Source organism: Ohtaekwangia kribbensis (assembly GCF_042676245.1).
Lineage (GTDB): Bacteria > Bacteroidota > Bacteroidia > Cytophagales > Cyclobacteriaceae > Ohtaekwangia > Ohtaekwangia kribbensis.
Genome location: NZ_JBHTKA010000015.1, coordinates 115,344 through 173,014 on the forward strand (window position 1 = coordinate 115,344; position 57,671 = coordinate 173,014).

General features: G+C 44.4%; 45 protein-coding genes and 1 riboswitch (2 of these 46 cut by a window edge). Of the genes, 28 read left to right on the forward strand and 17 right to left on the reverse strand.

Going from position 1 to position 57,671, the window contains the following annotated elements:
• On the forward strand, positions 1-215 hold the 3' end of the coding sequence (locus ACFQ21_RS27350; protein ID WP_377585199.1) for an OPT family oligopeptide transporter. Its footprint begins 1,828 nt before the window's first position; only the last 215 of its 2,043 coding nucleotides appear in the window; its start codon lies beyond the left edge, outside the window; the stop codon is at positions 213-215.
• Positions 216-308: 93 nt separating this feature from the next.
• On the opposite strand, the gene ACFQ21_RS27355 is transcribed toward ACFQ21_RS27350, so the two are convergent.
• The 3 genes from ACFQ21_RS27355 to ACFQ21_RS27365 all read right to left on the reverse strand — a co-directional run bounded on the left by ACFQ21_RS27355 (position 309) and on the right by ACFQ21_RS27365 (position 2,653).
• On the reverse strand, positions 309-824 hold the full coding sequence (locus ACFQ21_RS27355) for a hypothetical protein (RefSeq protein WP_377585202.1): 516 nt from the start codon (positions 822-824) through the stop codon (positions 309-311).
• Positions 825-831: 7 nt separating this feature from the next.
• Positions 832-1,197, reverse strand: coding sequence for a tellurite resistance TerB family protein (locus tag ACFQ21_RS27360; protein WP_377585204.1), 366 nt, complete (start codon positions 1,195-1,197; stop codon positions 832-834).
• 127 nt (positions 1,198-1,324) lie between these two features.
• Positions 1,325-2,653, reverse strand: a complete 1,329-nt coding sequence (locus ACFQ21_RS27365) for an ammonium transporter (RefSeq protein ID WP_377585207.1) — start codon at positions 2,651-2,653, stop codon at positions 1,325-1,327.
• A 219-nt stretch (positions 2,654-2,872) separates the two neighbouring features.
• On the opposite strand from ACFQ21_RS27365, the gene ACFQ21_RS27370 reads away from it, so the two are divergent.
• The 3 genes from ACFQ21_RS27370 to ACFQ21_RS27380 are packed head-to-tail and all read left to right on the forward strand — an operon-like array spanning position 2,873 to position 5,423.
• The gene (locus ACFQ21_RS27370; protein ID WP_377585209.1) at positions 2,873-4,204 is read left to right on the forward strand and encodes a bifunctional folylpolyglutamate synthase/dihydrofolate synthase; all 1,332 of its coding nucleotides are present in this window, start codon (positions 2,873-2,875) and stop codon (positions 4,202-4,204) included.
• Positions 4,205-4,249: 45 nt separating this feature from the next.
• Positions 4,250-4,903, forward strand: coding sequence for a tRNA (guanosine(46)-N7)-methyltransferase TrmB (gene trmB, locus ACFQ21_RS27375; protein ID WP_377585212.1), 654 nt, complete (start codon positions 4,250-4,252; stop codon positions 4,901-4,903).
• A gap of 16 nt (positions 4,904-4,919) precedes the next feature.
• Positions 4,920-5,423, forward strand: coding sequence for a tetratricopeptide repeat protein (locus ACFQ21_RS27380; RefSeq protein WP_377585215.1), 504 nt, complete (start codon positions 4,920-4,922; stop codon positions 5,421-5,423).
• A gap of 27 nt (positions 5,424-5,450) precedes the next feature.
• Here ACFQ21_RS27380 and ACFQ21_RS27385 read toward each other — a convergent pair whose 3' ends face one another.
• On the reverse strand, positions 5,451-7,733 hold the full coding sequence (locus tag ACFQ21_RS27385; RefSeq protein ID WP_377585218.1) for a TonB-dependent receptor: 2,283 nt from the start codon (positions 7,731-7,733) through the stop codon (positions 5,451-5,453).
• 155 nt (positions 7,734-7,888) lie between these two features.
• Here ACFQ21_RS27385 and ACFQ21_RS27390 point away from each other — a divergent pair, with 155 nt between their 5' ends.
• Complete coding sequence (locus tag ACFQ21_RS27390; RefSeq protein ID WP_377585221.1) at positions 7,889-8,551, forward strand: metal-dependent transcriptional regulator; 663 nt, start codon at positions 7,889-7,891, stop codon at positions 8,549-8,551.
• 26 nt (positions 8,552-8,577) lie between these two features.
• Here ACFQ21_RS27390 and ACFQ21_RS27395 read toward each other — a convergent pair whose 3' ends face one another.
• Positions 8,578-11,850, reverse strand: coding sequence for a two-component regulator propeller domain-containing protein (locus ACFQ21_RS27395; protein WP_377585224.1), 3,273 nt, complete (start codon positions 11,848-11,850; stop codon positions 8,578-8,580).
• 520 nt (positions 11,851-12,370) lie between these two features.
• On the opposite strand from ACFQ21_RS27395, the gene ACFQ21_RS27400 reads away from it, so the two are divergent.
• The 3 genes from ACFQ21_RS27400 to ACFQ21_RS27410 all read left to right on the forward strand — a co-directional run bounded on the left by ACFQ21_RS27400 (position 12,371) and on the right by ACFQ21_RS27410 (position 15,122).
• Positions 12,371-13,228 carry a UDP-2,3-diacylglucosamine diphosphatase gene (locus ACFQ21_RS27400; protein WP_377585226.1) on the forward strand — a complete coding sequence of 286 codons (858 nt, stop codon included), beginning with the start codon at positions 12,371-12,373 and terminating at the stop codon, positions 13,226-13,228.
• On the forward strand, positions 13,225-14,214 hold the full coding sequence (locus ACFQ21_RS27405) for a glycosyltransferase family protein (RefSeq protein WP_377585229.1): 990 nt from the start codon (positions 13,225-13,227) through the stop codon (positions 14,212-14,214). The genes ACFQ21_RS27400 and ACFQ21_RS27405 overlap by 4 nt, the downstream gene beginning before the upstream one ends.
• A gap of 218 nt (positions 14,215-14,432) precedes the next feature.
• Positions 14,433-15,122 (forward strand): response regulator transcription factor, encoded by a 690-nt coding sequence (locus ACFQ21_RS27410; protein ID WP_377585232.1) that lies wholly within the window; start codon positions 14,433-14,435, stop codon positions 15,120-15,122.
• Between the two features lie 8 nt (positions 15,123-15,130).
• Here the strand turns inward: ACFQ21_RS27410 and ACFQ21_RS27415 are convergent, their stop codons facing one another.
• From ACFQ21_RS27415 to ACFQ21_RS27430, 4 genes are all read right to left on the reverse strand, one after another.
• Positions 15,131-15,670, reverse strand: coding sequence for an OmpH family outer membrane protein (locus tag ACFQ21_RS27415; RefSeq protein ID WP_377585235.1), 540 nt, complete (start codon positions 15,668-15,670; stop codon positions 15,131-15,133).
• Positions 15,671-15,770: 100 nt separating this feature from the next.
• Positions 15,771-16,544 (reverse strand): helix-turn-helix domain-containing protein, encoded by a 774-nt coding sequence (locus ACFQ21_RS27420; RefSeq protein WP_377585238.1) that lies wholly within the window; start codon positions 16,542-16,544, stop codon positions 15,771-15,773.
• 25 nt (positions 16,545-16,569) lie between these two features.
• A complete protein-coding gene (locus tag ACFQ21_RS27425) occupies positions 16,570-17,274 on the reverse strand; it encodes a hypothetical protein (protein WP_377585241.1) in 705 nt (234 codons plus the stop codon).
• 72 nt (positions 17,275-17,346) lie between these two features.
• On the reverse strand, positions 17,347-17,931 hold the full coding sequence (locus ACFQ21_RS27430) for a Crp/Fnr family transcriptional regulator (protein WP_377585244.1): 585 nt from the start codon (positions 17,929-17,931) through the stop codon (positions 17,347-17,349).
• Between the two features lie 170 nt (positions 17,932-18,101).
• Here ACFQ21_RS27430 and ACFQ21_RS27435 point away from each other — a divergent pair, with 170 nt between their 5' ends.
• Positions 18,102-20,033, forward strand: coding sequence for a tetratricopeptide repeat-containing sensor histidine kinase (locus ACFQ21_RS27435; protein WP_377585247.1), 1,932 nt, complete (start codon positions 18,102-18,104; stop codon positions 20,031-20,033).
• 159 nt (positions 20,034-20,192) lie between these two features.
• On the opposite strand, the gene ACFQ21_RS27440 is transcribed toward ACFQ21_RS27435, so the two are convergent.
• Entirely contained in the window at positions 20,193-20,759 is a 567-nt protein-coding gene (locus ACFQ21_RS27440; RefSeq protein ID WP_377585250.1) for an N-(5'-phosphoribosyl)anthranilate isomerase, read from the reverse strand.
• Between the two features lie 81 nt (positions 20,760-20,840).
• Here ACFQ21_RS27440 and ACFQ21_RS27445 point away from each other — a divergent pair, with 81 nt between their 5' ends.
• From ACFQ21_RS27445 to ACFQ21_RS27455, 3 genes are read left to right on the forward strand one after another with little or no spacing between them, the layout of a single operon-like run.
• Positions 20,841-21,539 carry a hypothetical protein gene (locus tag ACFQ21_RS27445; RefSeq protein ID WP_377585252.1) on the forward strand — a complete coding sequence of 233 codons (699 nt, stop codon included), beginning with the start codon at positions 20,841-20,843 and terminating at the stop codon, positions 21,537-21,539.
• A complete protein-coding gene (locus ACFQ21_RS27450) occupies positions 21,505-23,151 on the forward strand; it encodes a S8 family peptidase (protein ID WP_377585255.1) in 1,647 nt (548 codons plus the stop codon). Before ACFQ21_RS27445 ends, ACFQ21_RS27450 begins: the two co-directional genes overlap by 35 nt.
• A gap of 35 nt (positions 23,152-23,186) precedes the next feature.
• Positions 23,187-23,798 carry a hypothetical protein gene (locus tag ACFQ21_RS27455; RefSeq protein WP_377585258.1) on the forward strand — a complete coding sequence of 204 codons (612 nt, stop codon included), beginning with the start codon at positions 23,187-23,189 and terminating at the stop codon, positions 23,796-23,798.
• A 152-nt stretch (positions 23,799-23,950) separates the two neighbouring features.
• Here the strand turns inward: ACFQ21_RS27455 and moeB are convergent, their stop codons facing one another.
• The gene (gene moeB / locus ACFQ21_RS27460) at positions 23,951-25,108 is read right to left on the reverse strand and encodes a molybdopterin-synthase adenylyltransferase MoeB (protein ID WP_377585261.1); all 1,158 of its coding nucleotides are present in this window, start codon (positions 25,106-25,108) and stop codon (positions 23,951-23,953) included.
• A gap of 26 nt (positions 25,109-25,134) precedes the next feature.
• Here moeB and ACFQ21_RS27465 point away from each other — a divergent pair, with 26 nt between their 5' ends.
• The 8 genes from ACFQ21_RS27465 (at position 25,135) to ACFQ21_RS27500 (ending at position 32,485) form a co-directional block, all read left to right on the forward strand.
• Entirely contained in the window at positions 25,135-25,518 is a 384-nt protein-coding gene (locus ACFQ21_RS27465) for a RidA family protein (protein ID WP_377585264.1), read from the forward strand.
• A 30-nt stretch (positions 25,519-25,548) separates the two neighbouring features.
• Positions 25,549-26,001 (forward strand): 3-oxoacyl-ACP synthase, encoded by a 453-nt coding sequence (locus ACFQ21_RS27470; RefSeq protein ID WP_377585267.1) that lies wholly within the window; start codon positions 25,549-25,551, stop codon positions 25,999-26,001.
• A 65-nt stretch (positions 26,002-26,066) separates the two neighbouring features.
• The gene (locus ACFQ21_RS27475) at positions 26,067-26,633 is read left to right on the forward strand and encodes an NADPH-dependent FMN reductase (RefSeq protein ID WP_377585270.1); all 567 of its coding nucleotides are present in this window, start codon (positions 26,067-26,069) and stop codon (positions 26,631-26,633) included.
• A 94-nt stretch (positions 26,634-26,727) separates the two neighbouring features.
• Positions 26,728-27,564 (forward strand): serine O-acetyltransferase, encoded by an 837-nt coding sequence (locus ACFQ21_RS27480; protein WP_377585273.1) that lies wholly within the window; start codon positions 26,728-26,730, stop codon positions 27,562-27,564.
• 105 nt (positions 27,565-27,669) lie between these two features.
• Positions 27,670-29,460 (forward strand): toxin-antitoxin system YwqK family antitoxin, encoded by a 1,791-nt coding sequence (locus ACFQ21_RS27485; RefSeq protein ID WP_377585276.1) that lies wholly within the window; start codon positions 27,670-27,672, stop codon positions 29,458-29,460.
• A gap of 63 nt (positions 29,461-29,523) precedes the next feature.
• Entirely contained in the window at positions 29,524-31,098 is a 1,575-nt protein-coding gene (locus ACFQ21_RS27490; protein ID WP_377585280.1) for an NAD(P)/FAD-dependent oxidoreductase, read from the forward strand.
• A 17-nt stretch (positions 31,099-31,115) separates the two neighbouring features.
• The gene (locus ACFQ21_RS27495; protein WP_377585283.1) at positions 31,116-31,484 is read left to right on the forward strand and encodes a CoA-binding protein; all 369 of its coding nucleotides are present in this window, start codon (positions 31,116-31,118) and stop codon (positions 31,482-31,484) included.
• Positions 31,485-31,549: 65 nt separating this feature from the next.
• Positions 31,550-32,485 carry a polyphosphate kinase 2 family protein gene (locus ACFQ21_RS27500; RefSeq protein WP_377585286.1) on the forward strand — a complete coding sequence of 312 codons (936 nt, stop codon included), beginning with the start codon at positions 31,550-31,552 and terminating at the stop codon, positions 32,483-32,485.
• Here ACFQ21_RS27500 and ACFQ21_RS27505 read toward each other — a convergent pair.
• On the reverse strand, positions 32,479-33,906 hold the full coding sequence (locus tag ACFQ21_RS27505) for a leucine-rich repeat domain-containing protein (protein ID WP_377585289.1): 1,428 nt from the start codon (positions 33,904-33,906) through the stop codon (positions 32,479-32,481). The genes ACFQ21_RS27500 and ACFQ21_RS27505 overlap by 7 nt on opposite strands.
• 142 nt (positions 33,907-34,048) lie before the next feature.
• Here ACFQ21_RS27505 and gyrB point away from each other — a divergent pair, with 142 nt between their 5' ends.
• A complete protein-coding gene (gyrB, locus tag ACFQ21_RS27510; protein ID WP_377585292.1) occupies positions 34,049-36,004 on the forward strand; it encodes a DNA topoisomerase (ATP-hydrolyzing) subunit B in 1,956 nt (651 codons plus the stop codon).
• Between the two features lie 98 nt (positions 36,005-36,102).
• The gene (ppk1, locus tag ACFQ21_RS27515) at positions 36,103-38,229 is read left to right on the forward strand and encodes a polyphosphate kinase 1 (RefSeq protein ID WP_377585295.1); all 2,127 of its coding nucleotides are present in this window, start codon (positions 36,103-36,105) and stop codon (positions 38,227-38,229) included.
• 197 nt (positions 38,230-38,426) lie between these two features.
• Here the strand turns inward: ppk1 and ACFQ21_RS27520 are convergent, their stop codons facing one another.
• The 4 genes from ACFQ21_RS27520 to ACFQ21_RS27535 all read right to left on the reverse strand — a co-directional run bounded on the left by ACFQ21_RS27520 (position 38,427) and on the right by ACFQ21_RS27535 (position 50,795).
• The gene (locus tag ACFQ21_RS27520) at positions 38,427-39,377 is read right to left on the reverse strand and encodes a PorP/SprF family type IX secretion system membrane protein (protein WP_377585298.1); all 951 of its coding nucleotides are present in this window, start codon (positions 39,375-39,377) and stop codon (positions 38,427-38,429) included.
• A gap of 9 nt (positions 39,378-39,386) precedes the next feature.
• Complete coding sequence (locus ACFQ21_RS27525) at positions 39,387-45,908, reverse strand: T9SS type B sorting domain-containing protein (protein WP_377585301.1); 6,522 nt, start codon at positions 45,906-45,908, stop codon at positions 39,387-39,389.
• Positions 45,909-46,178: 270 nt separating this feature from the next.
• The gene (locus tag ACFQ21_RS27530) at positions 46,179-49,433 is read right to left on the reverse strand and encodes an FG-GAP-like repeat-containing protein (RefSeq protein ID WP_377585304.1); all 3,255 of its coding nucleotides are present in this window, start codon (positions 49,431-49,433) and stop codon (positions 46,179-46,181) included.
• Positions 49,434-49,481: 48 nt separating this feature from the next.
• Positions 49,482-50,795, reverse strand: coding sequence for a PorP/SprF family type IX secretion system membrane protein (locus tag ACFQ21_RS27535; protein ID WP_377585307.1), 1,314 nt, complete (start codon positions 50,793-50,795; stop codon positions 49,482-49,484).
• Positions 50,796-51,040: 245 nt separating this feature from the next.
• Between ACFQ21_RS27535 and ACFQ21_RS27540 the strand changes: the two genes are divergently transcribed.
• Positions 51,041-51,847 (forward strand): outer membrane beta-barrel protein, encoded by an 807-nt coding sequence (locus ACFQ21_RS27540; protein ID WP_377585309.1) that lies wholly within the window; start codon positions 51,041-51,043, stop codon positions 51,845-51,847.
• A gap of 35 nt (positions 51,848-51,882) precedes the next feature.
• Here the strand turns inward: ACFQ21_RS27540 and ACFQ21_RS27545 are convergent, their stop codons facing one another.
• Positions 51,883-52,779 carry a Ppx/GppA phosphatase family protein gene (locus tag ACFQ21_RS27545; RefSeq protein WP_377585312.1) on the reverse strand — a complete coding sequence of 299 codons (897 nt, stop codon included), beginning with the start codon at positions 52,777-52,779 and terminating at the stop codon, positions 51,883-51,885.
• 193 nt (positions 52,780-52,972) lie between these two features.
• On the opposite strand from ACFQ21_RS27545, the gene ACFQ21_RS27550 reads away from it, so the two are divergent.
• The 5 genes from ACFQ21_RS27550 to metH form a co-directional block, all read left to right on the forward strand.
• The gene (locus tag ACFQ21_RS27550) at positions 52,973-53,515 is read left to right on the forward strand and encodes a hypothetical protein (RefSeq protein WP_377585315.1); all 543 of its coding nucleotides are present in this window, start codon (positions 52,973-52,975) and stop codon (positions 53,513-53,515) included.
• Complete coding sequence (locus tag ACFQ21_RS27555) at positions 53,502-54,254, forward strand: LVIVD repeat-containing protein (RefSeq protein ID WP_377585317.1); 753 nt, start codon at positions 53,502-53,504, stop codon at positions 54,252-54,254. The genes ACFQ21_RS27550 and ACFQ21_RS27555 overlap by 14 nt, the downstream gene beginning before the upstream one ends.
• A gap of 54 nt (positions 54,255-54,308) precedes the next feature.
• A complete protein-coding gene (locus tag ACFQ21_RS27560; protein ID WP_377585319.1) occupies positions 54,309-54,986 on the forward strand; it encodes a hypothetical protein in 678 nt (225 codons plus the stop codon).
• A gap of 40 nt (positions 54,987-55,026) precedes the next feature.
• Positions 55,027-55,153: riboswitch (SAM riboswitch) on the forward strand.
• Positions 55,154-55,206: 53 nt separating this feature from the next.
• Positions 55,207-56,208: a homocysteine S-methyltransferase family protein gene (locus tag ACFQ21_RS27565; protein ID WP_377585321.1), complete on the forward strand. Its 1,002-nt coding sequence runs from the start codon at positions 55,207-55,209 to the stop codon at positions 56,206-56,208.
• Positions 56,201-57,671: the 5' portion of a methionine synthase gene (gene metH / locus ACFQ21_RS27570; RefSeq protein ID WP_377585323.1), read on the forward strand. It continues 1,205 nt past the right edge of the window; the window shows 1,471 of its 2,676 coding nt (coding positions 1-1,471); it begins with the start codon at positions 56,201-56,203; its stop codon lies beyond the right edge, outside the window. Before ACFQ21_RS27565 ends, metH begins: the two co-directional genes overlap by 8 nt.

A 57,671-nucleotide genomic window follows, 5' to 3' on the forward strand; every position in this document is an offset into this window, starting at 1 on the left:
GCGGAAGTCTGTTTGCAACGGGTCTCATTGCAGGTGGTGCGTTAACCGGTGTGATTGTAGCAGTACTGGCTGTAGTGTGGCCGAACATTATGGATGCTATGAATGTAGAGCATACTTTAACAGACCGTTTCGGAATTGGTGGTTACTATGCGATTGGTACAGGCTTCTTCATCGCGATGATGGTTATGCTGTATCGCCTTGCTATACGGAAATAACATATAGAAATACGCAGGCGAAGTCTGATATAGTATAAGCAAAAAGAGGATGTCTGTTCAAGGCATCCTCTTTTGTTTATGTTCTTTACTGTTTTATAGTTGTGCTATATATTCAGCACGGTGTAATACCTGTTTCGAGCTCTTGCTTACGAGCAGCGTGTGTCGCATCGGTGGCTTCAGACATTCGTATACATCATATTTCGTTTCATCGACATCCCAGAAAAAAGAAGAGGCTTCGTATTCTGCTCCGGTAACTTTCTGTTTCAACAATGCTATATCACGAAAAGAGATCGGGTAACATACGGTGTCTGCTTTTATAGCATAGCGGGGAAATGGTAACGAACCGATAGCCTGTAGCAACGCATCGTGATCGGCTTCATAAGCGAAATAACTGGCGTAGTTGCCGTTCTGATACTTGATCTTTACACCTTCAGCATCGTTCAGTTGAAGCGTGGTCAATACATTCCTGGTGAGCGTATCTTTTAACGAAGTACGAAGAATGAGCGGAGGTATATCTGCGAAAGCATCATCATGAATAGATGCTGTCGGCTTTTTGCAGGCAAATGTAAAAAGCAGTAACAGCGGAATAACGATGACGAAACCTTTCATAAGCTCATTACACGGTTATATCCATAAGTTGTTTCAATGTTTCCAATGCTTTGGTTTCCGATTGGTCTACTTTTCCATCGGCACGTACAATGTCCTGCATCGCTTCGAGTACATTGCCTTTTGGCAGATCAGACTTTTGTCCGAAGTGCTTCGCGGTTTGCAGGAACAGGTCGTTCAGTTTTGATTTATCAAATGAATTATACTCCCGTATAGCTGTATATAGTTTCTTCTCAATGTCTGTGTCAGCAGGGTATAGCGCTTTCATTTTACTTTTGATAGCAGCGAGCTCAGACGGATCGTAACTGCTGTCGGCCTGCGACAAATGCACATATAGGAACACAACAAAGTCAGGGTAGGAATTGTGAATGATCATGGTATGGAAAGGTCTTGGTATAAGCGAATGTAAACCTTATCAGGCATCCGCGCAAAGGGTTTAAAGTCGATAGCAATAAAAAAGCCCCGCTGTTCACGGGGCTTGATTTTTATAGAAATCAAATTTGTTATTTGGCAGAACTTAAATCACCTACCAGGTTTTCTTCATAAGCAGGTTCAACGGTTCTTTGTGACTGGGCTATGGTTAATGGCGCAATCAGGTCGGTAACTTTCAACAGTATACCGGTACCAACAAATGTATAGGCCACTACAATCACCAAAGCTTTCATGTGTACAATGAACAATGCTGTCTCACCGAAGAAGAGACCGTTACCCGTAGTGTTTGCTCCGTTCACGGCTGTGTTCGCCAGCAAAGCAGTCATGATCATACCAACCGCTCCACCTACACCGTGGCAAGGGAATACATCAAGTGTATCTTCCAGCGAAGTTTTGGTAGTTTTCCAATGAACCATCACGTTACTGATCAAGCTGGCAAATGTACCGATGAACAAGCTCGAAGGTATAGTCACGAAACCGGCAGCAGGTGTAATTGCTACAAGTCCTACAACGGCACCGATACAGAACCCAAGAGCTGAAGGTTTTTTACCACGCACAGAATCAAAGAGGATCCACGCAAGACCAGCCGCAGCAGAAGCAGTGTTGGTAGTTGCAAACGCAGAAGCAGCCAACGTACCAGCGCTCAACGCACTTCCGGCATTAAAGCCGAACCATCCGAACCACAGTAAACCTGTGCCCAGCAATACGTATGGAATGTTAGCAGGAGCAATGTGTTTCTTCTCTTCGTTGCTTCTCAAAAAGATAGAAGCTACCAATGCTGCTATACCAGCAGACATGTGTACAACAGTACCACCGGCAAAGTCAAGTACACCCATCTTGAAGAGGAATCCTTCCGGATGCCATGTCCAGTGTGCAAGCGGTGAGTATATAAACAGCGAGAACAATACAAGGAATATAATGTACGACTTGAAGCGCACGCGTTCAGCAAATGTACCCGTGATCAGGGCAGGCGTGATGATGGCGAATTTCAACTGGAAGAAAGCAAACAACACCAACGGTATGGTTGGAGCAAGTGACCATGGTTTGCCGTCCAGTACATTATGGAACATAAAGAAAGATCTTGGATCACCGATGAGTCCACCGATAGAATCTCCGAACGCAAGGCTGAATCCCACCACGATCCACAATACACCAACAACACCCATCGCGATAAAGCTCTGGAACATCGTATAGATTATGTTCTTCATGTCGATCATACCTCCGTAAAAGAAGGCGAGACCGGGTGTCATCAATAGTACAAGGGCAGATGCTGTGAGCATCCAGGCGATATCACCTCCGTTCATCCCCTCCGTCACAATTTGCTTCGGGGTTGCCGGCATGAAGACTGCCAGCACGCTGAAGCCGATGAGCAACAGCAAAAAGATTAATGATTTCTTCATAGGCGTTTAAAAGTTCTGGTTGTACTTCAAAAATCGCCATTTTTTTTAAGATATGGTTAAATTCTGACTTTCGTTTGCATAAAAAATGACCGAAAACGTTTTAGAAGGTTTGCGTTTTACCCTGCTTGATTAAAATTGGAGTAGTTTTTTGAAAATCTTTTAAAAATCCGCTGCCCGTTTTCTCCGCAGACAGTTGTCGGAAAGTTATCCGCACGAATCATGGACAATGCGTGTGAAGGAATTATTTTCGCGCCCATGTTCACGCAATACGAAGATGTTCTCCAGTATCTGTACGCGAATCTTCCCATGTTTCAGCGGGTCGGGTCGGTTGCATTCAAGAGTGATCTGTCCAATACCATAGCACTGTGTGAAGCACTTGATAATCCGCAGCGAAAGTTCAAGTCCATTCACATTGCAGGCACTAACGGTAAGGGAAGTACCTCGCACATGCTGGCGTCTGTGTTGCAATCAGCCGGGTACAAAACCGGGTTATATACTTCACCTCATCTCAAGTCATTTACGGAACGGATTCGCGTGAATGGTAAAGAAGTATCGGAGCAATTCGTGGTGGATTTTGTGAATCGTATTCAACCGGTGATCGAACGTGTGAAACCTTCGTTTTTTGAGATTACGGTAGCGATGGCATTTGATTATTTTGTGCATGAGCAGGTTGATGTGGCCGTGATTGAAGTAGGACTGGGCGGAAGACTTGATTCCACGAATGTGATTACACCTGAGCTTTCGCTGATCACAAATATAGGATGGGATCATACCGATCTTTTAGGTGATACACTCGAAAAGATCGCTGCTGAAAAAGCAGGAATCATTAAAAAGAATGTACCCGTAGTGGTGAGTGAACAACAGCCGGGCATTGCCGATGTATTCAGGAGCAAGGCGGCAGCCGAGACAGCACCGTTACGCTTTGCATCCGATGTATATACCGTTCAGTTTCGCGAAGAGAAGGGCACTATACTTTTTGATGCATTGAAAAACGGAAAACCAGCTCATACAGGCATAGCCCTACCGTTGCAAGGTATCTATCAACAGAAAAACCTGGCGGGTGTTCTTTGCGCCATTGATGTTTTGAGACAGCAAGGCTGGAAAATCACCGATGAGCAACTGGTGGATGGCCTCATGAAAGTAATGTCTCAAACCGGTTTGAAAGGTCGCTGGCAAAAGTTGGGAACAAACCCGTTGATCGTGTGTGATACCGGTCATAACCTCGATGGTGTTACGCAGGTGGTGAAACAGCTTCAACAGCTTTCATACAAGAGACTGTTCATGGTCATTGGTATGGTAAAGGATAAAGATATATCCGGTGTACTGGAGCTTTTGCCGAAGGAAGCGAACTACTACTTTTGCCAGGCTTCTATACCGCGCGCACTGGAGGCAGGTATATTGGCTGAAAAAGCACGCAGTACAGGATTGAAAGGCGAGGTAATTGCCAATGTAAATGAAGCCATTCAACGGGCGCGCGCGAAAGCTTCTGCCGAAGATGTGATCTTCATTGGTGGAAGTACATTTGTAGTGGCCGAGATCGATGGACTATAGTTACAAGTAGTATTTAAATTAGTAAAACTCAGAATATAAATTTTTGTGAAGCGTAAACTCGAACGTTTTAAGATCATCGAAGAAAGAACTAACGTGATCGAACCTACCAAACCGATCTATAAAACAATTAAAGGAAAGTGGCGGGAAGAACATTTTAAAAATGATAAACCGATAACCGTAGAATTGGCGTGTGGTCGTGGAGAATATTCCGTAGGACTCGGCCGACTTTTCCCGGAACGCAATTTTATAGGTGTAGATGTAAAGGGTGAACGAATATGGAAGGGGAGCACCGTGGCAGTAGAAGAGAACCTGACCAACGTGGCTTTTCTGCGTACGCATATACTGTTGATTGAGAATTTCTTTGAACCCGGTGAGATTGATGAAGTGTGGCTTACCTTTCCCGATCCGCGTCCGACCAAGCGTGACATAAAAAGACGCTTGACAAGTCCGCGTTTCATGGAGATGTATAAACGCTTGTTGAAACCCGGAGGCTATGTGCGCTTGAAAACAGACAACACGATTCTGTATGAGTATACATTAGAAGAAGCGCAGAACCGGACTGACATCGGCGATCTGAAATTTACAAACGATGTATATGCTTCCGAACTTCGTCCGGAATGTTTTGATATAAAGACACGTTACGAAGAAGCGTTTGCCGCCAAAGGAGAGACTATAAAGTATCTTCGTTTTCACTTTTAATATTTAACTTTCGGTTATGAGCGACACGACTAATTTTTACCTCGAAGAAAAATTCCTGAGTGCTGACCGCATGATCAGTGAAGGACGATTAAGTGAAGCAGCACACCTGTTGGAAGAGATACTGGCGGAAGCACCTGATTTCGGAAAAGCACATAATCACCTGGGTTGGCTCTACGAAACTAAATTTAAAAACTATGCGCAGGCCGAAGAACATTACCGGCTCGCCATAAAATTCTCGCCCGAATACCCGGCAGCATACTACAACTATTGCTATTGTCTTTCTACACTTCGCAAGTATGACGACCTCGAGCGTGTACTCGAACTCGCCATCAAAGTATCCGGCATCAGCTATGCAACTATCTACAATGAATATGGATTGCTCCGCGAAGCACAGGGTAAACTTGACGATGCCATTCACTACTTCCGCCTGCATATACAAAACTCGTTCGATGCCAAGAGCATCGAAACTGCTGCAGACTCCATCAAGCGTTGTGAACGAAAGAAGCAACTGATTGGCTAGACGCCAGATACAAAGACTGCAGGCTGGTCACGGCTGATTTAAGGTGTAGCGTGCCCCGATAAATCCGCGTATACCCTGGTTGGGTGCAAATACATAGGAGGGATCGAACGTAAGCGCATGCGGATTGTCGGCCGTTGCTACCACCTGTCCATTGCCATCGAACTGTACATAGCGATCAAACGGATCAAACGGACGTGCTATACTATTGACCGGTGGCGTATAGTTTAACAGGTTTTTAATACCTCCATATACTTCCCAGCCTTTTTGAAATTTCCGTGTGACCTGAATGTTCTGTATACTCCACCATGGAGAATACTCCGCGCGGTTGTCGAGTTCTCCCAGTAAAGGAAGTCGCATCGGGCCATATACATTGCCGGTATAGTCAATCGAAAAACCAGAATTCCCGAAAGTATATCCTGCATTCCACACACCCGAGAACCGTTCAGTTAGCAGCTGCTGATAGGTTTCACCGTTTTCAGTTACCACTACGTCCTGCGCTGTAAACCCGGCCAGTATTTTTAAGCCGTTCGCCCAGGATACATCAACGTTCATTGACACACCTTTGGATACAGCCGAGCCATCCAGGTTGCTATAGATGATTTTGTTGGGATCTGTTTCATAGTCCGGAATAATGCGGTTGGTAAAGTATGTATAGAACGCGCTTGCATCGATACCTATAAAAGTGCCGGTTGCAGTATATATCTTTTTCACAACGTTCAGGTTAGTGTTCCACGATGTTTCCGGCTTTAGCGATTCGGTAAATATTACTTGCCGGGCGCCTGTCAGTGCAGCATGGTCTTCGGTAAAGACATTCGCTACACGGTAACCATTTCCTGCGCTAAGTCTCACAACAGTTTGTTTGTTGCGCGTTGTCCATTTATAGTTTAGCCGAGGTGAAAAGATAGCGCCATGAACACTGTTGTGATCGTAGCGAACACCCAGCAAAAGGTCGTTGAATTCGCTCAGCTTGATTTGATCCTGCGCGAAAACACCCGGCAGAGATGTAACAGAAGGGTTATTACCGTCTGTCCCCACCGTGGCAGGCGTGTTGTCGTCATAGAAGGTATACCGGTAGGCTGTACCCAGTAATACAGCATGGCGCTGTCCAAGTTGCTTGTTCCAGGTTAGTTGTCCAAATGCTATATATTGATCGGCATCGTAAGACGTTGTTCCATAGAATGAATTCTGGTTGTGTCCGTTGGCACTGAATTGAAAATTTATATTCTCTTCTACTGGCAGTTGGTAAATGCCAAACGTTTCCCAGCGACTTGTATATATACTTTCACCATAAATTTCATCACTTCCCCGGTATTCAGGTGTCCATCGCATATCGCCTCCCCAGCGGTCTTCATAATTATACCGCGCGGCTATTGACAATGTTTTGTTATCCTTGCGTTGTATTTTCCACTTGTTGAAAACGGAAATTCTGTTTTGCAGCGTAACATCTGTAAAGTTATCGTGATTGTTATCGATGCGGTTTTGATAGTTGAAGTAATTTACGCCCAATAAACTCTGCGCTTTTTCACCGTGGTTAAATTTAATGCCGAGGTCGGTATTTACTTCCGCCCACGATGATCCCATTACGTCAACGGATAGTATAGGAGCGCGCGCGGGGTTCTTTGTAATAACGTTGATCAGTCCACCGACAGCTTCCGAGCCATAGAGTGTAGAGGCAGGACCTTTCACAATTTCCATACGCTCAATCAATGCCTGCGGTATACCGGTGAGACCATACACCGTGGACAGTCCGCTCACGATAGGCATACCGTCAATAAGGATCATGGTATAAGGACCTTCCAGGCCATTGATATGAATATCGCCCGTATTGCAGACGTTACAGTTAAGCTGCGGCCTGACGCCATTTATATTTTGCAAAGATTCGAACAGGGAAGGAGTGGGGTTAGCTCTGAAAAAAGAGGAAGTATATACTTCCACCGGCACCGGGCTGTCCATACGACTTACTTCTTTCATGGTGCCGGATATCACTACTTCCTGCAATTCAGATACCGATTCCTTCAATATAAAATCGAGTGTAATGGTCTCATTCTTTTCAGACAGAGACACCTCACGGCTCTGCGGTTCATATCCTACAGCAGAAGTTGTCACAGTATAATGTCCAAACGGAATGTTGCGAATGGTAAATATGCCGGATTCATCTGTAACGTCTGCGAGTGAAGAGCCCTTCACCATAATACTGACAAAAGGTAGGGGCTGCCCATGTTCGGTAACTTTTCCGGAAATAGTCCCGGCCTGTCCAAAGGCCTGAATGTGGTATATAATAATAAGAGTTGTAAAAATATTTATTTTCATTATTGTTAAATTAAAATTTATATTAATAAAATTATAAAGTTAGATTTATCTAACAAATTATTCCGCTGAGAAATATTTATATCTTTGACAATTACAGCTGAAAAACGGATAACAATTAGCGGTATAACCGATAACTATAATTACGGAAAGAGTTGATGGCTTCGCAAACAGAGGAGAATTACCTGAAAGCTTTATTTAACCTGGCCAATGAGCAGGGGGAGATCAGTGCAACCGACTTAAGCAATGTACTTGAGGTAAGTACACCTACGGTAAACAGCATGGTTCGGAACCTTTGCAAGCAAGGGCTTGTAAACTATGAAAAGTATAAACCCATTTCGCTTACAGCTAAAGGTAAGCGTGAGGCTGCACTGGTAATACGAAAGCACAGACTTACCGAAATGTTCCTGGTTGAGAAAATGGGATTTGGCTGGGAGGTAGTGCATGAAATAGCTGAGCAGATTGAGCACATTCAGTCACCAGCATTCTTTGATCGAATGGATGAACTGTTGGGTAATCCTACGATTGATCCGCACGGATCTCCCATCCCCGATAAGAATGGAAAGATCGTTTGGAAATCGTATCAAAAACTTTCAGACTGCAAGCCTGGCGATACAGTAAGCCTATCGGCACTAACACATTCATCCGAAGACTTCCTGATATTCTTAAACGGCAAGAAACTACATCTCGGTGTAGTCATCAAAATCGAATCTATCGAAAAGTATGATGGAAGCATGACCATTACATACCTGAAAAAATGCCGCGAAGTTTTGAGTAACGTAGTATGCGAGAAATTACTCGTGGAGAAAGCGGGGAAGTGATCATTGTTAATAAACACCCATGCGCATTACCCACCCGCTCCGGGAGTATGTTTAAAAAAGAGATGAAAGGTTGAGCCTTCATCAGGTTTACTTTCCACATCAACTTTGCCACCCATCGCGGTCATCTGCGTTTTAACCAAATATAGGCCCATGCCTTTTCCTTCAATATGTAAATGAAAACGGCGATATAGTGTAAAGATCTTGTCCTTATATAAGGCCGTGTCCATACCGAGTCCATTGTCTTGTATCGTTACGTGAAAGTAATTATCCTTTACTTCCGAGCGAATGCTCACGACCGGCTTTCTTTCCGGGTGCCTATATTTAATGGCATTGCCGATCAGGTTCAGTAATATACTATCGAGGTAAGCCTTCACAGTCCAGACCGTAGCACCGTTCGAGAAATCTTCGACAAATATAGTTTGTGTGTCCTGTATCTCTTTCTCCATGTTTATCTTGATGAGGCGCAACTCTTCTTCCAGGTTCACAGGTGCAATTACCGATGCCGAGTTTCTCCGCGCTTCGAGCACGGTGTTGAGATCTTTTACAACACGATCGAGCTCTTCTGTGGTAAATACAATCTTATCCACAATCATCATGGCCTCTTTCAAATCGTTGTGACAGATGTTCAATATATGACCGAGGCCCAGTATCCTCGCTACAGGTGCGCGCAAGTTATGAGCCGAGATGAAAGCGAACTGTTCCAGTTGCTGATTATATTCAACCAAATCACGTGTTCGTTCTTCAACCTGTGCCTCGAGTGTTTCGTTTCGTAATGTTATTTCTTCGTTCTGTTTCTCGATTGTCTCACGGGCTTTTTGCAGCTCCACATTTTGTGCTGATACGATATCGCGTTGTGCCGATATTTCTTCCTGGCTCTGAATCAGTTCTTCATTCTGTTGTTCCAGTTCTTCGGTTCGCTTCTGTACCTGTAGCTCCAACATCCTGTTATGCCGTTTGATGTTACGAACGCGCAATTTATAGATAGCGACAGCAACTGCTGTGAGCACAAATATACCGGTCAGTTTTGCCCACCATGTGCCCCACCACGGTGGCAGTATACGGATTACCAGGGTAGCACCTTGTTCATTCCAGACGCCATCGTTGTTACTGGCTTTTACCCTGAAAGTATATATATTCGGATCAAGGTTGGTAAACATAACCGATCGCTGGTCGCCTACATAATTCCAATCGGAATGAAAACCCTCGAGTTTATAGGCATACTGATTTTTATCGGGAGCGGTAAAATTGAGCGCTACATATTTTAACGAAAAGAAGTTATACTCGGGAGGAAGTGTCAGTATTTTCGTTTCGCTGATCTGCCGTTGCAATATACCTCCGAGATCACCCGGTCTGACAGGTTCATTGAGAATGCCGAGTTCAGTTATGAAAACTCCCGGTGCAAAGAGATTGTCGCGCACGCTGTCGGGATTGAAAACAGTAATGCCTTTACCGCCAAAGAGGAATTGATTGTTCCTATACCGAAGGCTTGCGTTGGCTTTATAGTCGTTGCTGGGTAAACCATCGGCGACATCGTAATTTCGAAATATACCCGTGTCGGGATTGAACCGCGATATGCCGGCCGAGGTGCTCAGCCACAAGTTACCATGATCATCTTCGAGCATAGCCTGTATCATATTGTTACGTAATCCATCGCGCGTAGTATATCTCTTTTTGAACGTGCCATTGATGAGAAGATGCAGACCTTTACGGGTACCAACCCACAGCCGCCCCTGGCTGTCTTCAAATATACTGGTACACAGACCACTTACCTGTACCGAGTCCGGGTGTGTTGCTGTCTCAAACCGCGTCAGACTTTTTTTTGCAGGATCGTATTGTAATAGCTCTTCGATGGTGCCTATCCAGATATTTCCTTTTTTGTCTTCGTATATAGTATGTATATAGTTGTTGAATTCAAATTGCCTTTCTCGGATATATTCGAAAGTACCTGCACGTTCATCGGATAGTACATTCAGACCATCATACGTGCCAACCAGTATCTCATGCGTTTTACTGGATTGTGATATGGCAAATACATTGGGATTGGAAAGAGAACCTCTGCGTTTTTCATCCGGCATATAGTGCACGAAGTTGTCGTGTACCTCATCATAGCGATTGAGGCCGCCTCCCCAGGTACCTATCCAGATACGTTGTTGTGTATCCTCGTATATAGCAAGTACAGGATTAGCCTGCAGACTTTCTTTGGCAGTTGTATGTTTATAGTATTTTATACCGCTCGCCGATTTCATGATTAATCCGCCTTCTGTGCCAACCCATAAGCGGTTCTTCGAGTCAAGTATGATCGCTTTTACGTTGTTGTTTTCCATGGGTATATCAACCTCCATGAATTTTTCATGCATCCTGTCTATAACTGCTACACCATTGGAAAAGGTGCCTACCCATACGCGTCCCTCGCGGTCTTTATAGAGTGCGTGAATGGAATTATCCGGCAGCGATTCCGGATCATTTTTGCTGGCTTGAAATGTTAGTAATTCATTGGTAATGGTATTCAGCCTGCAGAGGCCGCCATTTTCTGTGCCGATCCAAAGGTAATTTCTGTCCATGCAAACATTCAATACATCGTCTATCGGCAGGGCAGGAGTGGTGCCTGAATTATAGAGTATATATTTATTCCTCGCTATATCATATTTTTGTACTCCTCCGCGTGCGGCAACCCATAAATTGTTATTGCCATCTTTTACAGCCCGCTGAAGCCTTATCGGAGGGCCTTGCTGACGTATATATTTCTCTTTCAAATTCCAGCGAAAGAGTCCGACTCCACGAACTCCCACCCAGAACTCATGATCAGATGCCGGGATGAGGGCGTGTACCGGGTTGCGTGAATTGAGAAGTTCGTAGTATTGATTACGACCGTTTCGCTTACTTATTTGTTCAGCAAAAGCTTTGTCATGACGTAAACCTGCAATCCATACACTGGTATCGTCTTCGTGGAATTCAGCTACCTCGCAGTCAAACGAGTATTGCGGCAGTCGTTTGAAATTATCCTGCTCACGATTATAGATGTGAAGACCACCACTGCTTGTGCTCACCCACAGTACACCACGTTTGTCTTCAAACAATTTAAGAATAACATTTTTCGACAGACTCGTTGTATCATTCGGAATATTTCGATACACCGTTATCTCATAACCATCGAACCGGTTGAGTCCGTCTTCTGTACCGATCCACAAAAAACCACGTGAATCTTGCAGGATGCTTGACACATGCGGGTTTGATAACGCAGCCGCTATCCTCGAGAATTTAACTTTTTCCAACGGAGATTGGGAGAAAGCTTCGTTCATCAAAAAAGAGCAAAGCAATAGCGTACGTAGGAAGTGGTTCCTGAGCATATTGGTGCGTGCAAACACAGCAGATGAATATACAAATTTTCGAGCGAAGAAATCCTATAATTTTATTCCAGGCTCCAGGTCTGCCAACACGGATCTGATGTTGATGATTATCGAATACAGGTTTTACGGATATTTTTATATAACAGTGATCGCAAAATTATAGTATATATATAGTGTAAAACCAGGAAGCGTAATGTAAAGAAGATAGCGTTTGATGTTTAGATTTTTTTCAGGCCGAAATTGGATTATGTTTGCTTACATTTTGTTAGTTCTTAACAGGAGATTACGTGACTGACAAGTAATAAAATTAACCGTGGATATAATCAATAACGAATATCCGTTAACAATTTCATAACAACCAAGATCATCTCAATTCACAATGGCACTTTACCTTTGCAGCAAAGAACTTCTTCATAGGTTTGGGGATTCCCCGAGAGACATTCGTGTCTTGGGGAATCATTATTTATAACCAATGGGCAAGAAAAAGAAACGAGAGCTGGAACTCGTCATTTTATCAGATATACACCTTGGCACCTACGGCTGTCATGCGGAGGAGTTGTTGCGTTATCTCAAAACCATCAAGCCGAAGAAAGTTATACTCAATGGCGACATCATCGACATGTGGCAGTTCAGTAAACGCTACTGGCCCAAGTCGCACATGCAGGTGATCAAGCACATTATGGGCCTGCTCTCCAAAAATACCAAAGTAATATATCTTACCGGTAACCACGATGAAATGCTGCGCAAGTTTGCCGGCCTGCGTCTAGGCTCATTTGTTATCGACAATAAAATTGTACTAAAACTAAACGGCAAACGTGCCTGGGTTTTTCATGGTGATGTATTTGATGTTACCATGCAATACTCCAAGTGGCTTGCCAAGTTGGGAGCCATTGGTTATGATACGCTCATCCTGATCAACACCATGGTCAACTGGTTTTTGCTGAAATTAGGGAGGGAAAAGATATCGCTTTCCAAGCGCGTGAAAGATAGTGTGAAGTCTGCTGTAAAGTTTATCAACGACTTTGAGAAAACTGCCGGAGATATAGCCATTGAAAATGGTTATGACTATGTTGTGTGCGGCCATATCCATCACCCTGAAATGAAAAGAATCGCCACCGATAAAGGTGAAGTGATGTACCTGAACTCAGGCGACTGGATTGAGAACCTTTCGTGCCTGGAATATGATGGTACGAACTGGAGCATTTATAGGTATGCCGAAGATAAAGTTGCCCAGGCCATAAAATTACCGAAACGATTTCGAGGTGACAGGCTCGATAACGATGAAATTTTTCGCGACCTTGTCAACGAATTTTTAACGGTTAAAAAGTGAAAATCCTATTTGCTATTCAAGGTACAGGTAACGGTCACCTGGCCCGCGCGGAAGATGTCATCCCGGTGCTGCAACAGTATGGCGACCTCGATCTGTTCATCAGTGGTGCCCAGGCCGATATAAAATTACCCTATCCGGTAAAGTATAAATCCAAAGGTCTCAGTTTCTTTTTCGGAAAGAGCGGGGGTATAGATTTCCTGCGAACCTTCAAGCAAAACAGCTCCAAAGAGGTATATAAAGAGATCAAGAAATTCCCGGTGGAGAAATACGACCTGGTCATAAACGACTTTGAACCAATCAGTGCGTGGGCTTGTCGCAAGCGCGATATACCCTGCGTGGGACTCAGCCATCAGTCGGCATTGCTTTCATCGAAAGTGCCAACACCGAAGAAGATAGATCCCGTAGGAGAATGGGTGTTGCATAACTACGCGCCCGTTGAAAAGTATGTATCGTTCCACTTTGAGCGCTACGACAAGAATATATATACACCGGTTATCCGCTCTGCTGTGCGGGAGAGTAACAATGTAGAAAAGGAACATTATACCGTATATCTCCCTTCGTACGATGATAAGAAGCTGGTGCCGTTACTGGCGAAGATCCCGAAGATAAAGTGGCACATTTTCTCAAAGCACGCAAAAAAGCCGTATCACATCGGTAAACTTTCTGTATACCCGGTTAATAAAGATGAATTTGCCGAGAGCATGACATCTGCAAAAGGCGTACTGTGCGGTGCGGGTTTTGAAACACCGGCCGAAGCTTTATACCTGGGCAAGAAGTTAATGGTGGTGCCTATGAAATCGCAGTTGGAACAGCATTACAATGCCGCATCCCTGAAACAACTCGGTGTACCCGTACTGAAAAAAATGCGCAAGCGAAACATAGAGAAGATCGTAGAGTGGATTGAAACCGACAAGCGCGTCACGGTACAATATGATAACGTTACTGCCGAAGCCGTAGAACGGGCCGTGAAGCTGGGTAGAAGCTGATATACTATATATCGTTGTCCGGTATTCGTTACAGGTTATCCGTTAAATTACTTTTCTATAGATACACTGCGCAGAGACATTAGTATCTGCGCAGTGATTTTACTTGTAGCATGCAGCTCACAACTCAAAGCTATTTTCAGCTATATTTCAACATTTCGTAATCCCCATATAAACATCCGGTAACGTTTGTCTTGTATTTTGCCTGGAGAAGAAAAGTTATGAGAGAGAAAAAACATTTCCGGGTACTGGTGGTTGATGATGATAAGGATATTCTTGAGTTACTGGAGTATAACCTGGAGAAAGAAGGGTTTACGGTAAAGACCATTGATGAAAGCCAGGATGCAGTAGCCGTGGCAAAAGATTTTTCCCCCGATCTAATTATCCTGGACATAATGATGCCGCACCCGAATGGCATCGAAATATGCCGCGAGCTGCGAAGCATGAAACGCTTTGCCGATACCTATATATTCTTTCTCACGGCCAAGTCAGAAAATTATTACCACGAAGCGGCACTCGATACGGGCGGTGATGACTATATCGAGAAAGTTATCGGCCTGCGTGCGCTTACCTATAAAGTTGCCACGGTACTGAAGCGTAAGTTTGTGATCCGTAAAAGTATAGCAGAACTGAAGATCGGCAACCTGCGCATTCATCGCAAGTCCAATTCGGTGCAGATCGGGGATGACGAAATTACCCTGAGCAAACCTGAGTTCGAGTTGCTGTTCTTCTTCGCGCAGAATCCCAGCAAAGTAATTTCACACGAAAACCTGCTTCAGAATATATGGGGTTCGGAGATATACCTGTTCGATACCTCCATCGATGTATATATCCAGAACCTCCGGAAGAAGTTAGGCATAAATCTCATTCATCGCACCAGCGATAATCGTTACCGGCTGGATCACCGGTAAGTATATAATTAATTCCGTTTTTCAGAGGCAGGTGGTACTACGCCCAGTTTTTGCAATACGAGATTCGAGATGTTATACTTCTGATCGCTGAACAACAACACATCACCACCACCAAGCATTTGCGGGTTGATGATATAGGAATAACCGTGTTCAGTGGCTACCGCTTCTATAGCTTGTCCTACTTTCGTGAACACCGGTGTAATGAGTTCATGCTGTTTCTTCTCGATGGATGCCTGGGCATTACGTCTGAAATTCTCAAGGTTCTCCTGCAGGTATGCCAGTTCCGATTCCTTATCCTTGCGTATAGCTTCGGGTGTATCAGCCGGTAAAGACTGATACGATTTATACTTTGCTTCGAACTCCTGGGTTTTTAGTTTTAACTGGTTTTGTAATTGAGCCTCGTACGTTTTTAAGTCAACTTCAATTTGTTTGTATTCCGGCAAGTGACTGAAGATATACTCCCAGTCAGCGTGACCAATTTTCTGATTGTTCTGCGCCTGTAGGGAAACAGGTATCAACATCAAAACGCAAAAGATCTGATTCATCATAGACAGTAAAATAGTTAATGTACACCGCAGGCGTCTTTGCTATGATGATTGCTATTCCGAAAAAGTTTATCGGTATAGTAAATATTTTTACAGGGGGAAGCTACCAGAACTTGGAAGACTTGAAGAAAGCGTTGGGTGTTTCACCTGTAAATGACTTGAAGTCTTTTATAAAATGTGCCTGATCAAAATAACCGGCAGCATGCGCGGTATCGGTCAGACTTTGCTGAGCGGCATGCGAATCGATAACATGGCGCATGCGCAGTAACGCTGCAAATTGTTTAGGAGATGTGCCTACTATGCGTCTGAACTTTTTCTCAAACGGATCGCGACTGATGGGTAAATCTGAGAGTAGCTCCTGTATACGAATGATCCCGTTGGCTGACCTGATCGTTTGAATGGCATGGTTGATCAGGCTGTCCGGTAAAGCAGGTCTTAACTTCGAAAGCAGGAAGCGTTCCATCGTTGAGATGCGTGCAGCATGGCTTCGTGCTTCAGCAAGTTGCTCTTCAATATATATAAGTTCAGTACGCGGTAACAGATCATCCAGCGATATACTGGTCTCAAACAATTCATGCAGGGGCTCGCGAAAGAAAGCCGTTGCGCCTCCCGCATGAAACTTCACCAGCAGAATGGAAGTCTTCTTTGCATAGTCCATGATGCGTGGCGACTTGCGAACACCCGAAATTACCGAGAGCGGCAGAATACCCGTTTCATCCTGCTGCGTATACCGTATACTGCCGTTGAAACGGAACGCCATGATCAGTGATGCTTCCGGTAAAATTTTATTCACCATGCCCGATTCACTTTCAATGATCGTGAATGTTTTGATGAACGGCCTGAGTTCATCACGCGGTGAATAATTTTCTATACGCATGCTTACCAAATGTAATGAATTTCCATTACACCGAAACAACGCGACTCGCACGCGTAGTTCCATCGAGTAGTAATTTTCGGATGGTAACAAGGTGTGCGAATAACACGAGCGGAACCACACAGCAAGGCAACCAGGTAAACGGAAAGTATAGCACGGCTATATTGGGCTGATCGAACGCAAGTTGTTGAAACGGCATCGGGGCGGATAGGATAGCCGTTGTAACGATGTTAGCCAGCAGGCCCAGGCAGATAAAATTCCAGAGAAGGATTATATGCTTGTTGATGCGCTTCGTTACAAAGCCAAAGTAATGGATGACAGGAGCTGTAAGACCAGAAAGTATGTCGAGGTTTCTCCCTTCAAAGGTCATGATCTCGGGTATAGTTTTGTGCAGACAGAGTAAATATAGCACGATCTCGACCGGCACACGTATCGCATGCAGCAACGTTAGTGCTTTCGGATCGAGGCTGTCGATATAGCGTTTCCCGATAGTGGTAACAAACAGTAATATAATAAGCAGCAACGGTGGTAATATCAGCAATGGAAAGCGGGGAGGGAAGGCATCGGTATGGGTATAAAATCCCGTGAGCGATACGATGGATTGAAAGATCAGCCAAAGTGCAACAAGCACTATAGAAACCTTCGAGTTTCGGCTGGCTTTATAAAACAGATATATAGTCAGCAGCGTGGTAACTCCGAAGAGTATACTTATATAAAGAGGTAGTGTTTCCATGGGTAGTGTATTTTGATACAAAGGAAACACGCGCCCGGGACTTTAATCTTGCCAAATGACAAGAAATCACGATCATTGTTTTTTGGTAAGTTCTTTTCGAATGCGACTTAAGGAAGAATCGGTTATACCCAGGTACGATGCAATATATTTCAGCGGTACATGCTCAAACAATTTCGGGTTGGTCTGCAGCAAGTGTGCGTAACGTTCTTCAGCCGTTTCGGTGATCATGGAAAGCATGCGTACTTTCAGTGAAGCAAATCCTTTAACCAACACCGAGCGTCCGAACTCGCGGAACTCCTGCAGTGAATGGAATAGCATATTGAGTTGCGCGTACGTAATATACCAGCCCTCGCAATCCGTAAGCGCCTGTATATTTTCTTTAGATATAGTCCGGTTAAAAAAAGACGACACTTCAAACACCACCTGGTTGCCGGCATAGAAGTTCGTGGTAACATCGTTGCCATCTGTATCATATGCAAAGGCGCGAAGGAAACCGCTTCGCATAAAAAAGTATTCATCGCTGAGCTGACCTTCCGTAAGCAGGAATTGATTCCGGGCAATGCTCTTCGGTTTGAAATGATCCGCTATAATTTCAGCCTTTTCACGCGAGATGTGATTGGTAGCGGTAAGAAACAGAATCAGTTCTGTTTTGTCCATCTTTTTGTCATGAATATAAACATTCATCAACAGATCGTCACGCTTTTTTCGAGCGCTGTTCGCTTATCATGTAGGTATAACTGACAGATGCGCAACGCATGCTTATTATATCATTTAATATACTATCTTGTATGTTAATATCCCGCAGTATATTAACTTAGGAATAAGTTATGCGATACTTTACCGCACCTGAATTGAAGCAATGGATGGTTGCCAGTGTGATCATTGTGAACCTGATTTCAGGCAGGGCCATTGGACAATCGATTCCACAGTATATAACAAAACTCGAAAACGCTTCTACCGCGCAGGAATTTGAAAAAATTTTCGGGGAGATGATGACGTTGTTTCATGCTGGTAAAATGCCTTTTAAAGATGATGACGTTACGGTCATCGTAAACATTGCCCGGAGCAAATCATTTTCTGAAAGTATATTACCCAGTGTATACGGCTGGGCCGGTACCATGTTTGGCAATGGACGGATGAATGACGCTATTGTTTATTTCATGGAGAGCGCCATGCTGTTTAGAAAACAGCACAAACCGGTTGGCGAATCACTCAGCTATTTTGAGATTGCATTGATACAACATAAAGCTGAAAACTATGAAGAGGCAAAAGAATATTATAGCAAAACGCTGGCGGTAGGTAAAGATTCCTTGTATCACCGAACGCTTATCAATTGCTATAACGGCCTCGCGTTGATCCTTCGCGAACAAGGTATGTATGACCAGGCGCTGCCGGATTTCAGAAAGGCCTACAACATTGCTATCAACAAAAAAGATACCGCCTGGATTGCGATACTGGCCGGCAACATCGGAAGTATACATTTGCGTGAACAGCATTACGACAGCAGTCTGCATTATTATTACCGTAACCTGGCACTGATCAGGAATACAACGGAAACAGAAAATATAATCGAAACGTATGCCCACCTCGGCAGACTTTACCTGTTAATGAAAAATTACCGCATGTCCTTTCGTTATCTGGACAGCGCGCAGTTTGTCATTGAAGGACGTAAGATCAAGTTCAATGACTTTTTTAACCCGATGGACTATATCCACGAATCGTACGCCAATTTATATAGTGATATCGGTGACTATAAAAAAGCATTTGAGCATCAGAGCAAATCGCACCAGATCGGTAAAGAAAAGCAACGGCTTATCAACAGTCGCAATCTCAAACAACTGCAGGCTTCGCAGGCATTCCGGCAAAAACAGAGCGAACTGGAACTACTGCAGCAGATCAACGAAGCCAATATTGCCACCATCAGTCAGCACCGGTATGTGCAGATAGCTTTTTGCATCATTATTATACTGATGAGTATACTGGCCTATATAGCGTTTAATACCAGCAAAGTTCGTAAGAAACTGAATATAGAGTTGTCTCATTCCAACGAAGAGCTCGGCAGACTGAATCGTATCAAAGACCAGTTGTTCTCGGTGATCAGTCACGATCTGCGCGGTCCTATCGCAAACCTGCAAGCCGTAGTTGATCTCTATCGAATGGGAGGTGTTACTGCGGAGCAATTCGGAAAGTTACTGGATGATCTGAACGATCAGATCAAAGCATCTGGCAATGCGTTGGAGAATTTGTTGCAGTGGGCCCGAACGCAGCTCGGTGACATTAAGATTACTCCCGGCAAAATTGTTTTGAAAGATATAGCCGATCGCGTAGTAACTCAGTTGAAGCGAAACCTCGAGATAAAAAAGATAGCATATGAAAATCAATTGACAGCTGACGTTATAGCCTGGGCTGATAAAAACCAGGTTGAGATTGTTATCCGGAATCTGATCGGTAACGCGATCAAGTTTACGCAGGAGGGAGGTATGATCAGAATTTCGGGAACGGTCCACAGCGATGGCGTAAAGCTGATGATTGAAGACAATGGCATCGGCATGACCGAAGAAGAAACAGGAAAGCTATTTCACCGCGATGAATACTTCACCCGACCAGGTACACGCCAGGAAAAAGGCACCGGCATCGGATTGCTGATCTGCAAGGAAATGGTAGTTAACAACGGAGGCTCCATTGACGTAACCAGCAGCAAAGGCCGGGGAACTATATTTACGGTAACACTCCCCCGCGAACCGAAGAACCGCTGCTGATAGTATATATAGCTTCGAGCTGTCAGCTTGTGAGCCTCGAGTTAAAATGCAAGTAAAATTATGGGAGAGATTTTCTTGCAGCCAGAAGTTTTTTTCCAGCAGCTTGCAGCCAGTAGCCTTTTATTCTCGCAGCTCGCAACTCAAAGCTTACAAGCTATTTCAATTGTCCTCTTCCAGCAACTCCAGTATCTCCGACAGTTCGTTGTACTGCTTCAGGCCGGGTTTGATTTCGTTGCTGCCGCTGAGCGCGATGCCATGGATATATTGCTGGTCGATGCGCTGGATGTTTTCCGTTGATTCTACGGTGAGCAATATTTCATGGTCGTTGGCAAGTTGCGCAAGGTCGCTGCGCTCATGCACGAGTATAAAATTAGGTTCCGTTTCAATCGAAGCGAGTGTTTCGCCTGTGTCGATGGAAAGTATAAAAGGAAGACTGATGTGATCTTTTAATACCCGCCACTCTTTTTTACCGAACTCAAGGTAATCCGGGCGGTAATTCTCAAGAATGGCGACAAGCTGGTCAGCGTGCGTTATACCATATACCTCGGCCACGATCTGCGGCCCGGTAACCCAGCCTCGTATTTCCTGAAATGATTTTGGACTAATGTAGTTCTCTTGTCCTTCTATTACACGAAAGCCCAGCAAATCAACGCCCATGCCTGCGCAATACCGCGCATCGCTCAGGTTGGTTATGCTGCCTACTTTTACGAATGTTTTTAATGCCATAGTTAAAATGCTCTGGAAAAAATAACTTTGAACTGTTTACGTTCAAATTCGAGCGCGGATTTAAAGAAAAATGGTTAATCAGTGAAGCATTTTCTCAGATTTTTAATTTTACCCCTCCTCACGGGCGTTCTGGTGGTCGCCTGCGATTCGTCAGATAATGACACATCACCGGGCACGGGTACCGAGTATTTCCCTCTTAAAACTGGTTCTTACCTCGTTTATGATGTGAGCGAGATCATATATACCCTCAGTGTACCCGAAACTTTACAGTACCAGCTCAAGGTTGCCATGGTCGACAAATTTCTAAACAGCGAGGGAGACAGCACGTTCGTGATCCACCGCAGCAGGCGTAACATCGCAGCAGATAACTGGACGTACCAGGACACTTGGTCGGTGCGGAAGAACGAGCGAGAAGTTGTTATGAGTGAAGGCAACGTGAGTTATGTAAAACTGAAATTACCGGTGCGCCAGAATATGGAGTGGGACGGTAATGCCTATAACACGTTGGGTGAAGATGAATATACGCTGGAAGAATTGAAAGTATCCAAGACCTATAACAACCAGACGTTTGAAGATTGCATCACGGTAAATCAAAATGATAATGACGACTTTATCGTTTTTCTCGATCAGCGCAAAGAGGTATATGCAAAAGATATAGGCCTCGTTTATAAAGAAACAACCCAGCTGCATTATTGTACACAGGATGATTGTCTGGGCCAGCAGAAAGTAGAGAGCGGTACCATCTATGAGCAGACTATTACAACGTATGGCGTGGAGTAGAGCAGTATATATAGTGGGCCTGGTGCTTGTGAGTGTTACTGCGTGGGGGCAGACGAACCGGTATGTGGTAATTTTTAAAGATAAAGCGGCATCGCCCTATAGCATTTCCAATCCTTCTGAATTTCTGTCGCAACGGGCTATCAACCGCAGAGAACAACAGGGTATATCGGTTACCGAGCAGGATCTGCCGGTAAATATAGCCTATATACAGGCCTTGAAAGATGCCGGAGCGGATGTCTTTTATAAAACACGGTGGCTCAATGGTGTTTTGGTTCAATGCGATGCATCCCTTATAGCAACGCTAACAGGTTTGTCATTTGTAGAGCGTGTGGAATATGTGGCACCCAACGCCAAGCTTATGACGAATGGTCGAAAGAAATCCAACCCCCGCGCGCGCACCTCGAAAGTAGCAGACATTACCCAAACACAACTCGGCATGGTAGGCATTGATGATATGCATGCAGACGGCAACCGCGGTGAAGGAATGATCGTAGGTATATTTGACAGTGGTTTTCAAGGGGTGAATGTAAATGAGCCCTTTCAGCCACTCTTCGCTGAGAACCGCATTGACCTGACCGTATCACACGATCTTGTATACAATACGAAAGATATATTTCAGTACGATGAACATGGTGCTGAAGTGTTCTCGGTAATTGCAGCCTACCAGGAGGGAACCTATACCGGTGGCGCCTATAAAGCAAGCTACCAGCTTTTTGTTACTGAAGATGTAAACACCGAATATAGAATAGAAGAGTATAACTGGCTGTTCGCTGCCGAGATGGCTGACAGTGCAGGGGTTGATGTGATCAATTCATCACTAGGGTATAATACGTTTGATGACGCATCGATGGACTATACCAAAGCTGCCATGAACGGAAAGACTGCCGTGATAACGCGTGCCGCACAATGGGCAGCCGACCGCGGTATAGTAGTAGTATGCAGTGCCGGTAATGAAGGAGCAGGCTCGTGGCAAATTATTACAGCACCGGCCGATGCAGAAGATGTACTGGCCGTAGCATCTGTAACGAGCACAGGCGTTCGGGTAGCATCCAGCTCCAAAGGACCGAGTCCTGCGATTGATGGTGTTATTAAGCCAGATGTAGCAGCCATGGGCTCCAACACAAGTGTTATACTTCCGAGTGGCGCGGTTGGTTCAGCTTCCGGCACATCGCTGGCAGCACCAATCATCACAAGTCTCGTAACAGGTATATGGCAACAGTACCCATCACTTACCAATAAAGAATTACTGGATATAGTCCGGCAATCCGGTTCGCAGGCCAGCACGCCTGATAATTTACTGGGCTACGGTATACCGAATTACCTCACCGTAGAAACACTGCTGCAATCCATGCGCGAAAATCCGTTCAGAGTATATCCCAATCCGGTGGTCGATGATACTTTGTCCATTAAACCCTATAGCACTTCCGAAGTATCAACATGCCAGATTGAATTTATATCCCCGAAAGGACAATTGCTATTTACAGGTGACTTGAGTTTCTCAAAAGAGAATCCCGCATATACCTTGAGTGTAGAATCACTCGCTTCGGGACTGTATATATTGCGTATCAAGTGGGGGGATGATGTGGCTACGCATCGGATCGTTATCCGTTAATCGTTGTGTCGGGTAAAGAATGAATTAGTATTGATATGATTATTTTCGGAACGAAGTCCACTCATTTAACAACGCAGAATATTTCAGGACAATGTAAGAACTGTGGTACGAGTAACAGCCTTCAATTAAGTGCTTTTCAGAAATATGTTCATGTATTCTGGATACCTACTTTTCCTGCAGGCAGGGAATATGTGACTCAATGCAGTCATTGCAGGAACGAATTAGTGAATGGTGGTGAAATTCGATTTGCCTCTAAAACAGCTTATGACGAGATCAAGTATCACCTAAAAACTCCCCTTTGGATATATACGGGCGTGGCTTTGATTGCTGTTTTAGTTATGTATTCAATAATAGAAGAATACAAAAAGGATGAGAACAACAAGGTATTCATCCAATCGCCAACGAAAGGTGATGTTTACAAAGTTAAAACCGAAGAAGGACAATATAGTTTATTGAAGGTGTCGCGAGTTAACGGTGATACAATTATCGTTTTTCAAAATAATTATGTAGCAACACAAGCCCGTAGTTTAACGGAACTAATAGCTCAGGGCGACTCAACCTATAGCACTGAATCATACCCGATCTTGAAAGACGATATTGTTAAAATGTTCGAGAAGAAGGATATAATTGATGTCGTCAGAGAGTAATACTATACGGTGACATTCTCCTTTATTGAACGGGTATAAATCCAAACCGCTAAGAAGGTACAGAAGTCACGGAGAGATTTTTTCTTCGTGACTTCTGTGCCTTCTTCGTGTTCTCAGTGGTTTGGATTTTATATTTCACGAACGGCTAAAACCTAGTACGTAGGCATATCCGGATCAATCTCCTTCGCCCAGGCGAGAATGCCGCCTTTCAAATTATAGAGATTAGTAAAGCCGTGATTTTTTTCAAGCCACTGCACCATGTTGCCACTGCGTGCACCGCTGCGACAATGAACAATTACCTGTTTATCTTTTTCAATTCTGTCAATGCTGTGCGGCACTTCTGCCTGAGGAATCAGTTCGCCTCCCAGATTGCAGATGTCGAATTCATGTGGTTCACGTACATCGATCAATTGAAAATCTGCTTTGGAGTCCATGAGCTCTTTTAACTCCTGTACGGTTACTTCTTTCATTGTATTCTCGTGATTAAGGTTCAAAGATTTATTTTTCCCGTCATTAATGCCACAAAATTCATCATAATCCACTAAATGTTTTATGCTATGGCGGGCTTGCCGGTCGGCAATCGTGATAATATTCTGTTCCAGGGTAGCACTGTCGAGCAGTAACAGTTTGTTGGCAAGCGGTTCGCCTATGCCGGCAACAATCTTGATGACTTCATTGGCCTGCATACAGCCGATCATACCTGGCAACACACCAAGCACACCGGCCTGTTCACAATTCGGAGTGCTGGCAGGATCAGGCGGCTGCGGAAAGAGATCACGGTAATTGGCACTGAAGTTACCGGCAGCATCCCTATAATTGAATACTGCCACTTGTCCTTCAAACCGAAGTATAGATCCGTATACAAAAGGTTTACCGAGCAGCACACATGCATCATTGATCAGGTAACGTGTCGGGAAGTTGTCGGTGCCATCCAGCACCACATCATAGTTCCGGATAACATCGAGCGCGTTCTCGGCACGCAGCGCGAAGGTGTAGCCCAGGAGTTGTATTGCGCTGTTAAGCGCCTTTAACCGATCGATGGCAGCGAGGGCTTTTGATCGCCCTATATCGGCCTCGGTATAAAGCACTTGTCGCTGCAGGTTAGAAATATCCAACGTGTCACCATCAACAATACCAATCGTACCAATGCCGGCAGCAGCGAGGTAGAGCAGGGCAGGCGAGCCCAGTCCCCCGGCACCGACAACGAGTACTTTTGCATCTTTTAGTTTTTGTTGGCCTTTCGTACCAAAATCCTGCAACACAAGGTGCCGGCTATACCGTTTATGATCTTCGTTGGTTAACTTGCTCATTCATTTCAAAAATACGATTCACATACATGCAACGAAAAAATTTCTCTTCTGGTGCCAAGTGGGAAGACATAGTAGGTTACTCACGTGCCGTATTGATTGGTAATCATCTTGAAGTATCCGGAACGGTTGCGGCCGATGAACAAGGTGTAGTAGGTCAGGGAGATTTTTACAAGCAGACCAGGTTTATCCTGGAGAAGATCGATAAAGTTTTGCAACAGGCGGGGTTCACGATGCGCGATGTTGTGCGCACCCGTATGTTTGTTACCGATATATCACAATGGGAGGCAGTAGGAAAAGCACACGGTGAATTCTTCAAAGACATAAAGCCGGCTACGTCCATGATCGAGATCAGTGCACTGATCGATCCGGAATATCTTGTTGAGATTGAAGTAACTGCGATCAAGAGTTAAATTTTTTACAACTACATTTTTATTTTTTACATGAGCGAACTTAAATCAAAGTTGCATACGCTATGCCATGACTATGCCGATCAACGTATTGAAGCTGCACGTAATGCCATTGCAGCATTACAGATCTCTGCCGATGAAGAAACGAAAAGCAGTGTTGGCGATAAGTATGAAACCGGCCGTTCTATGATGCAACTGGAAATGGAAAAATATAGTATACAATTAACCGAGGCTATTAAACTGAAAGAGACCATCGGACAGATTGATACTGTGGTGCAGACGGACGTGGTGCGCCCCGGATGTTTGGTACGAACCAACCAGGGTAATTTTTATATCTCCATCAGCGCAGGTTTGCTGAAGGTAAATAACGAATCGTTTTTTGCTGTCTCAACGGCATCGCCTATTGGTGTAAAGTTAATGGGACTTGCCGTGAAGGCTTCGTTTACATTCAACAACAAACCGTACGAGATTCAGCGTATTGAATAAAAGTCGAAGTGCCTTGAAAGGCACTTCTTTTCATATATATTGATGCCTCGAAGTAAATTTAGTATATGCCACACATTTCCATTATCTCCGCGAGTGTTCGTACCGGTCGGTTAAGTCACCGGGTTGCGCTATATTTTAAAAAGTATATCACGGAGAACAACCTCGGTACGGTTGAGATTCTCGACTTGAATGAATACCAGTTTCCATTGTTCAATGAACGACTGGACCATCAGCAAAATCCGCTGCCACAGGTATTGGACTTTGCTGATAAGATCAAAAAGTCTGACGGTATCATTATCGTTACGCCCGAGTATAACGGAGGCTATCCGGCCAGTATAAAAAATGCAGTGGACTTGTTGTATAAAGAATGGCATCGTAAGCCGATCGCTATATCTACCGTATCGGATGGTTCGTTTGGTGGCACGCAAGTGATCACATCCTTACAGTTCTCACTCTGGAAAATTCGTGCGTGGACGGTGCCAGCCATGTTCCCGATGCCCAAAGTAAAAGAATTGCTCGATGACGATGGAAACCCTGCCGACAAAGCTGCACTCGATAAACGCGCGAAAGTCTTTACCGGTGAGCTGCTGTGGTGCATAGAAGCGAAAAGACGAATGGAAGCTCAGGTATAACTATTTTGAGCTCCGGCCAATCAAAAAATCTGTAAAACACGTTATAGCAACATTGTGTGTTTATACGAAGAAAATCACCACCAGATTTTTATACATGGATAAGTCGTTTCTAAAAAAACTGTATCAGTCTCATCAGGCATGTCCTACGTGCCCGGCACCGGCAGAGGTGTCGCAGTTCTTTGTTGAATTACTGAGCGCGTTGTTTGCTGACTTCTCTCAATTGGCGCATTTGTCAGAAGATGACTTCATGCGGTTGATGGAGAAACTTCGATCCGATCTTGAAAAGTTACTTCGAAACAATCCGGCTTCCGGTACCCACAATGCCGCGGCCCTGGCTGAGAAATTCTTCGATGCCTTGCCGGAGATACACAGCATGATCGAAGAAGATGTTACCGCGATGTTTGAAGGCGACCCTGCTGCCAAAAGCAAGAGCGAGGTGGTGCGTACCTATCCCGGCTTCTACGCCATTGCCGCCTATCGTATAGCCCACCAGTTGTTAAAGCAGGGTATAAAGGAAATACCGCGCATCATCACCGAACATGCGCACAGTAAAACCGGAGTTGACATTCACCCCGGTGCTTCTATCGGCAGACATTTTTGTATTGACCACGGTACCGGTGTAGTAATTGGGGAGACTACCGTGATTGGTAACTTTGTAAAGATATACCAGGGCGTTACACTAGGGGCGTTGAGCGTAAACAAAGAAGATGCGTCACGAAAGCGACATCCCACGCTGGAAGACCATGTGGTGGTATATGCCGGTGCTACTATATTGGGAGGTGAAACGGTAATCGGTCACCACAGCGTGATTGGAGGAAACGTATGGCTTACACGCAGTGTACCGCCTCATTCCAAACTCTACTACCAGGCTAAAATGTTTAATGGCGATACCAACGAAACCGACCTGGTAGTCTTTCGTTCGCACGAGTAATTAATAAGTAAATTATTAGCAATGAAGTGGTTAGGGGGCGATTGAGCACCCTGTCCGGTGTGTTGCTTTATTTGTATCTTTGAGGCGCAGTTTGAACGCCTGCTTGTGAAAAGACTCCTTCTAATTCTACTATTCCTTTCGGCAGGTAAAACGCTTGTTATAGGTCAGGGCTTCACGCGCAAAACGTATCACGATCCTGAGCGTAAGCACATCAAGGAAATATACCAGGTAAAAGATACCGTGCGTAACATCGCGCATGGCAAGTATCAGTCGTACTACCTCAACGGCACAACAGAATCCAAAGGACAATTCGAAAACAACGAGACCGCTGGCGTGTGGGAGTTTTACTACGAAACGGGTAAACTCAAAATGCGCGGCATTCTTTTTAAAAGCTCCAACTATGGTTTGTGGGAGTACTTCTATGAAAGCGGCCAGAAAAGTATGGAGGGCATTGTGAATGGCAAAGACCGCCAGGGCGAATGGAAATCATACTATGAGAACGGACAGGTAAAAGAAATAGGATCTTATAAAGACAGCAAGCGCATCGGCATCTGGAAAAATTACTTTGAAGATGGAACGCTGAAAGGAGAGATAGACTATACGGATGACTTTGGAAGGTATACCGAGTATTATCACTCCGGCAAAGTATTGGGCGAAGGTCCGAAGACAGGCTCAAAGAATACCGGTCATTGGAAATACTTTACCGAAGATGGTGCCCTGGAAAGCGAAGGCGACTACGACAACGGAAAGAAACATGGTGAGTGGATAACGTATTTTCCTTCAGGTAAAATTTCGTCTAAAGGTAAGTATATACAGGATCAACCTGCCGGTCCGTGGGAGTATTATTTTGAGAATGGAACCGTGCGATCATCCGGAGAATATACCGGGGGAAAAAAGAACGGCTATTGGAAAACACTTAACACCGATGGTACTATAAAAAGCGAAGCTACATTCGACAAAGGAACAGGTGAGTATCGCGAGTACTATACCAGTGGTAAACTGAAAGTAAAAGGACAGATACAGGATGGAAAGCGCCAGGGTAAATGGATGTTTTACTATGAAGATGGAAAGCGCGAAGGCGAGAGCGACTATGCAAATGATAAAGGTATATATCGCGGCTACTTTCCCAACGGAAGCCTGCAAACCAAAGGCGCTTATGATGGTGAACTGAAGACGGGAACGTGGGAGATATATGAGACAGACGGAAGACTCTCAGGGTACTATCGTCCGTATTACGAAGATCAGAAGTTAGGGAAGGAGATCGTGCAGCTTGCTACCAAGAGTACACATCGCTCAAAAGCCAAGGCACGTGGCTTCAATTACTTTCGTGAAAAAGGAAATGAGTTTCATGGTGTGATCATGAGCTCCAACCCGATATGGCTTGCTGTTGGGCGACTTCCGTTCGGAGTGGAGTTCTATCAACAGGAGCGTTTAGGACATGAGTTTGAATTTGTCGGTATACGCGATCCATTCTTCACAGCCGATCTTAATATTACACCCAACAAACAATTTGAGCGTGGGTATAGCATCAGCATCAAGCAGAAATTTTATAATGCCATGAAAGTGGGCATGTGGTACTTTGGTCACGAGATACGTTTTACCAACCTCGGGCATTTTGTTAATCAGCCGATCAACAATAATCCGGATAATTTATTTACGTTCAATTCGGTGGAACAGCGCATTGAGTGGGGGCCACTGCTCGGCTATCGCATTATGCGCAGGAACAACCGGAGCGGGTTTACGATTGATACTTTTGCTTCGTGTGGTATAGGCTACCGCAGCTTTGATGTCGATCCGGCATTTGCCAGTTACTTCGAAGATCTTAATCAATCCAAGCTGTCTACAGCATTTCACTTCGGACTCAATTTTGGCAATGTCTTCTCGTTCGTGAAGTAAAGTTTAGCTGAAGCATTATATCTTTGCATAACAATCATTGAAGGATAAAAACCTTCCGTATATATGAAGACAGTAGAATTAGTGCTTTCGCCTGCAGAGGCGTTTAACGAAGAACAATTTGAGACCTTGCTCTACAAAAAGCTTGGTTTGAAAAAAGATGGCGATGTATATGTGCAGCCGGTAAAACGTTCCATCGATGCACGCTCGCGCAACGTTGTGGTTAGAGTGCAATGTGAATTGCTTTCTCCTTCCGAAAAAAAATCACCGACAGCTACTACAACCTACCAGCAGGTTGGCAACAAGCAACAGATAATTATAGTGGGCAGCGGACCAGCAGGATTATTCGCAGCACTGCGATTGATCGAGCTCGGTGTAAAACCAATTGTACTCGAGCGTGGTGCTGATGTACAGGCCAGACGCAGAGATCTTGCTGCGATAAACAAAGATCATTTCGTAAATCCGGAGTCAAATTACTGTTTTGGTGAAGGCGGTGCCGGTACCTATTCTGATGGTAAACTATATACCCGCTCGAAGAAGCGCGGAGATATACGCAGGATACTGGAGATTATGGTAGCACATGGTGCAAAAGAAGAAATTCTGTTCGATGCGCATCCGCATATAGGTACGAATAAATTACCAAAGCTGGTGGCAGAACTTCGTCAAAGTATACAGGATGCAGGAGGCGAGGTATATTTTAATACAAAAGTTGTTGATCTTATTCTGAAAGATGAAACAATAAAAGGCGTTGTTCTTCAGAATGGTGATCGGGTAGAGGGTGAAGCGGTAATTCTCGCTACCGGACATTCGGCCAGAGATATATTTCATCTCCTTCATCAGCATAATATACTTATTGAAGCGAAGCCTTTTGCGTTAGGCGTTCGCGTTGAACATCCGCAGATACTGATCGACCAGATACAATATCATTGCACAGGCGATCGCGGTCCATATTTACCGGCATCATCATACGCATTGGTACATCAGGCAAACATTGAAGGACAAGATCGCGGTGTATTTTCATTCTGCATGTGCCCCGGTGGATTTATAGTACCAGCAGCAACAGCACCGGGCGAAATTGTTGTAAACGGCATGAGTCCTTCGCGCAGAGATTCGAAGTTTGCAAACTCCGGTATTGTTGTAGCCGTTGATGAAAATGATTTCAAAGAGTATGCAAAGCACGGAGCGCTGGCAGGCATGATTTTTCAATCGGCTATCGAGCAAAAAGCTTGTGTGATAGCAGGAGGTACACAACTGGCTCCGGCACAACGGCTTGTGGATTTTGTTGATAAGCGAGTTTCGTCATCATTGCCGGAAACATCGTACCAACCGGGACTTGCTTCTGTAGAGATGCGCGAAGTGCTTCCCAAAAGGATAGCCCAGGCGTTGCAGCAGGGCTTCCGTAACTTTGGCACCCGTATGAAGGGTTATCTTACCAACGATGCACAAATTGTAGGTGTCGAGAGCCGTACATCATCACCGGTAAAGATTCCGCGCGATAAAGACACACTGGAACATCCGCAGATCAAAAATCTGTTTCCATGTGGCGAAGGCGCAGGCTATGCGGGCGGAATTGTATCAGCAGCGATGGATGGCGAGCGATGTGCCGAAGCAGCATTCGCCAGAATAACGAACAAGTCATGAATTGAATTTGAAAAACGATGAGTAAGAAGACCGTAATTATAGGGGCAACTGATAATCCGTCACGGTATGCGTACCTGGCGGCGTCCATGCTTACCGAGTATAAAAACGAAATCGTTCCGCTCGGTATAAAAACAGGTGAGGTGTTCGGAAGCAAGATCCTCAATATAAAAGATAAACCGAAGATTGATAACGTTGATACCGTAACGCTATATATAGGCCCGCAACGCCAGCCGGAATGGTATGACTATATATTGGGGCTCAACCCCAAGCGCATCATTTTCAATCCCGGTACCGAGAACGATGAGTTCGAGAAAATGGCCGAGGATAAAGGAATCGAAGCGCTGGAAGCCTGCACGCTGGTAATGTTGCGTTCACGACAATTCTAACCGATACAGGACAAGTATAGTTATACTAATAATAGCTAACTTCCTGTTATTAACCTGCTCACACTATGGTATCCGAAGAAGTCGCTGTCCAATTCAAAAAACTGCTCGTAAAGCCGGGTAAGAAATTCAAGCTGTCGGATTGTGATACGGCTTACAACGGAGAGGCTATCACCAAAGACGAAGCCCAGCAATTGCTGGCGCAGGGATTGGAACACCTGGCCGAGATACAGGACAAACTCTATGCGCACAACCGCTTTAGCGTGCTGATCATCCTGCAGGCGATGGATGCTGCCGGTAAAGACAGTGCCATCAAACACATGCTGTCGGGATTGAATCCCACCGGGGTGCGGGTATATAGTTTCAAAACTCCATCGTCAACGGAACTCGATCACTATTACTTATGGCGACACAATCTGGCGTTGCCCGCACGGGGCGAGATTGCCATTCATAATCGTTCGCATTACGAAAATGTACTCATCACCAAAGTACACCCGGAATATATACTCAACGAAAATCTTCCGGGCATTCAATCCGTTGAGGATATCGATAAGCACTTCTGGAAGCAGCGGTATAAACAGATCAGACGATTTGAGAAGAACCTGCATGAGAACGGAACCATCATTCTCAAATTCTTTTTACACGTGTCCAAAAAAGAACAGAAGAAACGATTTCTCGAACGCATCGATAATCCCACCAAAAACTGGAAGTTCTCCCTGGGCGATCTGAAAGAACGCGCGTATTGGAATGATTACCAAAAAGCATACGAAGATGCACTGCGGGCCACATCAACTGAACATGCACCCTGGTTTGTAATACCTGCCGATGATAAATGGTATGCACGGCTCGCCATGGTATCTATACTCTACAAACAATTTCAGGCACTCAGCATTGAATATCCATCCGTTACCGAAGCGCAGAAAGCAGAACTTGAAAAAGCAAAAGTGCAATTGCTGGCCGAGAAAGAATCCACACCCCGATCACCTAAAAAGAAAGATCAGTGAAAGCTGTTGCGCGGTCCTGATACACGAACGGTGATATCATACATGGCGAGTTCTTTTGATTTTCGGTCGATGAAGAGCCGTACATTTTCACGCCAGGGATTATTCATCAGCGAGATGAATCGCAGTTTGGGATAGTTAAATATAGTCTCCGGCAAATCGGTCATATAATTTTCAGAGAAATCCATTTCCTCCAGCGAATCCAGTTGCAGCAACGTATTGGGTATCTGTCGCAGGCAGTTATTCTGAACGTATATAATGCGAAGTTTAGACAACTGGTTTATGTCATCCGATATACTCGTCAGCCGATTGTCGTAAGCATACAGCTCTTCCAGCAGCCGTAGCGTTGTAAGCTTCTCCGGCAATTTCAAGAGTTTGTTGTGCGATATGAAAAGTATCTGCAGCGAATCCCAGTTGCTGATGCGATCATCAATCGCTTCGATCTGGTTAAAGTAAAGATCAATTACATTCAGCGAGCGCAATTCATATACGCCTGTCGGCACAGACGTTAGCCGGTTGTTGTAGAAGGAAAGGTGTTTTAACTTTTTGAGACTTCCTATGGCCGGTGTAACATTGGTGATTCGATTGTGATTTAAACTCAGCCGTGTGAGGTTGGGAAAGCGTGTGATCTGGTCAGGCACCTGTTGTATGCGGTTGAATTGCAATGCGAGCTTTTCAAGATTCGGATGCAACTTTAATTTATCGCGAAGGGTAAGTTCGTTGTGTTGAAGACTCAGCTCTTTTAGTTTCCGGTTTCGCGCGGCACCGTTCGGAAATTTTACGAGTGCATTGTTGGATAAATCAAGAGTCTCAAGCGCTTTCAGCTTACGATAGGAGCGAGGCAATGCTCTGGCATGATCACCATGAATGGCGAGCAACGTAATGCGATCATTTTTATTTAACCTTAATGGACGTTTATACGTGTTGTTGAGAATGGCGATAGAAGTAAGTCTCGGTAACTGATTGATCTGCTTTTGAATTTTACGGATCGAGCAGTTTACAAGTTCAATACTTTGAAGGCTGTCGCAACGCAAGAGTATAGATGGCAGTTCTTTCAATTGCAGACCAATAATGCTTACCCTTTTTACTTTACGCAGATCGCGAATGAGCGTGAGACTATCATAGGGTGTAAAATCAGGTGAAGGTTTATAAAGAATACGAAAACGAAGAATGGCTTGTTCACGAAGCACATCGCGCAGATTTTCCACACTGTCGAGTATCTTCAAATCAACACGTTCATCGTTATGAAGTTTATCATACAACGCATTCACATTAGCCAATCGAACAGAGTCCTGAGGCGACTTGTATACGGGAACTTCAAGGTTACGATTCCGGGTTATACTAGGCTGCCCGATTGCAAAGGAGAAACATAGAACAAGCAGACACGTGTATGTAGGAAAGAGTGCTGCATCGATGCGATTCATAGATAAAACTAAAGATTTAGTTATCGAAAAACAAGCGCCAAAAATGGTGCTGATGCATATAAAAAAATACAGTGTTTTTTTTCTCTAAAAATGCGGTGTGGCAGGCAAAAAAACTTATTTTTGACGGTTTCAAAAATTGACAATGAGCGAAGAGAAAGCGAAAGTTCCAGCTGATTATTCAGCCAGTAATATTCAAGTATTAGAAGGGTTAGAAGCAGTACGGAAACGTCCTGCCATGTACATCGGTGATGTAGGTATCAAAGGACTTCACCACCTCGTGTGGGAGGTTGTTGATAACTCGATCGATGAAGCACTTGCCGGTTATTGTGATACCATTCATGTAACGGTAAATGAAGACAACTCCATTACGGTTGAAGACAACGGTCGCGGTATTCCAACCGACATGCACGAAAAAGAAAAACGTTCGGCATTGGAAGTTGTGCTAACGGTACTTCACGCGGGTGGTAAATTTGATAAGAATACCTATAAAGTATCCGGTGGTTTGCACGGTGTGGGTGTATCCTGCGTGAATGCTCTCTCGGAGCATTTACACGTAACGGTACAACGCGATGGAAAAATATTCGAACAGGAATATGAGCGTGGTAATCCGCAATACCCGGTTCGCGTTATCGGTGAATCTACGAAGCGTGGTACTACCGTAAAATTCCTTCCGGACAAAACGATCTTTACCAATTGGGAGTATAATTACGAAACAATCGCATCGCGTGTACGCGAGCTTGCGTTTTTGAATCCACGTATTACCATTCACCTGAAAGATCTTCGCGAGAAGGATGAGAAGGGCGAAGTAAAAGGCGAAACGTTTTACTCAGAAGGAGGCTTGCGCGAGTTCGTTGAATACATTGATGCAACACGCGAGAAGCTGATTCCGGCTCCGATCTATATCGAGAATGATAAAGGCGAGATACCAATTCAGGTTGCGTTGAGTTACAATACATCCTTCAGCGAAAACCTGGTGTCGTATGTGAACAACATCAACACGCATGAAGGTGGTACACACGTAGCCGGTTTCCGCAGAGCATTAACAAGAACATTAAAAACATACGCTGATAAATCAGGATTACTCGAGAAAGTAAAGATTGATATCAGTGGTGATGACTTCCGCGAAGGATTAACAGCAGTAATCTCGGTAAAAGTTGCCGAGCCTCAGTTCGAAGGACAAACCAAGACTAAACTTGGTAACTCCGATGCGATGGGTGCTGTCGATCAGGCTGTAGGTGAAGTGCTTCAGTACTTCCTCGAAGAACATCCGCGCGAAGCAAAGCTCATCGTTAACAAAGTTATACTCGCAGCACAGGCTCGTCACGCAGCGCGTAAGGCCCGTGAGATGGTACAACGTAAAAACGTTTTATCAGGCACAGGTCTTCCGGGTAAGCTGGCCGACTGTTCCAGTGCTGATCCTGCTATATGCGAACTATATCTTGTGGAGGGTGATTCTGCGGGTGGTTCTGCCAAGCAGGGAAGAGATCGTAACTTCCAGGCTATTCTGCCATTGCGCGGTAAGATCCTGAACGTGGAGAAAGCACAAGAGCACAAGATCTACGAGAATGACGAGATCAAGAATATGATCACGGCTTTGGGTGTAACATTCGGTACACCGGAAGATGACAAGGCTCTTAACATGACGAAACTCCGCTATCACAAGATCATCATCATGACCGATGCGGATGTGGATGGTAGTCACATTCGTACACTGATCCTTACGTTCTTCTTCCGCTATATGCGTGACCTGATCGAAAACGGATATGTATATATAGCGCTTCCTCCTTTATACCTCGTGAAGAAAGGTAGAGAAGAGCGTTACTGCTGGACAGAAGAAGAACGTGCAGCCATTGTAGCGGAGCTTGGTGCCGGCAAAGAAGACTCTGTAAACGTACAGCGCTATAAAGGTCTTGGTGAAATGAACCCTGAGCAGTTATGGACAACCACGATGGATCCATCCAAGCGTTCATTGAAACAGGTAAGTATAGAGTCAGCTGCAGAAGCTGATCACTTGTTCTCAATGTTGATGGGAGATGAGGTTGCACCACGCAGGGATTTCATTGAGAAGAATGCCAAGTATGCACGTATCGACATTTAGTCTGTATTTAAAACTATTTATACCTATCCGCTAAATATTAACCGAATGATAGCAGGGAAATAGTTAGCGGATAACGTTAACTTTTTTACCTTGCTGATATGGATGAGTTACATATTTCTTCGGACAGGATAGCACAACAGATTTACGAGAGTGAATACATCAGCCGCGATCTAAGCTGGCTGAAGTTTAACTATAGAGTACTGGAGCAGGCCAAGCATATTGACCGCAGTATATTTGATCGCCTGAAGTTCCTTTCCATTACAGCCTCCAACCTGGATGAGTTCTGTACCATCCGGTTAGGAAGTTTGTATAATTACCTCGACTATAATAAAGAACGTTTTGATTATAACGGTTTGCGTGAAGAACCGTTCCGTAAACTTTTACTCGCGGAGACGAAGAAGTTCTTCAACGATCAGAACGAGTACTATATAAATAGTCTGAAGCCGCTCTTTCACCAGAACGGTTTTGCTATATGTGCCTATAGCGAACTCTCTCCTGAGGATACACAACGGGTAAATGATTACTTCAATCACATCATCTTCCCGATGTTAACGCCCATGGTGTTTGATAACTACCATACGTTTCCGGTGTTGATGAACAACAGGTTGTTGTTTGGTGTGGTAACGAAGAACACGAACGATGCGCAGAACCAGCAACGAGTTTCATTTATACAGGTGCCGCAGAATCTTCCGCGATTCTATGAGTTGCCTTCGGAAGATATAATTCAGTTTGTTCCGATCGAAGAGATCATCCGAAACAATATCCATCATCTCTTCCGCAATGTAGAGATTGCCAGTACAAATCTTTTTCGCATAAATCGTAACGGTGATTTTACACTCGAAGAAAGTGAAGATATAGAGTCAAACTTCCTTGAAGATCTGAAGCGTAAACTGAAGACACGCAGAACCGGCCGTGTAGTGCGATTGGATGTTGAAGAAAATCCGGATCCGTGGATGATGCGCCTGCTGAAAATTCAGTGGGATCTCGATGACCACAATATATTCTCTGTTCCGAAAGACAGCATGCTGGAATTTAACGGTCTCATGCAGATTATCGGACACAAAGAATTCAAGAGTAAACGCTCGCAACCACCGGCACCGATCAAACCGTTGAATTTTCCGGAGCAAGGCAGTCGCGATTTGTTCGAAGTGTTGAAAGAACGTGATATACTTTTACACCATCCCTATAACTCCATGGAACCCGTACTGGAGCTCCTGGAGAAAGCAGCGGATGATCCATATGTACTGTCGATCAAGATTACCATATACCGCGTAGCAAAAGAGTCGCGTGTTACCGCAGCACTGTTGCGTGCCGCTGAAAATGGAAAGCACGTTGCCGTGTTGTTCGAAGTAAAAGCGCGTTTTGATGAAGAGAATAACTTGCGTGAAGCACAGCGACTGCAGAAGGCCGGCTGTTTCGTGATCTACGGTGTGAGCAGCTTAAAGACTCACACGAAGTTGTTGTTGATTGTGCGCAAAGAAGAAGACGACAAAGTTTATCGTTACGTTCATCTTTCCAGTGGTAACTACAATGAGTCGACATCGCGTTTGTATGTAGACATCGGTCTGCTTACAACGAAGGAGGTATACGCCAACGATGTGTCGGAATTCTTTAATGTAATTACCGGGCACTCGCAACCTTCTACCTATCGTAACCTGATTACGTCTCCGCGCGATATGCGCATTCAATTGTGTAACCTGGTGAAGCGTGAGGCGGAGAATGCAAGAAACGGTATACCATCGGGTATCGTAATCAAACTGAATTCCTTCCAGGATAAAGAACTCATTGACGAATTATACCTGGCATCGCAAGCCGGAGTACCGATCAAGCTTATTGTTCGCGGAATGTGTTGCCTGCGTCCCGGCCGGAAAGGTCTTAGTGAAAGTATAGAAGTTATCTCGATCGTTGGTGAATATCTGGAGCACTCGCGTATATATTATTTCCACAATGCCGGAAATCCGAAAGTGTATATCGGAAGTGCCGATGCCATGGTACGAAGCTTCGACAGAAGGATTGAATCACTCTTCCAACTTGACGATGATTTCCTGAAGAGACAAGCCATCAACAACCTTCGCTATAATTTAAAAGATAACGTCAACTCCTACATCATGAAGGAAGACGGCACGTACGTGATCAAAGAACTGAATGGAGAACCACCGTTCAACATCCACAAAGAATTCTATCATGTAACCCGAGATATAGTGATGGACGCAAAGCTCTTTTGATAAGAATTGTAAGATTGTAAGATTGTAAAATTGGAATATTAGTGTGATTGAAAAATTAGAAGATTATAAAATTACAAGATTGGAGAATAAGTTGTCTTCGGTATGCAATCTTCTAATTTTTTAATCTTCCCAATCTTTCAATCAAAATTCAAAAAAATCCTCTGACGTTCGCCAGAGGATTTTTTTTGAATTTGACCTTATCGGTAGTCGTAGTATTGTGGACACTCGGGGTTTTTGTGGATACCTCTGAATATGGAGCGGAAGTTCAACATGAACTCGTGCGTACCATTGGAGAAGTTGTTCAGATCGGATTGAGTCCAATCGTATGAATATCCAAAGTGTAATTTCTCGGTCAGTTTGAGATCGATGAATGTGATGAACGAATCACCGAGACGATACGATCCTCCAATACTGAATACATCGTAGAATATTACCGCGGTGTTGATATCAAAACTTAACGGCTGTCCTTCCTGTGTACGCACCAGGAATGAAGGATTGATCTTTACTTTATCCATACGATCCAGCGGAAGTATAGCACCACCGCGGAGGAAGTAATAACGAGCTTCTTTAATGCCACCTAGCAGGCTTTCAACAGAGTTGGCTACTTCGTTGTTCATAATGAACGGAACGGAGAAGCCGAGGAAGAAATTCTTCTTGGTATAAAATATACCGGCTCCGAAGTTAGGCTTTACCTGCTTGGATATATTGTAGAACGATGCATCATCAGGATTCTGCAAATCAAGTTTGCTATAGTCGGCACCCAGCAGGTTGATACCAGCCTGGAGTCCCATGGCCAACGTTGAATTGGGAAAATGAATCTTGTACGCATAGTTTACATAGATGTGATCGTTGCTATAGCTACCAATCTCATCGTGGTTCACCATCAGGCCTACACCCACTTTATTCTTCGCCAGCGCAGTATGTGCACTGATGTTAAATGTTTTGGGCGCGCCCGGAAAGTTCACCCACTGGTTCCGGTACATCGCTGTTGCACTAAACTTGACGTGAGCACCTGCATAGGCAGGGTTTATCACCATCTCGTTGAAATAATACTGGGTGAAGACCGGATACTGCTGCGCCATTCCGGCTATAGCAATACCCAGTACAAACAACGTAGTTGAAAAAATGTGCTTCAGGGTAGAGGTCATTACATTAAATTAATTAACTATTTCAAGATATCCGGCCAGGGGCTTCGAACCATCGCGCTTGTCAATGATGTAGAAGTATGTACCATCCGGGAGGTTCGTACCCATTACACTGATACCCTTGTTGGATTTACCATCGAAGAAGATATCAATGTTGTTGTATCCTTCATGCTCGTATACCAGTGTACCGGCACGGTTGAACACCTTCACGATGTTATCCGGGAAGTTCTGGATACAGTTGATGAAGAAGATGTCATTCTTACCATCACCATTTCTGGATATACCATTGTAAGGATGTATATCTGTTTTCACTTCAACTTCTTTCGAAGCTTCACAGCCGAGCTGTGTTCTTACTGTTACTTTATATAAACCTGCTGGTATACCATCGAGAACCGGATCACCCATAATGGTTCCATTAACAGATTCCCAGATGATCTCGTCTATATCAACATCGTTTGTGATGGTCAGCATGATTTGTCCGTTCTCTTCATCACAGCTTGCCGGGATGATTGCGAACTCAAATTCAGGAAGAACCGGTTTAGACAGAATTTCTTCGCTTACCGGATCAGACACGCAACCTGTAATGAGACTTGTTGCACGTACAGTATATATACCTACCGCAAGGCTATCGTAGTATGATCCTACAAAATCAGGAGATGCTTTTACGGCATTACCGATATACCATTCGAAGATATAGTCTGATGTATTTCCGTTAACCGATGCCGAGAGTATACCGTTGTTATCCACACAGCTTGTCACGTGCGAGATGACTTCTATACTTGGTTGTTCAACACCTACCGGTACGAATTCAAGGATTACCTGTGTTGTATCTGAACAGCCTGAAACGAGGTCGCTTGCAATAACAGTATAGGTACTATCTCTCAGGTCGCTGATCTGTGAACCGGTAGCAAATGGAGGAGGAGTTATAGTCTCGCCATACCAGTCGAAAGTATAGTCGATCACGTTACCGTCCACGGAAGCTGAAACGATACCGTCAGCCTTCACGACATCGCAGTTTGTTCTCGGGTTAACTGCTGTTGCCGTTACAACCGGGTATACACGCATATCATCAATGGACACGGAAGCGGACACTTTGCAGAATGCATCTGCCTGATCGGTTGCTACTACCAGGAATGTATTCGGGAATATAGCTGGCTGGATATTTTCAACCAGTTTACCAGTGTAGTCAGCTGATGGTTTAACAGCTGCGCCTATATACCATTTATAGTCATAATCATTAGGGCTTCCGCTTGTAACGGTGGCATACATGGATCCATCCGGATTTACACAGAATGTTAGCGGACTTGTTGATGCTGTCATCGTAACGATGGCTGTGTCCTGAGATAGTTCATAAGTTTCTACAACCTTACAGTGTGAAGTAGTATTCTCGACTGATACAGTGAAGAAGCCAGGGTTAATAGTCTGTGCTATATTTCCTGCGTTACCATAGCTATCAGTACCCGTTACGTTGCCGGCTGGTAGAGGTGTCGTTGTAGTCGCTCCGGTAAACCAGCTATAGGCATAGTTTGTACCAGGGAGGCCAGATGCCTGCACTTCAAGTTCACCCAACACGTTTGTCGGCTTGAGACATTTTGAGGGAACAACGAAGCGTAACAGGTCGACATTGACCGAGTTGATTGTTTCATCTTCAATTGTAAAGCTCGCAGTAACATCGCAGTTGCTGGAAGTTTCATTCGCAATAACATAGAACTCGCCAGCACCCAGATTACCGATATCACCGGCTACTGCGTCATTGTCAGCTACTACGGAGTTATCAATTCTTCTCCAATCGAAAGTATATCCTGCGAACGGAGAAGTCAGCGCCACTCCATCTACCATGATACGCTGGAAGGCAGCTGCACCTTGCGTTAAAGGCGTTACTCCATCCGGACCACATTCAGTGAGGCTTGTCAGGGTGATATCACCGTCAGCAAGATTTACGGTTACTTCTTTCGGATCGTTTAATACAGTGAATACATTTTCAGTATAACAGCCTTGGTTAACACCACCGTTGTCAGTCATCAATATTCTATACTCACCTGGTTTAAGACCGGTTATATCTTTTGTAGTTGCAGAGAATGAAGCATCCGTGTCCGAAGTCCATTGGTAGTCATAGTCTGCAGGAACACCAGAGCCTAATGCCAACGTAATGGAACCGCTTCCCGGATTTCCGGCAACTTCAGTTTTACAAAACTTGTTAACCATCGTAGCGGCTGCCGTTGCCGTGGCATCGATAACCGGATCGCTAATAGTTTGTTTGATCACGAAAGTTGCGGAGGCACGGCAACCTGCGAGTGCACCGGTGTTTGCAATGGCAACCATCGTATAGTACTTGGTAGTAATATTGAATGGACCATTAGAGTCAAACAAATAGTTACCCAGAGTCGGACTAGGATTTACAGACGTAACCGGAGTACCTGTACCTGATGGAGTTTCAGGGTCAACACTTCCTTCAAAGTATTCTATTGTATAGTCTGTATCAACAAAGCCGGTTGTTGGTTTAAGCTCTGCTGTGATACTTCCTCCATTGTCAGGAACGCAGGTAGTGATATCGGTTTGTGAGAATGGCTTTAATGTGTGACCATTGAGGAATGGCAGGTATATAGGGAATTCTTTCTTACAACCTGTATCGCGGTTTGTGATCTCCACTACATATTGTCCGTAGCGCAAATCAGTAACCAGTGAAGTGGTTGATGTGTTGGTAACTGTCGCGATTGGCGTACCGCTGGCAGGAACTGTGAATCCTTTGAACCAACGGAAGTCATATCCTAATACGCTTGGAGTCGTTACGATTACGTTAATGCGACCAGTGTTCGAAATACAGTCATTAGGTTCTGTAAGAACCGGATCGTCAATAACTATATTCGGAATATTGTTCAACACCTCGGTTTGTTTCGCTGGTGTAACGCATCCATAGATTTTATGTCTGGCACGCACGGTATATATACCAGGATTAACACCGGAAAGTATGCTCGTGGTGGCGCCTGATATGAGTTTGGATGCCGTTACGGCTGAACCTGTATACCATTCAAATGTATAGTCACTCGGTACGCCAGGGCTTACGGTTTGTACTTCGATCTGACCATTGTTAGGCGTACAGGTTGACTGACCTGTTGGAACAACGGTAAGTATTTCTGTTGTCGAAGGACCATCTATCGTAATCTGTGCTGTTGACGAACACGAGGTTGTCTTACCAGTAACCTTCACCGTATAAGTACCTGCCGCAAGACCCGTAATAGAAGGATTAGTTGCACCTGCAATGGCATTTGCTGCCAGGGTGTTCGGTCCTCTATACCATTGATATGTATTGTCAGAAACATTACCCTGAACGTTTACGGTAGCAGCACCGATTGAACCGGTACATGATAACTGATCAGAGTCTTTTGTTATACCCGTGATAACCGGAGGCTTGGTTTGTTTAACTTTTATAGTTACCGTATCGGAAGTACATTTTGTGTTGATGTCAGTAGCGAACACGGTATAATTTCCGGCATTCAGGTTATTGTAAACTGAACCGGTATAATCGTCTGTCGGTTTTACAAAACTTCCATTAAACCATGAGAATGAATAACCCGTGGTTCCTCCGTTAACAGTTGCTGTTGCACTTCCTTTTGCTGTAGCGGAACAGGTAATATCAACGTGTGTAGTATCTAATGTGAACGGAACCGTGAGATCAAGTATATCTCCGGAGTCGTTACCCTGGCAACCGGTTGTTTTCTCGGTAACCAGTACGGAATAGGAACCCGGCTTTAATCCGGTTAATGTATGACTGATGCCGAGCGTATCCCCCACAAGAATGTCCGGACCGGCATACCAGGTATACTCGAATTTACCGGTAGGTTCTCCTATACCATCACCATCGGTATCATTTACAATAGCCTGTAATACACCGGTTGGATTTTTACAGTCATCGTAGTTATGCATTGTAATCACGTTGACATTAATAGCACGTGAGATTTCTTTTACGACCACACTGGCTACTGTATCAGAGTTACATTTTGCTGTTTTGTGAATAGCATATACTGTATACGTATCAGCGGGAAGACCGGTATAGGTGTGCCCCACGTGATCAGCAGATGCTATAGGCTTGGCAACGGTTCCTTTGAACCAGTAGAAATTGAAACTGGTTGAATCTTTTTTACCGTTGATCAGAACGTATGCACGCACCGCACCATTATTAGGAGCATTGGTAACGTTGCTACATCTCAGGTTGTCGCGAAGTACTTCAGCCTGAAGTGTAACCGGCAGTGGAACAACATTTGTTTTCAGAATATTGTCGCCATAGTCGCACTCTTTGATCTTTGAATTTGGATTCGGTATAGTAATAGGAGTAGGGATGGTTGTACCATCGTCATTCAATACTATATATAGTGTAAAGGCAGAACCAGGACCTGTTATGCTTACGTTGGTTTGCGTAAGGGTATCACCAGGGTTCATGTTGCTCAATGGTATTGTAGTCTTTCCAAGCAGTATTGCTCCGGCAGCCATAGGGTCACCGTTATAGAATGCAACAGGTAAGTTACCGCTGATTCCGATATCACCTTTGTTTCTGAACTTGAAGGATACCGTAAAGTTTTTATCCGGACACGTAGGAGGATTAACCTGTACATCAAAGTCGTCACTGAAAGGTGTAACGGCCAGGTTAGGCGCTGCATATGAAGGACAACCAAATGAGTTCAGAAAAGGTGATTGGTTCAGGAAGCTGTTCAGCGGCCTGCTTTTTCCATCTACAAAACATTGTGCATTTTCGGCATATACCAGGTGGTGTGCCTGCATTTGTTTCGGAATGGTAAGGTCGTCATTAACGTTGGCTACAAAATAACCGTGCTGGTTCCAGAGCTTACGTGCCGGTACCCACGGTTCGTTGGCGGATTCATAAACACGTACTTCAGCTTCACTGTAAAGGTTTGTAAGAGCTGCTCCGTTTGTTACGTTGTCGGTAGAACAAACCACGCATATTTCAGTCGAACCATCTCCATTCATATCCACAACAATCGGATATTCATTGGATGTACGGGAGGCGCATCGGATTGGTGTACTGCGTGTAACGGTTACTACACCACTCGTATTTGTAGTGGTATATATATAGATATAATTCTCGTCACGGTATACAATTTCAGATTTACCATCGGCATTAAAGTCAAACATGGTACAGCCTGTGTAACCGGAAGTTTCTTCCGTAACACCACGTCTCCACAAAGTATCCAGGCCAGCAGCAGTTTCTTTAAGTGCATATAGATATTTACCGGATACATATACGGCATTCATTTTACCGTCACCGTCTATATCCGCAAGGTTAACACGACCGGCACCGTTCTGCCATCCATTTTTATACTTGCTGTCGCTTGAATTGGAGAGATCTGTATAAGTTTTCAGGGCATTGTTTTGAACGTCCCAGAAGAAAATGGTAGTCGTTCTGTCCTGGTTGTTACCCGCCTGCGTGGTAGAGCCAACCGCTACTATATCAAGATAGCCATCCAGGTTAAAGTCAGCCACACTGGTACCACTTCCGGATACGCGTTGATTTCTTGTAAAGTACTCGGAACGTTGTTGTGAAAGTGTAAGTGTTGAGCCCAATACCGGAGGTGTTGCCGGAGGAGGAGCAGGACGATTAATATTTACCGAGTATATCCGGCAACCCGCCACAAGTTCTTGTGTTGAAGATCCGGTCAATATATCAACAGCTATAGGAGCGTTGCTGGTCTCAAACCAACTTCCGCCACTACCAGCCCAGTTGTTCTCGGCCATTAATGTACCGGAGTGAGCATCATAAATCCGGGTACGGGTATATAACTCGACATAACCATCGCCATCAAAATCTGTAAGCCCCATTGTACCAGGGTATACTCCCCAATCTATAGGACTGGTCCAGGTTTTGTTACCGTTACAATCGTAGGCCATAATTTTATAGCCTGTTCCGTCTGATGTAGCAGTAAGAATGAAAAACTCGGCACATCCATCTTTATTGATATCAGCCATGGCTATATCTTCAAAAGTAGGTCTGAGGTTGTCGTTCAGTGTATTGATCTGTTTCTCCAGTTGCAGGATAGTACCGGCAGCGGGAGCACTCAGAACGTTGATAAAACCTTCGGTGGGGTCTGCAGCAGGGCTGCTGTTTCCATTTCGGAATGTCGTAACTATTTCAGGAGTACCATCATCATCAACATCTCCTACAATCAGGCGGTTAACGTGGTTAGTTCGGCTAGGCTCTGATTTAAACTTAAGCTTCATTTCGAAAGGAGGGAAGCTGTCAGGCTTAACGTCACAAGTTATATCATGACCGATAAAGAAATCTTTACAAACTGCATCGATGGAACACTCCTTGTCGTAACAGTCTATGAAACGGTCGCCATCATCGTCTATACCGTTATCACAGATTTCACAAACTTTAGCGCCACAGTCTCCGTCACGGCAGTCTACGAGGCCATCGCCATCGTCATCCAAGTTGTTATTACACTTGGGACCTGTCTCCTGTGCGAACGAACTCATTGCTATCAGGCTTAGGAAAGAGATCAGTAAAATCAACCTTTTCATAGGGGTAGAAAAAATTATGTGCAAATCTAAGGACACTAAGGCTTCCATGTTAATCGTTATAAAGATTCTTTAAGCGATTCATTCCTTACATATGCGAATGAATTAGCCGTTAGAACAAACGAGTTACATTAGCCCGTATCCGTATACTATATTAAGATATAGTAGCGCTTGTAACCTGATGATGTAAGTTTTGAACCGGAAATGTGACCCTAAAAAGGGCCTTTATCGACAGCCTGACGTAAACAACCGATAGACTGCGGCAACCTTTTGCTACCTGATTAACGTAATGCTCCCTGCACGAGGCACGCTTTCTTCTCCGTCACAACGAATTATATAGTAGTATACTCCATCGGGAAGCTTCTTACCATTGAAAGTACCATCCCAGTTATTTTGATAAGGTTTTGCTTCGAATACCTTTACACCCTTCTCGTCATATATAGTAATGCCGCATTGCGGGTAGGTCATAATGTTCTCGACTACCCATAGCTCATTTGGTCCATCGTTGTTCGGAGAGATGAAGTTACCGGGTTTTAGCTTGGTAACAATCGCATCGCCAGCTACTTTCACTTCAATGGTGGCCTTGCCTTCGCAACCATTGGCATCTAACCCTGTAACCTGGTAGGTGGTGGTAGCCAACGGAGTAGCTACTGGGTTGGCAATAGAAGTTTGCGATAAAGTTTCCCCGGGCTCCCAGCTATAGTTTTCCAAACCGGATGCCGCCAATTGTGACGATTCTCCTTCGTTGATCTGTGGTGGCGTGGCAGTTACGATAACACTTGGAGCCGGTAGGGTCTCAACGACACGGCTTGCCGTCAGTACGCAACCATTGGTGGCTGTTACATCCACCGAATAGGTTCCTTCTTCGCTTACTTCGATGGAAGATGTTGTTGCACCGTTACTCCATGCGTATGCTGTAAAGGTCCCGGTAACCTGGAGTACCAGCGTTGCGCCTTCACAGAAAGTGTAGTCATTGTTCGGGTTGGTTATGGTAACCGCCGGAGCACTTGTAATGGTGATCGGTATAGTTTTCGTTTCCGCACAGGAGTTGCCTGCGTACGATACGGTAAGTGTTACATCAAATGTACCGGCTGAGGTAAAGATGTGTTCAGGATCTTTTTCGGTAGAGGTTTTACCATCATCAAAGTTCCAATTGTAAAATGTTGTCACAGATGCATCTGATGTCGATCCGTTGGTGAATTTTACTTTCTGGTTAGCGCATGCAGTAGCAGGAGCGCTGAAATTGGTGGTGATGGTTGTTGTGATGGTAACTTTAACCGGAGCGGTTTCGATATTCACACTACACCCCGCGTTGCCAGCCTTCACAGTATAATTTCCGGAAGAGGCAGGAACAGAAGTTATCGCTAACTGTGCACCGGTAGATACAGGTGCTCCATCTTTAAACCATTGATAGGTATAGGCCGGATCGTTGGGCACTACTTCCAGGTTTTGTGATGCTGCTCCCTGGCAAAGAACAAGCTCGTTGGCAGGCGTAATGCTAAAGGTAGGTACATCTACAGCTTGAACCAATGTAGATTGCTTTCGCAGGAGACATGAACCTACTTTGACATCTACATAATATAGTCCGGCTTTGTCAAGACTGAAATTTGTAATTGGAGTAGGCGCGGTGCCCGTGCCGGTATATCCTTGCGGACCAGTCCATTCATAGGTTACTCCGGCTATATTATTAATAGAGAGATTCAGTGTTCCCCCTAAACAGACCGGGCCGTTGTTGGCGGGTGTTGTTGCACCTGCAGTTCCTGCTACCACCGTTATATCAATACCATCAGATTCTTCACCACAACCTGTAGCGGAAGCACAGGTACCACCTTCGGAAATAACGCGTACGGTATATACACCTGTACCACTCGCAGCGGTAACATCAAATGTATTCTGATTGAGTCCGCAGGAAACCACCGCACCGTTCTTACGCCATTCGTAGTAAGAACCTTTGCTTACGGTAGCATATAATTTATAGGGTAAAGCACCAGTACATAACGTTAATGGAGTTTCATTCGGTGATATAACTGGGAATACACACGAGCGATTTCTGAATACTGATACTTTCGATGCTGGTATTGTAGAGTTGTCAACACTGGTAAATGAGATATCGGGTTTGCCATCGCCATCCAGATCACCAATGCGAACGTGACGTGTGATATAGGTTGTGTTTACCACGTCTTTTGTAAATGACAGATTACCTGGAGTACTTTGGTTATTCAGGATGGTGAGTTTCGTTTGAGTAACAGACGCTATTACGATATCCATCTTACCATCACCATCCAGGTCGCCAAAATCCAGACCCCATGGATTCGCTTCCGTAGCGATCACCAACGGAGATGCAAAACTGATTGTTGAGCCCGAGCCCTGGTTGCGGAATACGGAAATGGAAGATCCGAGTAACTGTGTTACCGCTATATCTTTCTTACCATCGTTATCAAGATCACCAATGCGAATTCGTTTCACTGTGTTACCAATCGTCAGGGTTGATATGGTTCCGATTGCTACACCGGCAGATGTACTTTCGTTCTCTATAATAAAGAGGTTACTGGTTGCAGTCTGAAACTGACTGGTTATTATTTCAGGATAGGAATCTCCGTTAAGATCGTCCACGGCAATACCATCGGTACTCGCGGTTGATGGTATAGTTATATTTATAGGAGAAGCTGCGAACGCGATTGATCCTAAGGTACTTTGATTCACTAATACAGAGATCGTATTACTTCCCTGGTCAGTAACCAGCAGTTCAGGTTTACCATTCAGGTCGAGGTCTGCTATATCTACTTTTGCATTCTTTCTCCCGGTAAGCTTGATCGTTATCGGAGTGCCAAAGGTAAAGTTGCCGGCACCGGTACTTGCATTGGGCAGTATAAATACGCGATCACTCAAAGCAATACTACCTTCTGTTAATACAAGGTCTTGCTTTCCATCACCATTCAAATCGCCACAACGAATGTGTAACGAAAATGTACCAAGTCCGAAGGGTATTTTAGTAAAGCTGATATTACCGACACCTGTACTTGTATTTCGTAGAATGGTTATGTTGTTGTTACCGTTGTTGGCAGTCGCTATATCTGCTTTGCCATCGTTGTCCAGATCGCAAAGGCAGTGGTCGTATAGTCCTTTCTCTGCATCAAAATCAGATTGAGCACTAAGGTTGCTAACGTTAAAAGGATTTTTACCACTAAAGCTCAGTAAGAATGAATCATTGCTATATCCCGTAAGGCCATTGGCTGTATTGGTTACGGCAATATGTCTATACGTTGTTCCGGCCGGTACTTCAACCTGAATCATTTGGTTGGTCACCGTCAGGATTGTTCCTTTCACGGCTCCGAAATATACCGCGAGCTTTGTAGCATCGGTGCCGAAGTTGGTGCCCATGATGGTAACCTTCTCCGACATACTGGTACTGGTCTTATCTACCGATCTGATCTCCGGTCGTTGCGCATATACTGCACAGCATGCGAGCATCATTATATATAGAGTAATACCCGTTGGTTTCGCGATAATGTTGAATAATGCCTTCATTATACCATAAATGCAGCGAGATGTTGAAAACGTAACCATACCCATTCCTTACTTATCGGAAGTTACAACCAACAGACGAGCTGTTTTCAATTTTGTATATGCCTTCAGGTTACGGATCTCTTCATGTGCCTCGGCAGCTTTCGCGGTTTCGAGTACATGCACATAATACTTTTTATCCTGTGGATTATAGAAGATATCCGCATTGAACTTGTCGTTAACAAGTTTACGCTTGGCAGCATCCGCCCGGTTAAAGTCAGGGAATACATTGATAACCACAAAGTAACGCTTCTTATTCTCATCCGTCTTGGCAATGTTATCCGGATCTTGCGTGCCTTCCTGGAAGCGGGCCGTGTGTTTCTCGTTCGGTGATCGGGTAAGTGTAGAGCGAAGCACTGGTGCAGCGCGTTTAAACTTCTTGGCATAGCCTAACCGAAGTCCTAAAATTACTTCGTGTGTACCCTGCGAAAAAGCATCTTCCGGCTGACTGTTGGGTTCATACGAATAACCGATAATGAAACGACTTACCTTTATACCCGCGTTGGCCGTATAGCCATACGGCAGACGATACGAACCTCCTAACCAGAAATTTTCCGAGAGGTTAAGCTTTCCCAGGAACTCGAACTGACTGGTACCAAATTTAGAGTATTTGTAATTAAAGTAGAGTTCAAGCGGAGCGATGGTCTCGCGTGTTTTTACTTTACGTTTCAAGCCGCCTTTACTGCGACTAACAATTTTACTCTCTACTTTTTTCTTATAGTAAATGGTGAAGAATACATTGTCCGTAGGAGAGACCGTAGTAACATTAAAGCTGGCATCGCTGTTAAACTTCGAAGGGAAAAGCTGAGGCAACGAAAGACCTATATTAATACCCGAGCCCGATCGGTATAGCATACCAAAGCTTGAGGCAGGCTGCATGTTGTTGGCAGAGTAACTTGCCAATGCCGGATCGTTCGGATCCGTCACTTTATTCATGTCGATGCTGTTGGAGATAGCGCCCCCGGAGAGCCCGAACATCAGCCAGTTTTTCTGACCAACGGGCATGGCATACGCATACGAAAGAGAGAAGTCCGTTGTATTGAGAAGTCCGCGCTTGTAAGATGAAATCTTGCCACCCCATCCCGCACGACTTTCATTCATCATGGTATTGAATGTTAATGTGGAGAGCTGAGGAGCTCCTTCTATATTCATCCATTGTTGGCGATGAAGCGCGTAAACATACGTGTATTCCGTAACGGCTTCGGCCGGATTATATAAATATGGATTGATGAAGAAATTATTATAAACAGGATAGTTTTGAGCAGATGCAATATATCCGCACAACAGGAAGAGAGTACTAACTAATAAGTTAAAAAAATACCGCATTCACGTCCATTAATATGGGCTATTGCTCAAAAGTCACTCGTTGATTCTGGTGAAAATCACCAGTCATTTTAAAAATGTTAGTCACCAGAGTGAATTGTATCAGTTTAAAAAGTCTGTTTAAAGTAAAACTCACGAATATACAGCGTTTTTTTGTTTTTAACAGAATTGTTCAACGTCTTACTTGACCGAAATCCTGTATTTTTGAGCATTTAAAGAATTGTTCTGATAGAAAAACCTCAACCTTAGTGAAAACACGTATATCAAGTGTTCTGATTCTTACTTTTATTTTTTGCAGTACTGCTTTTGCACAAGTACTTGTGGGACCTGTAGCAGGTGCAAATTTTTCGTGGACCTCTTTTAGTGATAAAGATCTCAAAGACGAATACAATGTATCGCCAGTATTTGGGTATCATGTCGGTGGCCACCTTGCATTTAAGGTTCGCAAGAGATTTTTCCTTCACACATCGCTCATCTATTCAACCAAAGGAAAGAACCTGAAAAGTGAAGCAGGTGATCTTTCGTTGAAGCTCCGGTATAAATATATCGAGATGCCAATTGTATATACTGCTTATTTTAAAGGGCACATTGGTGAAAAAGAGTTCAAATATTCGCTGGGTGTAGGTCCAAATATAAGCTACTGGCTAGGAGGGAAGGGGACATTTGAAAATGCAGATACGCATGAATTCCATAACGGACCATCGGGTGTTATACCGGTGGATATAGTATTTGGTAAAGATCCCGGCTCTGCTACTGAAAATGAAATGGTTATACAGCGTCCTAACCGCGTACAGTTCGGACTAAACTTTACCGCTGGTTTTCTGTTTGAACCGGTTCGGTATCGTGAGGTAGTACTTACGCTGCGTTATGAACTTGGTCACAGTTACCTGAGTCGTGAGAGCGATGGTGTATTCAGTCCTACATTTCCTTCGTTCAGTGAATCGCAGAAAATCAGAAACCAGGGATTCCGTATATCACTCGCCTATCTTATCGACTTGAAAGTTGAAGAGCGTAAGCGCGGTAAGAGTACCATCGACAGAAAAAGACCTAAATAGCAGAGGTCATTCTCTGTTCATACTGGTATATAGCTTTAGAAGTTTAGCTTCTGCTGGGCAACGCTTTGCTCGTACAAGTGTAGCATAATGCCATCTTTCAAACCTACTTCCGGTACAAGTATACTGGCTGCATGAGCCCATTCCATAACCTGCAGGTAAATATGGCTGGCGGGTATAATTACATCCGCGCGATCGGGGTTCATCTGTAACTTATAGATACGTTCCTCGAGCGAGTAACCTTCCACCATGTCGCGTATCTCTTTCACTTTCTTTACCGACATGATGCTGCCCGGTTTTAGTTTAGCGAGTTCAAATATCTTGCTGATGTTACCACCGGTACCAACGGCAGTTACTTTGCCGTAGTCTTTTTTTACGTTGTCTTTGATCCAGCGCTCCATATCCTCCCACATAATCGGAGAGTCTATTTGTTCGAGCACGCGTACCGAACCAATCTTGAACGAACGTGTCTTGATTTTTTTACCGGCCACATACAAGTTCAATTCAGTACTACCACCACCCACATCAATATGCAGATATGTTTTATCCGTTAAGTACGAGCTTATGGCACGGTTGATCAATTCAGCTTCGCGATTGCCATCAATCACATGAATAGTTATACCCAGTTCTTCTTTTACCTGGTTGGCCAGTTCAAGACCGTTGTCGGATTCGCGCATGGCCGATGTAGCACAGAACATATAGTCATCTACCTCATACAACTCCAGCAGCAGTTTATAGGCCGTCATCAGTTTTTTGAATTTGGCGATGCTGGCGTTGCTGATTCGGTTGGTGGTAAATACATCGTGTCCTAATCGTAACGGAAAGCGAACGTATTCCAACTTTTTGAATACAGGTTGTGTCTGATTATTAGCCAGCACGGTAGAAACCTGAAAGCGTATAGCGTTAGAACCGATGTCGATGGCAGCTAGTTTCATGCGTTGGGTGTGTTGTTGAGATAAGGGTGTCGAACGAGGTCGCGGTTCATCAGCGAACCGGATGTGAAGAAGCGAGCATGTATACTACAACTAAAAATCATATCCGCTATAGTGGTTTGACGGCACAAAGATCATCAAATCATTTATTTTGAACGTCTTCTTCAAAGTTAAATTTTAATAAACGTTTGTGCTTATGATAAAACGCAGGATTGTACTTTATATGGTGCCGACACTTCTGTTGTTGGTACTTTCAGGTTGCTGGGTGAATGAGTACTCTTCGTATGATGATCCCGTAGAAGGATATCGCCCGGTATATGGAACCTCACAAACGCAAGAGGTCACGTTAACCAGTGCACGATCTGTGAATAACCCCGGAAAGATTTATGTATACGGACGTTTTCTATTGGTGAATGAGGTGAACAAAGGTATACATGTATTCGACAACACCACTCCGGAGAATCCGAAGGCAATAGGTTTTGTACAGTTACTGGGAAATACCGACATGGCTATACGAAACAATGTGTTGTATGCCGACCACATGGGAAATCTCGTAGCGCTGGAAGTACATGATTTCGAAAAACTTACCAGCATCGGAACGTTATCGCTGCAAGACTGGAACCTTGGTATTCCGCCACCGGCAGGTTACTATTTTGAATGCGTTGACCAGACCAAAGGCATTGTAACAGGATGGAAGAAAGCAACCCTTACAAAATACGAATGTTATGCGAGCTACTAAATTAATATTCTTTCTGTTGCTGATTTGCATCGCAGCATGCGAATCAGACTCCTCCAGTGAACTGAATAACTCACAGGGAACAGGCGGCTCGATGACGCGGTTCGCGATCAGCAACGGCTATATGTATATAGCCAGCCAGAGCACGATTTCCGTGTTTGATATACGGAACAATACATTTGAAAAAATAAATACGATCTCCACCAATGGCGGCCTTGAAACAGTCGTGGCAAGAGGCGAGTACCTATACCTCGGTGCTACCGATGCAATGTATATCTATAGTATAGCAGATCCGGTAACACCCACGTTCATTTTCAGGTATGCGCATATAGTTTCATGCGATCCGGTTGTAGTGCAGGGCGATCGGGCCTTTGTTACATTACGTGCCGGCAGCGCTTGTAATCGCGGAGCCAATGCACTGGAGATAATCGACATCACCAATAAAAATAATCCTTCGCTGATTGCTAACTACCCGATGTTATCACCACACGGTCTTGGTGTCGATGGTAATCTGTTGTTCATCTGCGAAGGCGAACATGGTCTTAAAGTATTCGATATTCAAAATGAACGATCTATACAGCTGAAACACCACATCGAAAATATACATGCCTACGATGTTATACCCAATAATGGTATTTTGTTGCTGACAGGAGAAGACGGTGTATTTCAATACCGCTATGATCAGCAAACCGGTACGCTCATCTTACTAAGCAAAATCCCCGTGTCGCGTACGGAAGTATAGCATTGCTGATAACGATTAACCAATAACGATTAACCAATAACGACTAACGCCCCGGTGACACGTACAACTCTATCTCTACTACTCGCCTTACTAGGTACGATCGCCCATGCCCAGGATTCACTTCGCTATCAGAAACTAGTGCCGAGGCATGCGTTGAAATTCAGTCCGTTTCATTTGATTAATTTTTATCCAACACTCGAGTTCTCATACGAGAAGAAAATTACCCGCACGTTTACAGCACAGGCAGAGTATGGACATGTGATCAACTATACGAACCAGGATGAATCGTATCGCGACAAGCGCGGCTATAAAATGAAACTCGAAGTGCGAAAATACTTTGCACCTATTGTATACCGAAGGTTGATTTTTTATGGTGCAGCCGAGTATTACAAAAACGATATTGAATTCGACAGACTATTCCGCCAGCAGGAATGTTTTGGTAATGACTGCGAGCATACCATTATACGCTATCACTATTACCCGGTGCAGTATAATGAACAAGGCTTCAGTGTAAAGTTTGGACTGATCAAGTACTTTTTCTCCGATTTTTTTCTCGATGTAAACTCCGGGTGGACCATACGATTTGTTGACTATGATGAGGTAAGACCAAACGGTATACCGGCCTTTCCGGAAGGAATGGAAGATGATTTGTTTTTTGATATACCCAATGAAGAAGATCGTGTGGTACCCTGCCCGGTGTTAGGTATCAGAATAGGGTATCGTTTACGGTAAGTTGTTTTGTAGTTTCATTCCTATTCATTTTCTTTGCCAAAGCTTATCCAGAAAGACCGAGGGAATGGGCCCGATGACGTCTTAGCATCCTATTCGTTAGCTATGTTAACGAATGTTGTGCTAAATCCCTTTCGTTACTTTGCATGATGTAACGGAAAAGATAAGTTAACCCACCTTACAGTGGCTCTCTGGATAGCAATAACTAAACGCGGAGGGCTTTATGAAAATCGAAGACATTTTAAAGGAACGTATACTCGTGATTGATGGTGCTATGGGTACCATGATCCAACGGTATAAACTTGAGGAAGAAGATTTCCGGGGAGAGCGTTTTAAAGATCATGGCTTCCCGCTCAAAGGAAACAATGATATTCTTTCAATAACTCGTCCTGATATTATCAAAGCTATACATCGCCAGTACCTTGAAGCGGGTGCTGATATTATCGAGACCAACACATTCAGCGGTACTACCATCGCGCAAGCCGATTATCACCTGGAAGACGCGGTATATGATCTGAACTATTACTCAGCAAAAATAGCGAAAGAGGTAGCCGAAGAATTTACGAAGAAAGATCCCAGCAAACCTCGCTTTGTAGCAGGTGCTATGGGGCCAACCAATAAGACGGCTTCCCTTTCACCAGATGTAAATAACCCTGGCTTTCGTGCCATTACATTTGATGAACTCGCACTCGCATTCAAGCAACAAGCGAAAGGACTTATTGATGGCGGAGCAGATATACTCTTGCTTGAAACCATCATTGATACACTCAATGTAAAAGCAGCTTTGTTTGCTATACAGGAGTTGTTTGATGAGATAGGAAGAAAGTTACCCATCATGGTATCGGGTACAATAACGGATGCGAGTGGTCGCACACTTTCCGGACAAACCACCGAGGCATTCCTGATTTCGGTTTCGCATGTACCCTTACTAAGTATAGGATTGAACTGTGCGTTGGGTGCGAGCCAGCTAAGACCTTACCTGCAAGTACTCAATGAGAAGGCTCCGTACTTCGTGAGTGCTTATCCGAACGCAGGACTTCCCAACGAGTTTGGTCATTACGATCAGACACCCGAGGAAATGGGACAACAGGTTGAAGTCTTTTTGAAAGAAGGACTGATCAACATTGTTGGCGGTTGCTGCGGAACAACACCCGAGCATATTAAACTGATTGCTGAGATAGCGAAGAAATATAACCCCAGAGGAGTAGTAGAAGAACATGTCTAAATATTTATTGTTAAGTGGACTGGAGGGAGTCACCATTACTCCCAGTTCTAACTTTGTCAATATAGGTGAGCGAACCAATGTTACCGGCTCCGCCAAATTCTTAAAACTCATTAAAGAAGATAAGTTTGAAGAAGCACTCGAAGTAGCATTGGACCAGGTGCGCGGAGGCGCGCAGGTTATTGATGTGAACATGGACGAAGGGATGTTGGATTCCAAAGCAGCCATGGTGCGCTACCTGAACCTGATGGCATCCGAACCGGAGATCGCGGTTGTACCCGTGATGGTTGACTCGTCCAAATGGGAAGTGATTGAAGAAGGTTTGAAATGTCTGCAGGGAAAAGGTATAGTCAACTCGATCAGTTTAAAGTCTGGTGAAGAAGAGTTTGTACGACAAGCCAAACTTGTAAGACGTTACGGAGCTGCTGTCGTAGTGATGGCATTCGATGAACACGGGCAGGCCGATACATACGAGAGAAGAATTTCCATTTGCAAACGCGCGTATGATATACTGGTGAACGAAGTAAAGTTTCCGCCACAGGACATCATTTTCGATCCGAATATATTTCCCGTAGCAACGGGTATAGAAGAGCATCGGAACTATGCGCTCGATTTCTTCAAAGCAACCAAATGGATCCGTGAAAATCTTCCGGGTGCGCACGTGAGTGGTGGTGTGAGTAACGTGTCGTTCAGCTTCCGCGGTAATCAGAAAGTGCGCGAAGCCATGCACTCAGCATTTCTATACCACGCTATACAACATGGAATGGATATGGGTATAGTAAACCCAACGATGCTGGAAGTATATGACGAGATCGATAAAGAATTACTCGAGCGCGTTGAAGATGTTCTATTGAATCGCAGAGACGATGCAACGGAACGTCTACTGGAATTCGCGGAGACTGTAAAAGGTGCTGCGAAGAAAAAAGAGACAGATGATGAATGGCGCAAAGGCACCGTTGAAGAACGCATTACGCATGCACTGGTAAAAGGTGTAATAGACTATATCGATCAGGATACCGAAGAAGCGCGAATCAAATATGGTCGCCCGCTATATGTTATTGAAGGTCCGTTGATGGCCGGAATGAACGTAGTAGGAGATCTGTTCGGCAGTGGTAAAATGTTTTTACCGCAGGTTGTAAAGAGCGCGCGGGTAATGAAAAAATCCGTTGCCTACCTCACGCCTTTCCTCGAAGAAGAGAAGAGGCTGACAGGAGATCAGGGCAAAGCAGCAGCAAAAATATTAATGGCCACCGTGAAGGGCGATGTACACGACATCGGTAAAAATATAGTGGGTGTAGTGCTCGCATGTAACAACTACGAAGTGGTAGACCTTGGCGTAATGGTGCCTTCTGAAAAGATCATTGAAGCGGCCAAACGCGAGAAGGTTGATGTCATCGGGTTGAGTGGTTTGATCACGCCATCACTCGATGAGATGGTGCACGTTGCCAAAGAAATGCAGCGTGAGA

Bases quoted from the DNA above. Each gene is read 5' to 3' on its own strand.
- ACFQ21_RS27440 (WP_377585250.1), bottom strand. From the start codon at position 20,759: ATGGCATTAAAAACATTCGTAAAAGTAGGCAGCATAACCAACCTGAGC.
- ACFQ21_RS27465 (WP_377585264.1), top strand. From the start codon at position 25,135: ATGCAACGAAAAAATTTCTCTTCTGGTGCCAAGTGGGAAGACATAGTA.
- ACFQ21_RS27395 (WP_377585224.1), bottom strand. From the start codon at position 11,850: ATGAACGAAGCTTTCTCCCAATCTCCGTTGGAAAAAGTTAAATTCTCG.
- ACFQ21_RS27490 (WP_377585280.1), top strand. From the start codon at position 29,524: ATGAAGACAGTAGAATTAGTGCTTTCGCCTGCAGAGGCGTTTAACGAA.
- ACFQ21_RS27430 (WP_377585244.1), bottom strand. From the start codon at position 17,931: ATGGACAAAACAGAACTGATTCTGTTTCTTACCGCTACCAATCACATC.
- ACFQ21_RS27410 (WP_377585232.1), top strand. From the start codon at position 14,433: ATGAGAGAGAAAAAACATTTCCGGGTACTGGTGGTTGATGATGATAAG.
- ACFQ21_RS27415 (WP_377585235.1), bottom strand. From the start codon at position 15,670: ATGATGAATCAGATCTTTTGCGTTTTGATGTTGATACCTGTTTCCCTA.
- moeB (WP_377585261.1), bottom strand. From the start codon at position 25,108: ATGAGCAAGTTAACCAACGAAGATCATAAACGGTATAGCCGGCACCTT.
- ACFQ21_RS27530 (WP_377585304.1), bottom strand. From the start codon at position 49,433: ATGAAGGCATTATTCAACATTATCGCGAAACCAACGGGTATTACTCTA.
- ACFQ21_RS27455 (WP_377585258.1), top strand. From the start codon at position 23,187: ATGATTATTTTCGGAACGAAGTCCACTCATTTAACAACGCAGAATATT.
- ACFQ21_RS27475 (WP_377585270.1), top strand. From the start codon at position 26,067: ATGCCACACATTTCCATTATCTCCGCGAGTGTTCGTACCGGTCGGTTA.
- ACFQ21_RS27470 (WP_377585267.1), top strand. From the start codon at position 25,549: ATGAGCGAACTTAAATCAAAGTTGCATACGCTATGCCATGACTATGCC.
- ACFQ21_RS27450 (WP_377585255.1), top strand. From the start codon at position 21,505: ATGAGCAGACTATTACAACGTATGGCGTGGAGTAGAGCAGTATATATA.
- ACFQ21_RS27390 (WP_377585221.1), top strand. From the start codon at position 7,889: ATGGCTTCGCAAACAGAGGAGAATTACCTGAAAGCTTTATTTAACCTG.
- ACFQ21_RS27370 (WP_377585209.1), top strand. From the start codon at position 2,873: ATGGACAATGCGTGTGAAGGAATTATTTTCGCGCCCATGTTCACGCAA.
- ACFQ21_RS27380 (WP_377585215.1), top strand. From the start codon at position 4,920: ATGAGCGACACGACTAATTTTTACCTCGAAGAAAAATTCCTGAGTGCT.
- ACFQ21_RS27495 (WP_377585283.1), top strand. From the start codon at position 31,116: ATGAGTAAGAAGACCGTAATTATAGGGGCAACTGATAATCCGTCACGG.
- ACFQ21_RS27420 (WP_377585238.1), bottom strand. From the start codon at position 16,544: ATGCGTATAGAAAATTATTCACCGCGTGATGAACTCAGGCCGTTCATC.
- ACFQ21_RS27500 (WP_377585286.1), top strand. From the start codon at position 31,550: ATGGTATCCGAAGAAGTCGCTGTCCAATTCAAAAAACTGCTCGTAAAG.
- ACFQ21_RS27520 (WP_377585298.1), bottom strand. From the start codon at position 39,377: ATGACCTCTACCCTGAAGCACATTTTTTCAACTACGTTGTTTGTACTG.
- ACFQ21_RS27550 (WP_377585315.1), top strand. From the start codon at position 52,973: ATGATAAAACGCAGGATTGTACTTTATATGGTGCCGACACTTCTGTTG.
- ACFQ21_RS27425 (WP_377585241.1), bottom strand. From the start codon at position 17,274: ATGGAAACACTACCTCTTTATATAAGTATACTCTTCGGAGTTACCACG.
- ACFQ21_RS27400 (WP_377585226.1), top strand. From the start codon at position 12,371: ATGGGCAAGAAAAAGAAACGAGAGCTGGAACTCGTCATTTTATCAGAT.
- ACFQ21_RS27480 (WP_377585273.1), top strand. From the start codon at position 26,728: ATGGATAAGTCGTTTCTAAAAAAACTGTATCAGTCTCATCAGGCATGT.
- ACFQ21_RS27545 (WP_377585312.1), bottom strand. From the start codon at position 52,779: ATGAAACTAGCTGCCATCGACATCGGTTCTAACGCTATACGCTTTCAG.
- ACFQ21_RS27360 (WP_377585204.1), bottom strand. From the start codon at position 1,197: ATGATCATTCACAATTCCTACCCTGACTTTGTTGTGTTCCTATATGTG.
- ACFQ21_RS27365 (WP_377585207.1), bottom strand. From the start codon at position 2,653: ATGAAGAAATCATTAATCTTTTTGCTGTTGCTCATCGGCTTCAGCGTG.
- ACFQ21_RS27535 (WP_377585307.1), bottom strand. From the start codon at position 50,795: ATGCGGTATTTTTTTAACTTATTAGTTAGTACTCTCTTCCTGTTGTGC.
- ACFQ21_RS27565 (WP_377585321.1), top strand. From the start codon at position 55,207: ATGAAAATCGAAGACATTTTAAAGGAACGTATACTCGTGATTGATGGT.
- ACFQ21_RS27355 (WP_377585202.1), bottom strand. From the start codon at position 824: ATGAAAGGTTTCGTCATCGTTATTCCGCTGTTACTGCTTTTTACATTT.
- ppk1 (WP_377585295.1), top strand. From the start codon at position 36,103: ATGGATGAGTTACATATTTCTTCGGACAGGATAGCACAACAGATTTAC.
- ACFQ21_RS27555 (WP_377585317.1), top strand. From the start codon at position 53,502: ATGCGAGCTACTAAATTAATATTCTTTCTGTTGCTGATTTGCATCGCA.
- ACFQ21_RS27505 (WP_377585289.1), bottom strand. From the start codon at position 33,906: ATGAATCGCATCGATGCAGCACTCTTTCCTACATACACGTGTCTGCTT.
- ACFQ21_RS27525 (WP_377585301.1), bottom strand. From the start codon at position 45,908: ATGAAAAGGTTGATTTTACTGATCTCTTTCCTAAGCCTGATAGCAATG.
- gyrB (WP_377585292.1), top strand. From the start codon at position 34,049: ATGAGCGAAGAGAAAGCGAAAGTTCCAGCTGATTATTCAGCCAGTAAT.
- ACFQ21_RS27435 (WP_377585247.1), top strand. From the start codon at position 18,102: ATGCGATACTTTACCGCACCTGAATTGAAGCAATGGATGGTTGCCAGT.
- ACFQ21_RS27385 (WP_377585218.1), bottom strand. From the start codon at position 7,733: ATGAAAATAAATATTTTTACAACTCTTATTATTATATACCACATTCAG.